Source organism: Pantoea conspicua, from assembly GCF_002095315.1.
In the GTDB taxonomy this organism is placed as follows: Bacteria; Pseudomonadota; Gammaproteobacteria; order Enterobacterales; family Enterobacteriaceae; genus Pantoea; species Pantoea conspicua.
Genome location: NZ_MLFN01000014.1, coordinates 1 through 57,671, shown reverse-complemented (window position 1 = coordinate 57,671; position 57,671 = coordinate 1). Strand labels below are relative to the sequence as shown.

General features: G+C 57.0%; 50 protein-coding genes and 3 pseudogenes (1 of these 53 running past the window's edge). 24 read left to right on the top strand and 29 right to left on the bottom strand.

The genetic code is table 11. From position 1 onward, the window contains the following. The 3 genes from HA41_RS07555 to HA41_RS07545 form a co-directional block, all read left to right on the top strand. On the top strand, positions 1–979 hold the 3' portion of the coding sequence (locus HA41_RS07555) for a hydrolase (protein WP_094120255.1). Its footprint begins 38 nt before the window's first position; 979 of the gene's 1,017 nt are visible here — the last part of the coding sequence; its start codon lies off the left edge, out of view; it ends in the stop codon at positions 977–979. A gap of 4 nt (positions 980–983) precedes the next feature. Next, a complete protein-coding gene (locus HA41_RS07550) occupies positions 984–1,202 on the top strand; it encodes a YheU family protein (RefSeq protein WP_094120254.1) in 219 nt (72 codons plus the stop codon). Positions 1,203–1,263: 61 nt separating this feature from the next. Further along, positions 1,264–2,133: a phosphoribulokinase gene (locus tag HA41_RS07545; RefSeq protein ID WP_094120253.1), complete on the top strand. Its 870-nt coding sequence runs from the start codon at positions 1,264–1,266 to the stop codon at positions 2,131–2,133. 25 nt (positions 2,134–2,158) lie between these two features. On the opposite strand, the gene HA41_RS07540 is transcribed toward HA41_RS07545, so the two are convergent. Continuing rightward, a complete protein-coding gene (locus HA41_RS07540) occupies positions 2,159–2,563 on the bottom strand; it encodes an OsmC family protein (RefSeq protein WP_094120252.1) in 405 nt (134 codons plus the stop codon). Between the two features lie 303 nt (positions 2,564–2,866). Here HA41_RS07540 and crp point away from each other — a divergent pair, with 303 nt between their 5' ends. Together crp and HA41_RS07530 are read left to right on the top strand one after the other, a co-directional pair. Next, positions 2,867–3,499, top strand: a complete 633-nt coding sequence (gene crp, locus HA41_RS07535; RefSeq protein ID WP_000242758.1) for a cAMP-activated global transcriptional regulator CRP — start codon at positions 2,867–2,869, stop codon at positions 3,497–3,499. Positions 3,500–3,556: 57 nt separating this feature from the next. Continuing rightward, the gene (locus HA41_RS07530) at positions 3,557–5,632 is read left to right on the top strand and encodes a YccS/YhfK family putative transporter (RefSeq protein ID WP_094120251.1); all 2,076 of its coding nucleotides are present in this window, start codon (positions 3,557–3,559) and stop codon (positions 5,630–5,632) included. Position 5,633: 1 nt separating this feature from the next. Here the strand turns inward: HA41_RS07530 and argD are convergent, their stop codons facing one another. From argD to ppiA, 5 genes are all read right to left on the bottom strand, one after another. Continuing rightward, positions 5,634–6,854, bottom strand: a complete 1,221-nt coding sequence (argD, locus tag HA41_RS07525) for a bifunctional acetylornithine/succinyldiaminopimelate transaminase (RefSeq protein ID WP_094120250.1) — start codon at positions 6,852–6,854, stop codon at positions 5,634–5,636. Between the two features lie 81 nt (positions 6,855–6,935). After that, a complete protein-coding gene (locus HA41_RS07520; RefSeq protein WP_094120249.1) occupies positions 6,936–7,511 on the bottom strand; it encodes an aminodeoxychorismate synthase component II in 576 nt (191 codons plus the stop codon). 41 nt (positions 7,512–7,552) lie between these two features. Continuing rightward, the gene (locus tag HA41_RS07515) at positions 7,553–8,146 is read right to left on the bottom strand and encodes a putative adenosine monophosphate-protein transferase Fic (RefSeq protein ID WP_094120248.1); all 594 of its coding nucleotides are present in this window, start codon (positions 8,144–8,146) and stop codon (positions 7,553–7,555) included. Beyond that, on the bottom strand, positions 8,136–8,306 hold the full coding sequence (locus HA41_RS07510; RefSeq protein WP_089562387.1) for a YhfG family protein: 171 nt from the start codon (positions 8,304–8,306) through the stop codon (positions 8,136–8,138). Before HA41_RS07510 ends, HA41_RS07515 begins: the two co-directional genes overlap by 11 nt. 98 nt (positions 8,307–8,404) lie before the next feature. Continuing rightward, entirely contained in the window at positions 8,405–8,977 is a 573-nt protein-coding gene (gene ppiA, locus HA41_RS07505; protein ID WP_094120247.1) for a peptidylprolyl isomerase A, read from the bottom strand. Between the two features lie 260 nt (positions 8,978–9,237). On the opposite strand from ppiA, the gene tsgA reads away from it, so the two are divergent. Beyond that, positions 9,238–10,416 carry an MFS transporter TsgA gene (gene tsgA, locus HA41_RS07500; protein WP_031376798.1) on the top strand — a complete coding sequence of 393 codons (1,179 nt, stop codon included), beginning with the start codon at positions 9,238–9,240 and terminating at the stop codon, positions 10,414–10,416. A gap of 37 nt (positions 10,417–10,453) precedes the next feature. Here tsgA and HA41_RS07495 read toward each other — a convergent pair whose 3' ends face one another. Beyond that, positions 10,454–11,731: a cytosine deaminase gene (locus HA41_RS07495; RefSeq protein ID WP_094120246.1), complete on the bottom strand. Its 1,278-nt coding sequence runs from the start codon at positions 11,729–11,731 to the stop codon at positions 10,454–10,456. A 219-nt stretch (positions 11,732–11,950) separates the two neighbouring features. On the opposite strand from HA41_RS07495, the gene nirB reads away from it, so the two are divergent. Genes nirB through cysG form a run of 3 tightly spaced genes read left to right on the top strand, consistent with a single transcriptional unit; the run spans position 11,951 to position 16,224 of the window. Next, complete coding sequence (gene nirB, locus HA41_RS07490; RefSeq protein ID WP_094120245.1) at positions 11,951–14,488, top strand: nitrite reductase large subunit NirB; 2,538 nt, start codon at positions 11,951–11,953, stop codon at positions 14,486–14,488. Further along, positions 14,488–14,814, top strand: coding sequence for a nitrite reductase small subunit NirD (nirD, locus tag HA41_RS07485; RefSeq protein WP_094120244.1), 327 nt, complete (start codon positions 14,488–14,490; stop codon positions 14,812–14,814). Before nirB ends, nirD begins: the two co-directional genes overlap by 1 nt. 45 nt (positions 14,815–14,859) lie before the next feature. After that, a complete protein-coding gene (gene cysG, locus HA41_RS07480; RefSeq protein WP_094120243.1) occupies positions 14,860–16,224 on the top strand; it encodes a siroheme synthase CysG in 1,365 nt (454 codons plus the stop codon). Positions 16,225–16,711: 487 nt separating this feature from the next. Here cysG and trpS read toward each other — a convergent pair whose 3' ends face one another. The 12 genes and pseudogenes from trpS to pilM all read right to left on the bottom strand — a co-directional run bounded on the left by trpS (position 16,712) and on the right by pilM (position 26,595). Next, entirely contained in the window at positions 16,712–17,713 is a 1,002-nt protein-coding gene (gene trpS, locus HA41_RS07470) for a tryptophan--tRNA ligase (RefSeq protein ID WP_094120242.1), read from the bottom strand. Positions 17,714–17,729: 16 nt separating this feature from the next. Further along, entirely contained in the window at positions 17,730–18,407 is a 678-nt protein-coding gene (locus HA41_RS07465) for a phosphoglycolate phosphatase (protein WP_094120241.1), read from the bottom strand. Next, positions 18,391–19,074, bottom strand: a complete 684-nt coding sequence (rpe, locus tag HA41_RS07460; RefSeq protein WP_031376791.1) for a ribulose-phosphate 3-epimerase — start codon at positions 19,072–19,074, stop codon at positions 18,391–18,393. Before rpe ends, HA41_RS07465 begins: the two co-directional genes overlap by 17 nt. 67 nt (positions 19,075–19,141) lie before the next feature. Continuing rightward, positions 19,142–19,954, bottom strand: a pseudogene (gene dam, locus HA41_RS07455) (adenine-specific DNA-methyltransferase); the annotation flags it as partial. Between the two features lie 97 nt (positions 19,955–20,051). Then, entirely contained in the window at positions 20,052–21,092 is a 1,041-nt protein-coding gene (locus HA41_RS07450) for an SPOR domain-containing protein (protein WP_094120239.1), read from the bottom strand. A gap of 72 nt (positions 21,093–21,164) precedes the next feature. Next, a complete protein-coding gene (gene aroB, locus HA41_RS07445; RefSeq protein ID WP_094120238.1) occupies positions 21,165–22,253 on the bottom strand; it encodes a 3-dehydroquinate synthase in 1,089 nt (362 codons plus the stop codon). A gap of 38 nt (positions 22,254–22,291) precedes the next feature. After that, positions 22,292–22,813, bottom strand: coding sequence for a shikimate kinase AroK (aroK, locus tag HA41_RS07440; RefSeq protein WP_003852989.1), 522 nt, complete (start codon positions 22,811–22,813; stop codon positions 22,292–22,294). Positions 22,814–23,176: 363 nt separating this feature from the next. Then, on the bottom strand, positions 23,177–24,448 hold the full coding sequence (gene hofQ / locus HA41_RS07430) for a DNA uptake porin HofQ (RefSeq protein WP_094120237.1): 1,272 nt from the start codon (positions 24,446–24,448) through the stop codon (positions 23,177–23,179). Next, a complete protein-coding gene (locus HA41_RS07425) occupies positions 24,387–24,770 on the bottom strand; it encodes a HofP DNA utilization family protein (RefSeq protein WP_094120236.1) in 384 nt (127 codons plus the stop codon). Before HA41_RS07425 ends, hofQ begins: the two co-directional genes overlap by 62 nt. Continuing rightward, entirely contained in the window at positions 24,760–25,254 is a 495-nt protein-coding gene (locus tag HA41_RS07420; RefSeq protein ID WP_094120235.1) for a HofO family protein, read from the bottom strand. The genes HA41_RS07425 and HA41_RS07420 overlap by 11 nt, the downstream gene beginning before the upstream one ends. Beyond that, positions 25,247–25,789: a PilN domain-containing protein gene (locus HA41_RS07415; RefSeq protein WP_094120234.1), complete on the bottom strand. Its 543-nt coding sequence runs from the start codon at positions 25,787–25,789 to the stop codon at positions 25,247–25,249. The genes HA41_RS07420 and HA41_RS07415 overlap by 8 nt, the downstream gene beginning before the upstream one ends. Next, a complete protein-coding gene (gene pilM, locus HA41_RS07410; protein ID WP_094120233.1) occupies positions 25,789–26,595 on the bottom strand; it encodes a type IV pilus biogenesis protein PilM in 807 nt (268 codons plus the stop codon). The genes HA41_RS07415 and pilM overlap by 1 nt, the downstream gene beginning before the upstream one ends. 117 nt (positions 26,596–26,712) lie before the next feature. Between pilM and mrcA the strand changes: the two genes are divergently transcribed. Then, positions 26,713–29,256, top strand: coding sequence for a peptidoglycan glycosyltransferase/peptidoglycan DD-transpeptidase MrcA (mrcA, locus tag HA41_RS07405; RefSeq protein WP_094120232.1), 2,544 nt, complete (start codon positions 26,713–26,715; stop codon positions 29,254–29,256). Between the two features lie 61 nt (positions 29,257–29,317). On the opposite strand, the gene nudE is transcribed toward mrcA, so the two are convergent. After that, positions 29,318–29,881, bottom strand: coding sequence for an ADP compounds hydrolase NudE (gene nudE / locus HA41_RS07400; protein WP_094120231.1), 564 nt, complete (start codon positions 29,879–29,881; stop codon positions 29,318–29,320). A gap of 388 nt (positions 29,882–30,269) precedes the next feature. Here nudE and HA41_RS07395 point away from each other — a divergent pair, with 388 nt between their 5' ends. The 5 genes and pseudogenes from HA41_RS07395 to pckA all read left to right on the top strand — a co-directional run bounded on the left by HA41_RS07395 (position 30,270) and on the right by pckA (position 36,412). Next, entirely contained in the window at positions 30,270–32,405 is a 2,136-nt protein-coding gene (locus HA41_RS07395) for an intracellular growth attenuator family protein (RefSeq protein ID WP_094120230.1), read from the top strand. Between the two features lie 52 nt (positions 32,406–32,457). Then, complete coding sequence (yrfG, locus tag HA41_RS07390) at positions 32,458–33,108, top strand: GMP/IMP nucleotidase (protein ID WP_094120229.1); 651 nt, start codon at positions 32,458–32,460, stop codon at positions 33,106–33,108. A 13-nt stretch (positions 33,109–33,121) separates the two neighbouring features. Continuing rightward, positions 33,122–33,523 carry a ribosome-associated heat shock protein Hsp15 gene (gene hslR, locus HA41_RS07385; RefSeq protein WP_094120228.1) on the top strand — a complete coding sequence of 134 codons (402 nt, stop codon included), beginning with the start codon at positions 33,122–33,124 and terminating at the stop codon, positions 33,521–33,523. Between the two features lie 50 nt (positions 33,524–33,573). Next, on the top strand, positions 33,574–34,440 hold the full coding sequence (gene hslO / locus HA41_RS07380; protein ID WP_094120227.1) for an Hsp33 family molecular chaperone HslO: 867 nt from the start codon (positions 33,574–33,576) through the stop codon (positions 34,438–34,440). Positions 34,441–34,793: 353 nt separating this feature from the next. Further along, positions 34,794–36,412 (top strand): annotated as a pseudogene (pckA, locus tag HA41_RS07375) (phosphoenolpyruvate carboxykinase (ATP)). Positions 36,413–36,448: 36 nt separating this feature from the next. Here the strand turns inward: pckA and envZ are convergent. Beyond that, a complete protein-coding gene (gene envZ / locus HA41_RS07370) occupies positions 36,449–37,816 on the bottom strand; it encodes a two-component system sensor histidine kinase EnvZ (protein ID WP_094120226.1) in 1,368 nt (455 codons plus the stop codon). After that, positions 37,813–38,532: an osmolarity response regulator transcription factor OmpR gene (gene ompR, locus HA41_RS07365; protein ID WP_001157751.1), complete on the bottom strand. Its 720-nt coding sequence runs from the start codon at positions 38,530–38,532 to the stop codon at positions 37,813–37,815. Before ompR ends, envZ begins: the two co-directional genes overlap by 4 nt. A 535-nt stretch (positions 38,533–39,067) precedes the next feature. Between ompR and yjbE the strand changes: the two genes are divergently transcribed. The 4 genes from yjbE (at position 39,068) to HA41_RS07345 (ending at position 44,216) form a co-directional block, all read left to right on the top strand. Beyond that, entirely contained in the window at positions 39,068–39,313 is a 246-nt protein-coding gene (gene yjbE, locus HA41_RS07360; RefSeq protein WP_094120225.1) for an exopolysaccharide production protein YjbE, read from the top strand. 185 nt (positions 39,314–39,498) lie between these two features. Continuing rightward, entirely contained in the window at positions 39,499–39,972 is a 474-nt protein-coding gene (greB, locus tag HA41_RS07355) for a transcription elongation factor GreB (protein WP_094120224.1), read from the top strand. 103 nt (positions 39,973–40,075) lie between these two features. Next, entirely contained in the window at positions 40,076–42,403 is a 2,328-nt protein-coding gene (locus HA41_RS07350) for a Tex family protein (RefSeq protein ID WP_094120223.1), read from the top strand. A gap of 127 nt (positions 42,404–42,530) precedes the next feature. Continuing rightward, the gene (locus HA41_RS07345) at positions 42,531–44,216 is read left to right on the top strand and encodes a sugar phosphorylase (RefSeq protein ID WP_094120222.1); all 1,686 of its coding nucleotides are present in this window, start codon (positions 42,531–42,533) and stop codon (positions 44,214–44,216) included. On the opposite strand, the gene HA41_RS07340 is transcribed toward HA41_RS07345, so the two are convergent. Then, entirely contained in the window at positions 44,217–44,486 is a 270-nt protein-coding gene (locus HA41_RS07340; RefSeq protein ID WP_094120221.1) for a YdgH/BhsA/McbA-like domain containing protein, read from the bottom strand. It lies immediately after the preceding gene. Positions 44,487–44,654: 168 nt separating this feature from the next. Further along, entirely contained in the window at positions 44,655–45,431 is a 777-nt protein-coding gene (gene bioH / locus HA41_RS07335; protein ID WP_094120220.1) for a pimeloyl-ACP methyl ester esterase BioH, read from the bottom strand. A 34-nt stretch (positions 45,432–45,465) separates the two neighbouring features. Here bioH and gntX point away from each other — a divergent pair, with 34 nt between their 5' ends. Continuing rightward, positions 45,466–46,146, top strand: coding sequence for a DNA utilization protein GntX (gene gntX, locus HA41_RS07330; RefSeq protein WP_094120219.1), 681 nt, complete (start codon positions 45,466–45,468; stop codon positions 46,144–46,146). A gap of 58 nt (positions 46,147–46,204) precedes the next feature. Beyond that, the gene (gene nfuA / locus HA41_RS07325) at positions 46,205–46,780 is read left to right on the top strand and encodes a Fe-S biogenesis protein NfuA (protein WP_094120218.1); all 576 of its coding nucleotides are present in this window, start codon (positions 46,205–46,207) and stop codon (positions 46,778–46,780) included. Positions 46,781–46,819: 39 nt separating this feature from the next. Here the strand turns inward: nfuA and malQ are convergent. The 5 genes and pseudogenes from malQ to glpE form a co-directional block, all read right to left on the bottom strand. After that, positions 46,820–48,887, bottom strand: a pseudogene (malQ, locus tag HA41_RS07320) (4-alpha-glucanotransferase). A gap of 8 nt (positions 48,888–48,895) precedes the next feature. Beyond that, a complete protein-coding gene (gene malP / locus HA41_RS07315) occupies positions 48,896–51,301 on the bottom strand; it encodes a maltodextrin phosphorylase (protein ID WP_094120217.1) in 2,406 nt (801 codons plus the stop codon). A gap of 157 nt (positions 51,302–51,458) precedes the next feature. After that, complete coding sequence (locus HA41_RS07310; protein ID WP_094120216.1) at positions 51,459–52,217, bottom strand: DeoR/GlpR family transcriptional regulator; 759 nt, start codon at positions 52,215–52,217, stop codon at positions 51,459–51,461. A gap of 41 nt (positions 52,218–52,258) precedes the next feature. Further along, positions 52,259–53,080: a rhomboid family intramembrane serine protease GlpG gene (gene glpG / locus HA41_RS07305; protein ID WP_094120215.1), complete on the bottom strand. Its 822-nt coding sequence runs from the start codon at positions 53,078–53,080 to the stop codon at positions 52,259–52,261. A 29-nt stretch (positions 53,081–53,109) separates the two neighbouring features. Continuing rightward, on the bottom strand, positions 53,110–53,436 hold the full coding sequence (glpE, locus tag HA41_RS07300) for a thiosulfate sulfurtransferase GlpE (protein ID WP_094120214.1): 327 nt from the start codon (positions 53,434–53,436) through the stop codon (positions 53,110–53,112). Between the two features lie 226 nt (positions 53,437–53,662). On the opposite strand from glpE, the gene glpD reads away from it, so the two are divergent. The 3 genes from glpD to HA41_RS07280 all read left to right on the top strand — a co-directional run. Beyond that, a complete protein-coding gene (gene glpD, locus HA41_RS07290; protein WP_094120212.1) occupies positions 53,663–55,168 on the top strand; it encodes a glycerol-3-phosphate dehydrogenase in 1,506 nt (501 codons plus the stop codon). 362 nt (positions 55,169–55,530) lie between these two features. Further along, complete coding sequence (mdcA, locus tag HA41_RS07285) at positions 55,531–57,186, top strand: malonate decarboxylase subunit alpha (RefSeq protein WP_094120211.1); 1,656 nt, start codon at positions 55,531–55,533, stop codon at positions 57,184–57,186. After that, on the top strand, positions 57,186–57,671 hold a 486-nt coding region (locus tag HA41_RS07280; RefSeq protein WP_244175101.1), incomplete at its 3' end, for a triphosphoribosyl-dephospho-CoA synthase. The genes mdcA and HA41_RS07280, both read left to right, overlap by 1 nt.

The following is a 57,671-nucleotide window of genomic DNA, read 5'->3' as shown; positions in this document are numbered from 1 at the left end:
ACCGGAAGCCGGGAATTTTACGCCGCTGGCCGGGCTGCGTAATGCACATCTGCAAACGGTGTTGCCCCGTCTTCTGCGGCAGCAGATCAATCTGGATCCGCACTGGCAGCGTCTTGATCTGCCCGATGGCGATTTTGTCGATCTCGCCTGGAGTGAAGATCCGCAGCTGGCGCAGCACAAACCCCGGGTGGTGCTGTTTCACGGGCTGGAAGGCAGCTTCCACAGCCCCTATATCCACGGGCTGATGGCGATCTGTCACGCGTGCGGCTGGCTGGCAGTGGTGATGCATTTCCGCGGCTGCAGCGGCGAACCTAACCGGCTGAACCGCATCTATCACTCCGGCGAAACCGAAGATGCACGCTATTTTCTGCACTGGCTGCAATCCCACTGGGGCCGGGTACCGACCGTCGCGGTGGGCTTTTCACTGGGCGGCAATATGCTGGGCTGCCTGCTGGGTCAGCAGGGATCGGATGCGCCGGTTGATGCCGGCGTCATTGTCTCTGCGCCGCTGCTGCTGGAACCGTGCAGCATCAGGCTGGAGCGCGGTTTCTCGCGCTTTTATCAATACTATCTGCTGGCACAGCTAAAGAAGAATGCCCGGCGTAAACTGTATGCCTGGCCAGAAACGTTGCCGGTCGATCTGGCGCAGCTCAACGCGCTGCGGCGTCTGCGCGACTTCGATGATGCGATTACCGCCCGCGCCCACGGCTTTACTGACGCTACCGATTATTACCAGCGCGCCAGCGCCCTGCCCTGGCTGAAACAGGTCGCTAAGCCGCTGCTGATCATTCATGCCAAAGATGACCCGTTCATGAGTGACGAGGTGATACCGCACAGCAGCCAGTTATCTGCCACTATTACTTATCAGCTGACCCCACACGGCGGTCACGTTGGCTTTGTCGGCGGGACATTGCGCCAGCCCGAAATGTGGCTTGAACAGCGCATACCCCAATGGATTACCCCTTTTCTGGATACCTGACGTTGTGATTATTCCCTGGCAACAGGTCTCACCTGAGACACTTGAAAATCTGATTGAAACCTTCGTGCTGCGTGAAGGCACCGATTATGGCGAGCAGGAGCGCAGCCTGAACGAAAAAGTGGCTGACGTCCGCCGCCAGCTGGAAACCGGCGAAGTGGTACTGGTGTGGTCGGAGCTGCATGAATCGGTCAATATTATGCCGCGCAAAGAATTTCGCGGCTGATGCGCCGATCGGCAATTCATGGTAACAATGCCCATGGCCCGACCTCACAGGGAGCTTTTTTATGTCTGCACGTCATCCGATAATTGCCGTCACCGGTTCCAGCGGCGCGGGAACCACCACCACCAGCCTTGCGTTCCGTAAAATCTTTCAGCAGCTCGATCTGCACGCTGCCGAACTGGAAGGCGACAGTTTTCACCGCTTCACCCGCCCTGAAATGGATATGGCGATCCGCAAAGCGCGTGATCTGGGCCGTCATGTCAGTTATTTCGGTCCGGAAGCCAATGACTTTGGCTTACTGGAGCAGAGCTTCAAACAGTATGGGCTCAACGGTGAGGGCCAGTCGCGTAAATACCTGCATACCTATGATGAAGCCGTTCCGTGGAATCAGGTACCCGGCACCTTTACGCCGTGGCAGCCGCTGCCGCAAAACACTGACATTCTGTTTTACGAAGGATTGCACGGCGGCGTGGTGACCGCCCAGCATAACGTGGCGGAGCATGTCGATTTACTGGTCGGCGTGGTGCCGATTGTCAACCTGGAGTGGATTCAGAAGCTGGTGCGTGACACCAGTGAACGCGGCCATTCGCGTGAAGCGGTGATGGACTCGGTGGTGCGCTCGATGGAAGATTACATCAACTTCATTACGCCGCAGTTCTCGCGCACTCACCTTAACTTCCAGCGCGTGCCGACGGTGGATACCTCTAACCCGTTTGCCGCCCGTGCCATTCCGTCACTGGATGAGAGCTTCGTGGTGATCCACTTCCAGGCCCTGGACGATATCGACTTGCCTTACCTGCTGGCGATGTTGCAGGGCTCGTTTATCTCGCACATTAATACGCTGGTGGTGCCGGGCGGGAAGATGGGGCTGGCAATGGAGCTGATCATGGGACCGCTGGTGAAGCGATTGGTGGAAGGCAAGCGGATAGATTAAGAGGCCGCAGAGCGGCCCCTGTAGATTAGCGTTCGATCACTTCATAGCTGTGGGTAATGGTGACGCCCTTGCCCAGCATGATGGCAACCGAGCAATACTTTTCTGCAGAAAGATCCACCGCGCGTGAGACCGCTTTATCCTGCAGCGCTTTGCCGCTGACGATAAAGTGCAGGTTGATGTGCGTAAAGATTCGCGGCGCTTCTTCACGACGTTCTGAGGTCAGTTTCACTTCACAATCAGCCACATCGTTGCGACCTTTTTGCAGAATTGAAACCACGTCGATTGCGCTGCATCCGCCCGCCGCCATCAGCACCATCTCCATTGGGCTGGGCGCTTTATCACCCGAATTGCCATCCATTAATACCTGATGACCGGACGACGACTCACCGAGGAATGTCAGCCCTTCTACCCATTTCACTCTTGCCTGCATGATTTTCGCTCCAGAATATGCGGTTTTGCCGTCAGAGTACGCTTTCGCCTGGTAAACAGCAATCCAGAGAAATCCGCTGTTAGCTGAAGCGAGACAACAGAAGACAGTCGGCAAAAGCTGTGCTACAAACAGTGCTGAAAATATTTTTCGTCACCCGATGGCGAAGCCGGGAAGAATGATGCGCACTGCGCCGAATGCAGCCCGAATAATTTCCTGTAAGGGAAACGCTTGAAGCTTTCATCGCCTGACAGGGAAAACTGCCCCCTGTATTTTGGGCACGATTACAACAGAGGATAATAGCGAATGGTTCTCGGCAAACCGCAAACAGACCCTACACTCGAATGGTTCCTGTCCCATTGCCATATTCACAAGTATCCATCCAAAAGTACGCTGATTCACCAAGGTGAAAAAGCAGAAACGCTTTACTACATCGTGAAAGGTTCCGTTGCGGTTCTGATTAAAGATGAAGAAGGCAAAGAGATGATTCTTTCCTACCTGAATCAGGGCGATTTTATTGGCGAGCTTGGCCTGTTCGAAGAAGGTCAGGAGCGCAGCGCCTGGGTACGTGCGAAAACCGCGTGCGAAGTGGCGGAGATCTCCTACAAGAAATTCCGTCAGCTGATCCAGGTTAACCCCGATATCCTGATGCGACTGTCGTCGCAGATGGCGCGTCGCCTGCAGGTTACGTCTGAAAAAGTGGGTAACCTCGCTTTCCTCGACGTCACCGGACGCATTGCTCAGACTCTGCTTAACCTGGCGAAGCAGCCAGACGCCATGACGCATCCCGACGGCATGCAAATTAAAATTACTCGTCAGGAAATTGGCCAAATCGTTGGTTGTTCACGTGAAACCGTGGGCCGTATTTTGAAGATGCTGGAAGATCAGAACCTGATCTCCGCACACGGCAAAACCATCGTCGTTTACGGCACCCGCTAATTCCTGTCACCCACGGCGTGATGGCAACATCGCGCCGTTATTGTTTGTGTTGGGCCGATGTGGCGTCGAATTATTTACCACCCTGAAGTCAATTACGCCTTGCGGCAAACCCTGGTGCTCTGTCTGCCGGTGGCGCTGGGCTGGCTGGCTGGCGACCTGCAAAAAGGTCTGCTGTTCTCGTTAGTCCCCGCCTGTTGCAATATCGCCGGTCTGGATACCCCGCATAAACGCTTCTTCAAACGCCTGATTGTTGGCGGCAGCCTGTTTGCGCTCGGCAGTTTTCTGATTCAGTGGCTGACGCTGCACGCTATTCCTTTGCCGCTGATTCTGTTCGCCATGCCGCTGCTGCTGGGCGTCACCGGCGAGATTAGCCCGTTGCACGGCCGTCTGCTGCCGGGATCGCTGATCGCCGCCATCTTCACGCTGAGCCTGATTGGCCGTATGCCGATCTACGTACCGCCGCTGCTCTATATCGGCGGTACGCTGTGGTACGGGCTGTTTAACTGGTTCTGGTTCTGGCTGTGGAAAGAGCAGCCGATGCGGGAAAGCCTGAGCCTGATCTACCGTGAGCTGGCCAACTATTGCGACGCCAAATATACCCTGCTGACCCAGCTGACCGACCCGGAAAAGGCGCTGCCGCCGCTGCTGGCGCGTCAGCAAAAAGTGGTCGATCTGATCACCACCTGTTACCAGCAGATGCACATGCTGTCCGCCAGTCGGGATCACAGCCATAAGCGGCTGACCCGTGCCTTTCAGGTGGCGCTGGATCTGCAGGAACACATCTCGGTCAGCCTGCATCAGCCGGAAGAGGTGCAGAAACTGGTGGAGCAGAGCCATGCCGAAGCGGTGATCCGCTGGAATGCCCAGACCATCTCGGCACGCTTACGGGTGCTGGCAGATAACATTCTCTATCACCAGTTGCCCGATCGGTTTGGTATGGAGAAACAGCTCAGCGCACTGGAGAAGATTGCCCGCCAGCATCCTGATAATCCGGTGGGGAATTTCTGTCTTTATCACTTCAACCGCATCGCGCGGGTGCTGCGTACGCAAAAGCCGCTCTATCAGCGTGACCTGATGGCCGACCGCCAGCGCCGTCTGCCGCTGCTGCCAGCGCTGCGCAGTTATCTTTCCTGGCGTTCGTCTGCACTGCGCACCGCCGGTCGTTTTGCCGTGATGCTGATGCTGGGGAGTGCGCTGGCGCTGTTTTTTAATATTCCGAAGCCCTACTGGATTCTGATGACCATCATGTTCGTCAGCCAGAACGGTTACAGCGCCACCCGCGTCCGTATCCAGCACCGGGCGCTGGGCACCTTTGTCGGTCTGGTGATTGCGGCTGCTACCTTACGGCTGGCGGTGCCGGAATCGCTGGTGCTGCTGATCATGCTGGCCATTACCTTTATCAGCTACCGGTTTACCCGCCAGTTTTACGGCTGGTCGATGATTGGCTTTACTGTCACGGCGGTCTATTCGCTGCAGCTGCTGTCGCTGAATGGCGCGCAGTTCCTGCTGCCGCGCCTGATGGACACGCTGATGGGCTGCCTGATCGCCTTTGGCGGGATGCTGTGGCTATGGCCGCAGTGGCAGAGCGGCTTATTACGGCAGAATGCCCATGACGCGCTGGAAACGTATCAGGATGCGCTGCGGCTGCTGCTGGGCGCGGAACAGTCGCCGGAAAAACTCGCTTACCAGCGGGTGCGGGTTAATCAGGCGCACAATGCGCTGTTTAACTCCCTGAACCAGGCGATGCAGGAACCGGCTTTTAACGCCCAGTATCTTAAGGATATGCGGCTGTGGGTCACCCATAGCCAGTTCATTGTTGAGCACATCAATGCGATGACGATTCTGGCGCGGGAACATACCATGCTGACCGCCACGCTGGCGGAGCGCTATCTGCAGTCGTGTGAAATTGCGCTGCAACGTTGTCAGCAGCGGCTGGAATATGAGGGTGCCAGTTCGCAGGTCAATCTGCTGGATGAGCTGGAAAATATTAATGAAGGGCCGGTGACGGTACTGGAGCAGCATGTGCGCCGCATTCTGGATCATCTGAGCGTGATGCACACCATTTCATCGCTGGCGTGGAGCCAGCGGCCACAGCATGGCCGCTGGCTGATCAGACGGTTACGCAAAAACTAAATCAGCCGGCGATCACCTTGCCGACGGCGGTCGCAAAGCGGCGCATGCCCTCTTCGATGTCAGCGGGCTCGATGATCAGTGAAGGCGCGAAACGCATCACGTCGGTGCCGGCCACCAGCACCATCACGCCTTCCGCGGCGGCGGCATTCAGAATGTCACGCGCCTTGCCGGCGTGCTGCGGCTTCAGCGCCGCGCCAATCAGCAGGCCTTTGCCACGGATGTCGCTGAATAGATCGTACTTTGCATCCATCGCCTGCAGCGCGCCGACAAACTGCTGACGCCGGAGATCAACGCCTTCCAGCACTTCGGGCGTATTGATGATATCCAGCGCCGTTTCCGCAATCGCGCAGGCCAGCGGATTGCCACCATAGGTGGTGCCGTGTACGCCGGGTGCCATAGTTGATGCGATCTCGTTAGTGGTCAGCATCGCGCTGACCGGGAAACCACCGCCCAGCGCTTTGGCTGAGGTCAGAATATCGGGCTGCACACCGTAATGCTCATAGGCAAACAGCTTGCCGCTGCGTCCCATACCGCTCTGCACTTCATCCAGCACCAGCAGCGCCTGATGCTGATCGCACAGGTCACGCAGCCCCTGCATAAATTCCTGCGTGGCGGGCACGACGCCACCCTCGCCCTGAATCGGCTCGACCACGATAGCGCAGGTGTGATCGTCGATAACCGCTTTCACCGCATCCAGATCATTGAAGGGCACATGGACGATATCGGCCGGTTTAGGGCCGAATCCATCGGAATATTTTGGCTGCCCGCCGACCGTGACGGTAAACAGCGTCCGGCCATGAAAGGCGTTGTGGAAGGCGATGATCTTACTTTTGAACGGGCTGTGACGTTTGCAGGCGTAATAGCGCGCCAGTTTAAACGCCGCTTCATTCGCTTCCGCGCCGGAGTTGGCGAAGAACACCCGATCGGCAAAGGTGGCCTTGATGAGCTTACTGGCGAGACGCAGCGCCGGTTCGTTGGTGAAGACGTTGCTGGTATGCCACAGCGTTTCACCCTGGCTTTTCAGCGTCTCCACCAGCGCGGGATGGCAATGGCCGAGCGCAGTCACCGCGATGCCGCCAGAAAAGTCGATATACTCTTTGCCCTGCTGATCCCAGACGCGGCTGCCCTTGCCTTTCACCGGCACAAACTGGGCTGGTGCATAAACAGGCAAAATAACGTTATCGAACGTTTCCCGTGTGACCGCAATTTTTTCGGCTGCCATGAGTGACTCCATTTGAATGATTGTTGTTCTGCTGTGAAATAATAATCACAAAATATGCATAAAAAATCACTCAAAGGCAAACTATTGCGTCAGGAAATTGTGCAGCAGCTGATGTCCCTGCTCGCTGAGAATGCTTTCAGGATGGAACTGCACGCCTTCCAGCGCCAGAGTTTTATGGCGAATTCCCATGATCTCATCGGGCTGACCGTCACGCAGGCTCCAGGCGGTGACCTCAAAGGCATCAGGTAGCGTATCGCGTTTCACGATCAGCGAATGATACCGGGTGACAGTAAGTGGGTTGTTGAGCTGGCGGAACACGCCGCTGTTGCTGTGCTGGATCAGTGAGGTTTTACCGTGCATCACCTGACGGGCGCGCACCACTTCGCCGCCCCAGGCCTGAGCCATCGCCTGATGACCGAGGCAAACACCCAGCACCGGCAGCCGCCCGGCGAAATGGCGGATCGCCGCCAGTGAAATACCGGCTTCGTTGGGCGTGCAGGGCCCAGGTGAAATCACCAGATGGGTCAGCGGCAGCGCCTCCATCTGGTGCAGGGTGATGGCATCGTTGCGCACCACCCGCACCTGCGCGCCCAGCTCACAGAAATATTGATAGAGATTCCAGGTAAACGAGTCGTAGTTGTCGATCAGCAGCAGCATGACGAATCCAGGGTGGTTATCAGCGCCGCTATTCTACGCGGTTACGCCGGCTCGCTCACCACTTTCGCAAAAACCTGCTCCAGCGGCTGCAGGTCACCCGCGACACCGGCCTGATTCGCCGCCAGCCAGCTCCCGGCATCAATCGCATCCCACGCCAGCAGATAACCCGCATGCAACGCCAGCTGCTCGAAAAAGATGCGTTGCGCCCGGCCATTCCCTTCACGGAAGGGATGCAGTACGTTAATTTCGCAATAGAAATGCGCAACCCGCTGCACAAACGCATCGCGTGGCAGATCTGCCAGACCGTTCTCCTCTTCCAGCGCCGCCATCAGGGCGTTGCCCTCTTTTTCGATATATTCAAAGTGGCAGAAAGGTGTCTCATCGCGCCAGATATCAATGGTGCGTAGCTCGCCGGCCCAGCTGTACACATCCTGGAACAGCGTACGGTGGATCAGCCGCAGCCAGGGTAGGCCAGCGTTACGCGGACCTAACTCCAGCGTGGCCAGCCGCGCAGCGCTGAAACTCAGCTCTGCTTTACGCAGCTGAGCAGCGTCATGAATATCGAGCAGGTTCTTCAGCACGTTGTCGTTGTGCCACAGGTAGGGATCCTGACTGACCGCGATATTAGAGACCATATTGCCTCCTCAGCGACGCCAGGCGTGCTGCCGCCTCGTCGCCTTTTACGGCGGGTTCATTGTGGCTGAAGCCTTCCAGCCGGCAACTGGCCTGATAGCTGGCACTACGCCGTTGCTGCCACAGGGTGGCCTTTTGTTTTTCGGTGAGTTTGTTCGCCATGCCGCCTCCTGCTCCGGTTTTTGCCCTAAGTATAAGAGCAAATTCTGGCTTTGCCGGATGCGGGAAGATGTCGCCATCCGCAGATGGCGACCGGACCGTTAAGGCAGAACTTTAGCGGAGAGGATAACTACCGGTTTAGACGGGACATTCTGGTAAGGACCCACATCTTTGGTCGGTACCTGAGAAATTTTGTCAGCCACATCCTGGCCTTTCACAATTTTACCGAAGACCGCATAACCAAAATCACGCTGACCGTGATCGAGGAAGGCGTTATCGGCCACGTTTAGGAAGAACTGGCTGGTGGCGCTGTCTTTATCGGCAGTACGCGCCATAGAAATGGTGCCACGCAGGTTGCGCAGGCCGTTATCTGCCTCATTTTTGATCGGCGCATTGGTCTGCTTCTGCTGCATGTCGGTGGTGAAGCCACCGCCCTGCACCATAAAGCCCGGGATCACGCGATGGAAAATGGTGTTGTTGTAGAAACCATTGTTGACGTAATCAACGAAGTTTTTCACCGAGACCGGCGCTTTTTGGTTATTCAGTTCGAGTTCGATATTGCCGGCAGACGTGGTGAGCAGAACATGGGTATCGCCTTTTGCGGCCAGAGCCGAGGCGGAAACAGATGAGAGCGCTAACAGGGTAATTGCCGCTGTTAAAGTACGTTTAAACATGAAAGATTCCTTACCTTGGAGAGCTAGCTCAAAAACGTGATTGATTGTAAAGAGCATGTAATACAAGCACCAGCGTTTTACCTATATTTACGCTGCGACTAAAAAAGCGTCAGTGCGGATGAAATCCGGCTATTTGCGTGATTAAAATCACACAACTCATGAAATGTAGATCTCCAGTTTCACTGGTTGTTTATTAAGATCACAGTTCCGTTTACACTTTCTGACACTTTTTGCCACCGGTTTCCCAACAGGTTCAGAACATGACAAACCGTAATCGTATCGGCCTTACCTGGATAAGCTTTTTCTCGTATGCGCTTACCGGCGCGCTGGTGATCGTTACCGGCATGGTAATGGGCGATATCGCGAAAGATTTCCAGATCCCCATCTCCAGCATGAGTAACACCTTCACCTTCCTGAACAGCGGGATCCTGGCCGCCGTTTTCCTCAATGCCTGGCTGATGGTGATCGTGCCACTCAAGCGCCAGCTGATTTTCGGTTTCGTCCTGATGGTACTGGCGATCATAGGCTTAATGACCAGCCGCGATCTCAGCATCTTCTCACTCTGCATGTTCGTGCTGGGCGTGGTCAGCGGCATTACCATGTCGATCGGGACCTTCCTGATAACCCATATGTACGAAGGTCGTCAGCGCGGCTCGCGTCTGCTGTTTACCGACTCCTTCTTCAGCATGGCGGGCACGCTGTTCCCGGTGCTGGCCGGTATCCTGCTGGCACGTCAGCTGCCCTGGTACTGGGTTTACGTCTGCATTGGCTTCATCTATGTGGCGATCTTTATTATGACGCTGTTTGTTGAGTTTCCAGTGCTGCGCAAGCCGGAAAACAGCCCGACCGTCGAGAAGGAAAAATGGGGCGTTGGCGTGCTGCTGCTGGCAGTTGCCGCGCTGTGCTACATCCTGGGTCAGCTCGGCTTTATCTCCTGGGTGCCGGAATACGCCACCAAAGTCATGGGCATGAACATTGATAACGCCGGACAGCTGGTCGGCAGCTTCTGGACCGCCTATATGGTCGGGATGTGGGCGTTCAGCTTCCTGCTGCGTTTCTTCGACCTGCAACGTATCCTGATGGTGCTGGCGGGCCTGGCGACGCTGCTGATGTACTGGTTCGTCAGCAGTCAGGATGCCGGTATGCTGAAGTGGATCATTATGGTTCTGGGCTTCAGCTCCAGCGCCATTTACACCACCATCATTACGCTCGGCTCGCTGCAGACCAAAGTGGCTTCACCGAAACTGGTGAACTTTATTCTGACCTGCGGCACCGTCGGCACCATGCTGACCTTTGTGGTTACCGCGCCGATCGTTGAGAAGAGCGGCGTGCATACTGCGCTGGTTACCGCTAACGGTCTGTATGCGGTGGTGTTTGTGATGTGCGTCCTGCTGGGGCTGGTCACGAAACATCGCTCGCACGGTCACGTCACCCATTAATCTCTCCGGGCGGCAAAATTTTGCCGCCCTCTTCTTATTAGCGCCGGAAGTTGACGCGCTCCTGCTCCCGCCAGTAAATCTCGCTCTCTGCCGGTCTGGTCGCTGCAATCACTTCGCCACGCCGCAACGAATAGCGCACCGGAACCTGTCGTCTTATCGCATCAAAACCGCTCTCTGCAGGCAGAATGATCAGGCTCGCCTCATGGCCGCTCTGAATGCCGTAGCCGGACAGCTGCAGGGTTCTGGCACTGTTGTGGGTAATCAGATCCAGGCCCGCATCAATCTGTTCGTAACCCATCAGCTGGCAGACGTGTAACCCCATATGCAGCACCTGCAGCATGTTTGCGGTGCCGAGCGGATACCAGGGATCGAACACGTCGTCATGCCCGAAGCAGACGTTAATCTCCGCCTCCAGCATCTCTTTCACCCGCGTAATACCGCGCCGCTTAGGATAGTGATCGAACCGGCCCTGCAGGTGAATATTGACCAGCGGATTGGCGACGAAATTAATGCCTGACAATTTTAACAGACGGAACAGCCTCGAGGTGTAGGCACCGTTATAAGAGTGCATGGCGGTGGTGTGGCTGGCGGTGACCCGCGCGCCGTTGCCGTCACGATGCGCCAGCGCCGCCACGGTTTCAACAAAGCGTGACTGCTCATCGTCAATCTCATCGCAGTGGACATCAATCAGCTTGTCGTAGCGATTGGCCAGCGCGAAGGTTTTATGCAGCGACTCAACGCCATATTCGCGGGTGAACTCGTAATGGGGAATGGCTCCGACCCCATCTGCGCCAAGCCGCAGCGCCTCTTCCAGCAACGCTTCACCATTGGGATAAGAGAGAATCCCCTCTTGCGGAAAGGCGATAATCTGAAGGGTTATCCAGGGTGCCATCTCCGCTTTGAGCTCCAGCATCGCTTTTAACGCAGTCAGCGTCGGGTCGGAAACATCGACATGGGTGCGGACAAACTGAATGCCGTTGGCGATCTGCCATTTCAGGGTTTTTAAGGCCCGCTGTTTCACGTCCTGATGACTAAGCAGCGCCTTACGCTCAGCCCAGCGTTCAATGCCCTCAAATAGCGTACCGGATTGATTCCAGGCCGGCTCACCGGCGGTCTGGGTGGTATCGAGGTGAATATGTGGCTCGATGAACGGCGCGCAGGCCAGACCGCCTTCCCCGTCCAGCGAGGCTTCTGCGGGTGTGGGTTGCTGCGGCTGAGCGGAGATACGGGCAATGTTTCCGTCAGCCATTTCAATCTGCCAAAGCCCCTCGCGACAGGGTAAACGCACGTTGTTGATCCACTTGGGTGAAATCATTGCCCGCTCCTTTCTGGTTAAGCGCCTGAGGTTAAAGCTAGCACGATTCAGCCCGCCCCGGGCAACGCCTTTATCCTGCTAACCGCTCCTCTGAATAAACTTATTTCAAATCAAAAACATACCTCTAAATAGGTATATGGCAGGGCGCTTGATGTATATCAATAAGCGTCAGAAATGGCGCGCTATTGTAGCCGCAGATATCGCAAATTTGAGGCAAAAATGAGCAAGCACAATGTCGTCATTATTGGTAACGGCATGGTCGGCCACCGCTTCATAGAGGAACTGCTTGAGAAAGCTGAGCCCGACCAGTTTTCATTAACCGTCTTTTGTGAAGAGCCACGCGTCGCCTACGATCGTGTCCACCTTTCCGCCTATTTCTCTCATCACACAGCCGAAGAGCTCTCCCTGGTTCGCGAAGGGTATTACGAACGGCATCAGGTCAATCTGCTGCTGGGTGAACGCGCCATTACCATTAATCGCGATGAGAAACTGATTCACTCCACTACCGGCCGCGCGGTGCATTACGACACTCTGGTGTTCGCCACCGGGTCTTATCCGTGGATTCCGCCGATCAAGGGCGCAGAAGGCAGCGATTGCTTTGTCTATCGCACCATTGAAGATCTCAACGCTATCGAAGCCTGTTCGCGTCGCAGCAAACGTGGCGCGGTGATCGGCGGTGGGCTGCTGGGGCTGGAGGCAGCAGGCGCACTGAAGAACCTCGGCATCGAAACCCATGTCATTGAGTTCGCACCGGTGCTGATGGCAGAGCAACTCGATCAGCAAGGTGGTGAGCAGCTTCGCCGTAAAATTGAGCAGATGGGTGTACGGGTGCATACCGGCAAAAATACCCAGCAGATCCACCATCACGAACACGGCGGTAAAACCTTAGAGTTTGCCGATGGCAGCGAGCTGGAGGTCGATTTCATCGTCTTCTCGACCGGCATCCGGCCGCAGGACAAGCTGGCGAAGCAGTGTGGATTAGCGCTGGGGCCGCGCGGCGGCATCGCCATAAATGACCGGTGTCAGACCAGCGATAGCACCATCTATGCCATCGGTGAATGCGCGGCCTGGCAAAATCGGGTTTATGGACTGGTGGCGCCTGGTTATAAAATGGCGCAGGTCGCCAGCGATACCCTGCTGGGCCGTGACAACGCCTTCACCGGTGCCGACATGAGCGCCAAACTGAAATTGCTGGGTGTTGATGTCGGCGGCATCGGCGATACGCGCGGCACCACGCCGGGCGCGCGCAGTGTGGTGTGGCTGGATGAGAGCAAATCGATCTACAAACGCTTAATCCTCAGCGAAGACCAGCAAACCTTACTCGGCGCGGTGCTGGTGGGCGACACCAGCGACTATGGCAACCTGCTGCAGCTGGTACTGAATGCCATCCCGCTGCCCGCTAATCCGGAAGCGTTGATTTTACCGGCCGGAAGCGGTGAAAAACCGGCCATCGGGGTCGACTCTCTGCCCGACAGCGCGCAGATTTGCTCCTGTTTTGACGTCAGCAAAGGCGACATCATCAGCGCGGTTCAGGGTGGCTGCCATACCGTGGCGGCGCTGAAAAGCGCGACCCGCGCCGGGACCGGCTGCGGCGGCTGTATCCCGCTGATCACACAGGTACTTAACAGTGAACTCAGCCGCCAGGGAATTGAGGTCAATAACCATCTTTGCGAGCACTTCGCTTATTCGCGTCAGGAGCTGTATCACCTGATTCAGGTTGAAGAGATCAAAACATTTGACGATTTGCTGGCGAAATATGGTCAGGGCTACGGCTGCGAAGTGTGTAAACCGACGGTCGGTTCCCTGCTGGCGTCGTGCTGGAATGAGTATGTGCTCAAGCCGCAGCACGCTCCGTTACAGGACAGCAACGATCTCTACCTCGGCAATATTCAGAAAGATGGCACCTATTCGGTGATTCCACGTTCGCCGGGCGGGGAAATCACCCCGCAGGGATTGAAAGTGGTGGGTGAGATTGCCGAGCACTACCAGCTCTACACCAAAATTACCGGTTCACAGCGCATCGGCATGTTTGGTGCCCGGAAAGAGGATCTGCCCGCTATCTGGTCCCGGTTGATTGCCGCCGGCTTTGAGACCGGCCAGGCCTACGCAAAAGCATTACGCATGGCGAAAACCTGTGTCGGCAGCGCCTGGTGCCGCTACGGGGTTGGCGACAGCCTGGACTTTGGCGTGATGCTGGAGAACCGCTATAAAGGCATTCGTACCCCGCACAAAATGAAGTTTGGCGTCTCCGGCTGCACCCGTGAGTGTGCGGAAGCCCAGGGTAAAGATGTCGGCATCATCGCCACCGAAAAAGGCTGGAACCTCTACGTCTGCGGCAATGGCGGCATGAAACCTCGCCATGGCGATCTGCTGGCGGCCGATCTCGATCAGCAAACGCTGGTCACCTATCTCGACCGCTTCATGATGTTCTATATCCGTACCGCCGATCGTCTGCAACGCACTTCACTGTGGCTGGAAAGTCTCGAAGGCGGCATCGACTATCTGCGCAAGGTGATCGTCGACGATAAGCTCGGCCTTAACAGCCAGCTGGAGCAGGAACTGAACCGGCTGCGCGCCAGCGTCAGCTGTGAATGGAAAACCACGCTGGAAGAGAGCAGCAGCCTGGCGCGTTTCGCCCACTTTATCAATTCCCCCCAGCGCGATCCGGCGATACAGGTGGTGACCGAACGCGATCAGCATCGCCCGGCGCGCCCGGAAGAACGCATCGCCGTGACCCTGATTGAGGAGGCCGAGTAATGAGCCAGTGGAATGCGGTGTGTCAGCTGACACAAATCCTGCCCGCTACCGGCGTCTGCGCGCTGGTGAAAGGCGAACAGATTGCCATCTTTCGTCCGCGTAACGACGAGCAACTCTATGCCATCAGTAATATCGACCCGTTTGCCGAGGCCAGCGTGCTGTCTCGCGGCATCATCGCCGAACATCAGACGGAACTCTGGGTCGCCAGCCCGCTGAAAAAGCAGCATTTCCGGTTGCGTGATGGCGTCTGCATGGAGGATGAAACGCGCTCGGTAGCGACATATCCGGTGCGGGTGAATGCCGGTCAGGTTGAAGTCTGCCTCTGATCTCGTCTGCCGCCCGCCGCTGGTGGGCTTTTTAGAGGAGTGCGTATGGACTATTTTCCGCTGTTTTGCCGTCTGCAGGGCAAACGTTGCCTGCTGGTCGGTGCGGGCGAGGTGGCAGAGCGCAAAGCCCGCCTGCTGCTGGAGGCGGGTGCCGATCTCTCTGTCGGCGCCCGCGATTTTTCGCCTGCTTTCCAGCAATGGGCGCAGCAGCAAGCCATTACCCTGTTGCCTGGCGAGTTTGATCCACACTGGCTGACCGATTGCTGGCTGGTGGTGGCCGCCACCAACGATGATGCGGTCAATCAGCAGGTAGCCGATGTGGCTGAGCGTCAGCGGATTTTCTGCAATCTGGTCGATGCTCCGCAACAGGCCAGCGCGATTATGCCGTCCATCATCGACCGTTCACCGCTGATGGTGGCCGTCTCTTCGGGCGGACGCGCCCCGGTGCTGGCCCGCTTACTGCGGGAAAAGCTGGAAGCGATGCTGCCACAACATCTGGGTCAGCTGGCGCAGCGGGCCGGCAGTTTACGTGCGCGGGTAAAGCAGCGGTTCGCCTCAATTGCCGCGCGTCGCCACTTCTGGGAACGTTTTTTTAACAGCGAACGGCTGGCACAAACCCTGGCAAACGGTGACGACGAACGCGCGCAGCAGCTCACTGACGCGCTGTTTGCGGCAGATTTGCCCAGCCAGGGTGAAGTCACGCTGGTCGGTGCTGGTCCGGGCGATGCTGGCTTGCTAACGCTGAAAGGACTGCAGCAGATCCAGCAGGCGGATATTGTGGTCTATGACCGGCTGGTCTCCGACGAGGTGCTTAATCTGGTGCGGCGCGATGCCGAGCGTATTTTTGTCGGCAAACGCGCCGGTCACCACTGCGTCCCGCAGGAGGCGATTAATCAGCTGCTGCTGGAGCAGGCACAACGGGGTAAACGAGTGGTGCGGCTGAAAGGCGGCGATCCCTTTATCTTTGGCCGCGGTGGCGAAGAGCTGGAGATGCTGGCGCAGCATCAGATTCCGTTCAGCGTGGTGCCCGGCATCACGGCGGCCTCGGGCTGTGCGGCGTACAGCGGCATTCCCCTGACCCACCGCGACCACGCGCAGAGCGTCAGACTGGTCACCGGACATGTGCAGAAAGAGGGCTCGCTCTGCTGGCAGACGCTGGCGGCGGAGCAACAAACGCTGGTGTTTTACATGGGTCTGGCGCAGGCCGCAGAGATTCAGCATCAGCTGTTGCAGCACGGTATGCGTGGCGATATGCCGGTGGCACTGGTGGAAAATGGCACCAGCACCCGCCAGCGAGTGATCACCGGCACGCTAATCGAACTGGCGGCGCTGGCGCAACAGGTCAACAGTCCGGGCCTGATGATCATTGGCAGCGTGGTGAGTCTGCGCGGCAGGCTGCGCTGGTTTTAACGCTGATACGGCCGATAAATTACCACGGCCACAGGACGTAATGCTCGTCTGTTAAGGTTAAATTTGCATAGGCTGTCACGGTCAAACGTGGCAGCTTTTTTTCTGGGCAGGCGTGCCGAAGTGCGGGCCTGAGCGCCTCTGCTCTTGTGCCCTTTTAAACTGCACGCACTGAAGTTTCAGAGCAGGCGGGGGCCGATCAGGGGCAGGCAATCCACAGCGCTGAACAGAATGAGTCTGCCGGGAGAGCCCGCAGGACGCGGGCGAAAGGCGGGGCGGCACAGGATGTGCCATCCCCGGCGGTCCGTCAGGCAGAGGAATGAAGTGAAGGTACCGCGCAGCGGCGCGAGGACCGCCAGCCCCTGAGCGGCACCAGACTGCGTTATCACCTGCCACTTAACTGACGAGCATTACATCCATAGAACGTGTTTTGATTGAGCAATAAAAAACGGCGGGCAACAGGCCCGCCGTTTTTCTCTCCGCGAAGCCGTTACGGCATGGCAACAAAACCCACGGCTTCGTAGACTTTTTTCAGGGTTTCCTGCGCCTGCGCACGGGCTTTCGCCGCACCATCGCGCATCACCTGCTCCAGCAACGCATCGTCGTTGCGGAAACGATGGTAGCGTTCCTGCAGCTCAGTCAGCATACCGGATACCGCGTCCGCTACCGCGCCTTTCAGGTGACCATACATCTTGCCTTCAAATTCCTGTTCCAGCTCGACGATGGTTTTACCGGTCACGCCTGACAGGATATCCAGCAGGTTAGAGACGCCCGCTTTCTCTTTCACGTCATAGCGCACTACTGGCGGCTCTTCGGAGTCGGTTACCGCGCGTTTGATCTTCTTCACGACCGATTTCGGATCTTCCAGCAGACCGATGACGTTGTTACGGTTGTCATCTGACTTGGACATTTTCTTCGTCGGTTCCAGCAGTGACATGACGCGCGCACCTGACTTCGGAATAAACGGCTCTGGCACTTTGAAAATATCGCCATACAGCGCGTTAAAGCGATGGGCGATATCGCGGCTCAGCTCCAGATGCTGTTTCTGATCTTCGCCAACCGGTACCTGATGGGTCTGATAGAGCAGAATATCGGCTGCCATCAGCACCGGATAGTCAAACAGGCCGGCATTGATGTTCTCTTCGTAACGCGCTGATTTATCCTTGAACTGCGTCATACGGCTGAGTTCACCGAAATAGGCGTAGCAGTTAAGGATCCAGCTCAGCTGAGTGTGCTCAGGCACATGTGACTGGACAAAGATGGTGCTTTTTTCGGGATCGATACCGCAGGCCAGATAGAGCGCCAGCGTATCCAGCGTTGCCTTACGCAGCGCAACGGGGTCCTGACGAACGGTAATGGCGTGCAGATCGACGATACAGTAAATGCAGTGGAAATCATCCTGCATCTGCACCCACTGACGCAGCGCACCCATATAGTTGCCAATGGTCAGTTCGCCGGACGGCTGTGCGCCGCTGAAAACAATGGGTTTCATACTTAAGTCCTGATAATTACAGCCCGAGAGCGGGCAGAAGTTGATCAAAAGAGTCGAGTGTTAAATCGGGCTGGCTACGGGCAATCGGTTCGCCGTAGTTATAGCCAAAGGTCATGCCAATATTTGGCACGCCCGCCGCCTGAGCCGCCTGGATATCGTTACGCGAATCGCCAACAAAAAGCAGCTGGCCGGGCAGCACACCAAAGGTGCCCAATACCATAAAGATCGCCGCCGGATGCGGTTTCTTCACCGGCACATCGTCACCGCCGATAATCAGGGAGAAGGCCTCCGCAATGCCAAGCGACTGCAGCAGAGGCGCGACAAACGGCGTGGGCTTATTGGTGACAATCGCCAGCGGCAGACCGGCGCCCTGTAGCGCAGTCAGCGTCTGCTTCACCTGCGGGAACAGCGTGCTGCCCGCATCCACCGTGTCGGCATAATGTTTGTCGAACAGTGCACGCGCATCATGCTGCTCATCCGGCTGCGGCTCACGGCCCAGCGCGTAAGTCAGGGCGCGCGCCATCATGATATCGGCCCCGTTGCCAATCCAGGTCGAGACGCGCTCAAGGCCGGCCACCGGCAGGCTGAGATCTTTCAGCGTCCGATCGATCGCCTCAGCAAGGCCCGGCGCACTATCCACCAGCGTGCCGTCGAGATCAAATGCCAGTGCCCGGATATCAGTGAAAGGAGCCATTGGCTTTCTCCAGCTCGTTGCGCATCTCATCGATCACTTTTTTGTAATCCGGGTGACCAAAGATGGCTGAACCGGCGACAAACATGTCGGCGCCTGCCGCTGCGATCTGACCGATGTTATCAATCTTCACGCCGCCATCCACTTCGAGACGAATATTGTAACCGCTCTGGTCGATACGCTTGCGCGCTTCACGCAGCTTATCCAGCGTGCCGGGGATAAACGACTGGCCACCAAAGCCCGGATTCACTGACATCAGCAAAATGATATCCAGCTTATCCATCACGTAATCGAGGTAACTCAGCGGCGTCGCCGGATTGAAGACCAGGCCAGCTTTGCAGCCATGTTCTTTAATCAGCTGCAGCGTGCGATCGACGTGTTCACTGGCTTCAGGATGAAAAGTAATGTAGGTCGCGCCTGCACGGGCGAACTCGGGGATCAATGCATCGACCGGTTTAACCATCAGATGCACATCGATGGGTGCGGTGATGCCATAGTCGCGCAACGCTTTCAGAACCATCGGGCCCATGGTCAGGTTGGGCACATAGTGGTTATCCATCACGTCGAAGTGAACCACGTCGCCTCCGGCCTCCAGCGCTTTCGCGGTATCTTCGCCCAGGCGAGCAAAGTCCGCCGAAAGGATTGAAGGGGCCAGCAAATATTGTTTCATCCGATTCTCCCACTGTTGTGCGCCAGCCTTGCGGCTGGCGTAATGCGTTGGTCGCGGACGAAACAGGCTAGCTATAGAGCGCCAGCAGTTCGTCGACCTTAGTGCGACCGGCTATGCTTCGGCTAATGGAACGCCGGGCTTTGACCACATGTAACACTGCATCCTGATACCACAAACGCGTCAGTGCAGTGTCGTGGTTAGAAATCAGTACCGGAATCCGGTGTTCTGACGAGGCCAGCTGTGCCGCTAACGTTGCCAGATGCTGCTGCTCGCGCAGGCTAAAACTGTTGGTGTGATAAGCCGTGAAGTTCGCTGTCGCCGACAGCGGCGCATAGGGCGGATCACAATATACCACGGAGCCTTTACCAGCATTGGTCAGGGTAACATCGTACGATTCACAGACAAACGTCGCTTTTTGCGCGCGCTCGGCAAACCATAACAGTTCTGCTTCAGGAAAGTAGGGTTTGCGGTAGCGGCCAAACGGCACGTTAAATTCACCGCGCAGGTTATAGCGGCATAAGCCGTTGTAACAGTGACGATTAAGATAGAGGAAAAGCAGCGCACGCTGATAGGCATCAGTGCTGGTGTTAAATTCGGTACGACGCAGGTAATAGCAGACTTCGTTGTTCCCTTCCGGGGTAAACAGCAACTGCGCGTCACGAATAAAATCCGCCGTGCGCGTTTTAACAATGTTATAGAGATTGATCAGATCGCTGTTGATATCGGCAAGATGGTAGCGATCGAAGTCGGTGTTCAGGAACACCGATCCCGCCCCAACAAACGGCTCGATCAAACAGTCGCCTTGTGGCAGGTAGCGATGGATCTCTTCTACTAAGGGAAATTTTCCCCCTGCCCATTTCAGGAAAGCGCGATTTTTTTCATGCTGTCGTGGTTATTACATCTTATTGTGAGGCTGTGGCTGGACCGACAGCAGATCTGCGCTTAAAACGGGGCCAGTAACGCTGGCCCCACATCAATTACTGACTGGCTTCTTTCTTAACCTGGCTAACCGGTTTAACCCACGGATTCTGTGCACGCACTTCCGCTGGCAGCGATGCCACAGCGCGTTTGGCCTCCGCCGGTGTTGCGTATGATCCACTCACCAGAACGTACCACGACTGACCGTTGCGGGTGGTTTTGTAGACGTGATACGCACTCAGATTCTGTTTTTTCGCCCAGGCATTCAGGCTTTCTGCTTTGGAAGCCCCGCTCAGCTGCAGCGTGTAACTGCCGCCTGGCAGTGATTTGCTGGCTGAACTGCTGCCTGCAGCGCTGCTGCTCGCCGTGTTGCTGGTAGGTGTACGCGCCGGTGTCGTATGCGTTCTGCTGTCACTGGTCGCTGGCTTAGAGGCCGTTTTGTGCGCCGGTTCATGTGCAGGTCGCGTCTGAGTCGTGGCTCTGTCTGGCGTCTGACGGCTGGCCGGTGCTCTGACCGGATTCGCTGCAGTGCCCGCATTACCACTGACGGTGGCGGGCGCAGTCGGCAATGAGCTGCCATTTTGCGCGCCGGTCGCGGCACTGTCGATCTGCTGCTGCTGATTACTCAGCGCGCTATTGAGATCGCCCGGTAAGGTGACACGTTGCTGGTTTGCAGGCGTTTCAATCGGCGCAGCCTGGGTCGGCGTTGAGGCCACCGGCGGCATTGACACATCGCGCGGCGGGTTGCTGGTCGCGTCACCCTGGGTTGCCGCAGCGTTCCCGGTTGCCGCTGGCGTGGTTTGTCCGCCGGACATGGAGGAGGAGCCGGTCAGATCGATGTTTTTCTCGCTGTTGGTTCCGCCGCCAGTGGCAGGCGTGTTAGCGCCGTTACTGCCGGTGGCAGGTTTTTTATCGTCCGGGCCATTCAGCGCCGAACCAATACCCAGCACCAGTAACAGCAGCACCAGAATCCCGACGCCCATCATGATGCGCTGGCGCGAAACCGGTATTTTGGCTGCGGTAGACGGCTTACGTGGGCGCGAGGGACGACGGTCACTGGCGTCAGGTTTTAACTCGTCTTCCGGTTTGAACTCATCCATTTTGCCTCCTCCGTAAAGCGGCATTCCGCACTGCGCACCCTGCGCGCCGCGTCACCACTTAACTGCTAAATATCAAGATGCCTGGCAATCGTTAATTGCAGCCAGCACCATATCATGAGCCACGCCGCCACGCACTTCAGAGCGGCCAATCGACAACGGAAGCACCAGCCGTAATTCACCCGCCAGCACTTTCTTGTCGCGCATCATATGGGGCAGATAGATCTCTGCGCTCATCGCCTGCGGTCCCTGCACCGGTAAACCGGCACGCTGCAGCAAGGTGATGATACGTTCAGTCTGTTCCGGGCTGAACTGCCCCAGGCGTTCGGCGGTGCGCGCGGCCATCACCATGCCCGCCGCAATCGCTTCGCCATGCAGCCAGTTGCCGTAGCCCATGTGCGCTTCAATCGCGTGACCAAAGGTGTGCCCCAGATTGAGCAGTGCGCGCTGTCCGGTTTCCCGCTCATCGGCAGCCACCACGTCGGCTTTTAATTCACAGCAGCGGCGGATGCAGTAAGCGAGTGCCTGTTCATCCAGCGCCAGCAGTGCATCAAGATTCTGCTCCAGCCACTGGAAAAACGCACCATCAAGGATGATGCCGTACTTGATCACTTCAGCCAGACCGGATGCCAGTTCACGAGCCGGTAGTGTCTGCAGACACGCCGTATCAATCACCACCGAAGCGGGCTGATAAAACGCGCCAATCATATTTTTGCCGAGCGGATGGTTTACGGCTGTTTTGCCGCCAACCGAAGAGTCAACCTGCGACAGTAAGGTGGTCGGCACCTGAATAAAGCGCACGCCACGCTGATAACTGGCCGCAGCAAAACCGGTCAGATCGCCAATCACGCCGCCGCCTAAAGCGATCAGCGTCGTATCACGACCGTGCGGTTTTTGCAGTAATGCGGTGAAGACCTGATCCATCACGGCCAGCGTTTTGTACTGCTCGCCGTCGGGTAAAATCACCTGATCCACTTTCACACCCGCCGCCGTCAGCAGCGCCGACAGTTTGTCGAGATACAGCGGTGCCAGCGTCTGGTTGGTCACCACCATGGCGTTTTCGCCCGCGGTCAGCGGCCAAAAAGAAGCCGGATCGTTAAACAGTCCGGCGGCGATAGTGATGGGGTAACTGCGTTCCCCCAGTGAGACGGTGATCTTCTCCATGATGCTCGATACCTGTTAAAGAGCCTTCGAACGTTGGATCAACTTTTTTCCAACATGTGGATAATCTGATTCGCCACCACTTTCGCACTCTGATCATCTGTGCGAATCGTGACGTCGGCGATCTCTTCATACAGCGGATTACGTTCGCCAGCCAGCGCTTCAAGCACTTCACGCGGCGGTGAATCCACCTGCAGCAACGGACGTTTTTTGTCACGTTGTGTGCGCGCCAGTTGCTTTTCGATGGTGGTCTCAAGATAAACCACAACGCCGCGGGCGGAGAGACGATTACGCGTTTCCCGGGATTTGACGGAGCCACCGCCTGTCGCCAGGACGATGCCTTGCTTTTCAGTCAGTTCGTTAATGATTTTTTCTTCGCGATCACGAAAGCCAGCTTCGCCTTCGACATCAAAAACCCAGCCCACATCCGCTCCGGTGCGTCGCTCAATTTCCTGATCGGAATCGAAGAACTCCATGTTGAGTTGCTGAGCCAACTGACGACCAATAGTGCTTTTGCCGGCACCCATCGGCCCAACCAGAAAGATATTGCGTTTCTCTGCCATTTTGTCGGTATTACTAAGAATTCGTTAATGATACCCCGCGTTCAGCATTAGCTGGCGGGACAGGAACTGAGACCTCATGAGCATTAGCAAGAGTCAGACGAAAAATTATCTCAACACTCAAGGCTGTTTGGCAACCGATTATATTGCCTGCAGCAAATCCATTTCTGAATTGGCCCGTGGTTCGCGAAACTGTAACGCGCCAGCGCTGCGTCTTTACAACGCTGCTCACAGAGGAATTTTCTGATCTGTTTGCTGGGATTTACCCAACCTAGACGGTTACACCGTATTGAAAATCGCTAAACCTTGTAAGCTAATTCCTGTCCTGCGTCAAATCGGATGGCCGTCTGGGACCTATTTTCCGTTTTATCCAGCCGTAAGCGCTGCTTCCCTGACCAATCGCGGCGTAATGAAGATCACCAGCTCTCTTTTTTTGCGCTGCTCAGACTGCTGACGAAACAGCCCGCCGATCAGCGGCACCTTTCCCAGTATCGGCACCCGATTTTCTCCCCGGGTTCGCTGCTGCTGAAAGATGCCGCCCAGCGCCAGTGTCTCCCCGTCCCTGACCGTTACCTGGGTTTCAATCTCCTGTTTATCAATCGACAGCACCTCATTGTCACCGGTTTTAATATTGCGGCCCGGCATATTCTGACTGATATGAATTTTAAGCTGGATACGCCCCTGGCCGGAAACGCTGGGCGTGACCTCCATCCCCAGCACCGCTTCTTTAAATTCAACACTGGTTGCGCCGCTGTTACCGGCCGAGACCTGATAAGGAATCTCAGTACCCTGTTTGATCGAGGCCGTTTGCTGATGAGAGGTAAACAGACGCGGACTGGCAATAATTTCGATCTGATTTTCCTGTTCCAGCGCGCTTAGCTCCAGATCCAGCAGCTGGCCGCCAATGCGCGCGAGCGTCATGCCAACGCTCGCGCCTGGCGACCTCACTGCCAGCGGAATCGCCAGCCGCGGATGATGAAGCGCCTGGGTGACTGCCGCGTCACCGGCCTGTAGTCCCCAGTTGACGCCGAGTTCATGTAAATGCTCTTCACTGATGGTAACGATGTGTGCCGCCAGCTCAATTTGCTCCAGCGGCAGATCGAGCGCCTTTAGCCAGCGCTCCGTCTCCTGTAACGCCGCAGCCGTATCACGTATTAACAGTGTGTTGGTGCGTTTATCCACCGTGACGCTACCGCGTGGCGTCATCAATGACTGACGCTCACCCAGCAGGCTACGGTGTATCTCGCTGGCGCTGGCATAATGCAGCAGCACTGCACGCTGTTGCAGCGGCGCCTGTTGCAACCGATCTTTCTGCTCTTCATCGCGGGTCAGCCGCTGCGCCTGCTGCCAGCTTTCCGGATAGACCAATAACACGTTCTCGTGCTCGATCAGCGTCAGCTTTGCCATACGTGCGACCAGCTCCAGTGCCTGATGCCACGGCAGATCATCCAGCCGCAGCGACAATGATCCCGCGACTTCCGGCGCGATAATCAGGTTGATCTGCTGGTAGTCGGCCAGGGCCTGTAAAATGCGCTCAACCGGCGCGTTATCAAATGCCAGGCTGAGACGTTGATCGTCAGCGGCGTGGGCCGGCAACAGGCAGCAGAGTGCCAGCCATAACGTCAGAATCCTTTTCATGCGAAGCTCCTGCTAAATAAAATGCGGTACGTTGCGCACTGCAGCTGTTCCTGACCGCCAGGGTCAGGCTGCGCCGGTCAATGTCGCTAAGCTGCCACGGTGCCAGTGCCAGCGATTGCCTGGCCCGCACCACTATCACTTTTCCCTGCGGCGTCACCAGCAAGGCATGGAAGCGGGAGGGCCGTCCAATGATCCCTTGCAGTTGCCAGCCGGTTAGCAGCGCCACCGGCGGCAGGCAGATTGCACCCGCAACCGGATGAAACGGATCGCGCGCCAGCGTGCTGCTGCAGCACAGCAGTAAAATCAGCAGACTACGGCGCATCGTCAGGTTCCAGCCAGAGTTGCACCACCAGATGCTGCGGCTGCGCAAGCACCCGAAAACGCGCCGGGAAAGGGGCCGCAGCCTGGGCAAGTTCAGCAAACAACGGCTGAAACGACTGCCATTGCAGATGCAGCGTCAGGGTGCGGGGCCGGGCATCGGGTTGCCACTGTTCAAGCTGGCCGCGCCGTGACGCAAGGACCGTTTCCACCCCCTGAACAGAGGTCACCGCTGAAGGAGGTGCAGCCTGGGTTAAGAGCTGTGCCTGCAACAGCGCGTTCGGCGGATTCTGGTGCCATTGCCGCTGGCGCAGCTGCAACTGGCTCATCAGCTGTTGCAGCTTCTGCTGTTGGGTTACCAGCGTCTGTCGCTCCGGCCGCAGCCACATCAGCCAGCACAGTATCAGTAGAGCGGATGCGACTGCCGCCAGCGTACCGTAGCGTGGAATCTTGTTCATCTGCCACCAGCTCACCCACCACTCACTCATGATTCACCGCCTGAAGCTGCGCACGCAGGGTAAAACGATACCCCCCACCAGGCTGACGCTGCACGCTGCCCTGCTCCACCCGGCCGAACAGCGTCAGGGCAGCCAGTTGCTGACGAAACTGCAGGATTGCCTGCACATCCTGCGCCTGACCCTCCAGCGAGAATTGGCTCTCTCGCTTCTCAAGCTGGTTCAGCCAGACGGTGTCGGGCAGCAGCACCGGTAAATCCAGCCAGAATTGCTGCCAGGCAGCCCGCTGCGTTGCCTGTTGCTGCGCCTTCTCCCGCTGCTTTTGCTGCGCCGCAAGCTGTTCCAGTAACGCTTTTTGCCGGGCTAAACGTGACATCAGATCGTCCAGTGCCGCCTGCACCGTTGCGGTCTCTGCGGCGACCTGCTGCTGTACGCGATGCAGCCGCCAGATCTGAAGCATCACCAGCAACAGCAGGCTGACCGTAACGCCTGTCAACACCACCAGGCTTTGTCGCCGCTGTTGCGCCGCCTGCCGCTGGCGCCACGGCAGCAGATTGACCGCTACCATCAGCAATCCTTAGCCCGCAGCGCCAGACCGGTCGCCAGCGCAAACGCACCGGGATTGGCGGGTAACGGTGGCTGCTGAAACGGAATCAGATCGAAGGGTGAGAAAGGCATCGCGGCGGCAGGCCACGCCACGGATTGTGAGGCGCAGACCAACAGCAGTGAGGCCTGTGGGAAAGCCTGTTGCTGTAATGCCTCAAGCGAAATCGCGTCGCCTGCATCCGCAGCGGTCTGACCGTCGCTCCACAGCCAGCGCTTTTCCTGCTGCATAACCAGCACCGATCCGGCAGTCAGCCGGGCCTGTTGTGCCAGTCGTTTCAGCGCCTCGGTGGTCAGCTCAAAGACCTGCGGCGTTAACCCAGCCTGCCGCAGCGGTGCTGCCCACTGTTCAATCATCTCCAGCCGTGCGGCAGTGACGCAGAGCTGACCGCTCTGCGCATCCGGCCGGTAATCCAGCGCCAGCGCATTGGGTTCCAGCGGGAAAAGCCGTCGTGCCGCCGCCTGCACATAGTGACCCAGCGCCGGCTCGCTGAGCGGCTGCGTCGGAAGCGGCAGCGATCGCTGTAACACCAGCTGGGCCGGCAGCCCGACGCGCAGGGAGTAGCGTCGTGGCAGGCGCTGTCGCCAGGCAGTTAAGGCCGCCAGTAATTCAGGCGAAGATTGCAGCACGCCGTTTCTTAACGTATCTTGCGGCAGCCGCTGCTGCCACCAGTGGCGTAGCTGCCAGCCATCACGTTGAGGCTGGAGGGCCAGGGCACAAATCTGCCTATTCTGAATATCCAGCCCAATTTGCCAGGTATGAAAAGCCATGCGCGCGATCTCCTTATCGTCCCGGAAAAATGGACATATCAAAGCGTCTGGCTTGCCTTTATACTACCGCGCGGTTGTTTATAAACTGCTCAAACGACAACAGATGGGAAATTCCAGGTGAAGTTCGTAAAGTATTTATTGATCCTTGCAGTGTGTTGCATGTTGTTGGGAGCAGGCTCGATTTATGGTTTGTACAAATACATAGAGCCCCAGTTGCCCGATGTGAACACGCTGAAAGATGTGCGTCTGCAAACGCCGATGCAGGTTTACAGCGCTGAGGGCGAGCTGATGGCGCAATACGGTGAAATGCGCCGTATTCCTTTAAAGCTGCAGCAAATCCCACCTGAGATGGTGAAAGCCTTTATCGCAACCGAAGATAGCCGTTTTTATGAGCATCACGGCGTCGATCCGATTGGCATCTTCCGTGCCGCCAGCATTGCGCTGATCTCGGGCCATGCTTCGCAGGGCGCCAGTACCATTACTCAACAGTTGGCGCGTAACTTCTTCCTGAGTCCGGAACGCACGTTGATGCGTAAAATAAAGGAAGCGTTTCTGGCGATCCGCATTGAGCAGCTGCTGAATAAAGATGAAATTCTTGAGCTTTACCTGAATAAAATCTACCTCGGCTACCGCGCTTATGGCGTCGGTGCCGCCTCGCAGGTCTATTTTGGTAAGCCGGTCGACCAGCTGTCACTGAGTGAAATGGCGATGATTGCCGGTCTGCCGAAAGCACCGTCGACCTTCAACCCGCTCTACTCGCACAGTCGCGCGTTATCACGTCGCAACGTGGTGCTGGCGCGTATGCTGGATCAGCATTACATCACGCAGCAGCAGTATGACGAGGCGCGTAATACCCCGCTGGTGGCGAAGTATCACGGTCCGGAAATCGCCTTCTCCGCCCCTTATCTCAGTGAGATGGTGCGTCAGGAGATGGTGAAACGTTACGGTGAAAACGCTTATACCGACGGTTACAAGGTTTACACTACGGTGACCCGTCGCCTGCAGCAAGCGGCGCAGACGTCGGTGCGCAACAACGTGATGGCCTATGATATGCGTCACGGCTATCGCGGCCCGACCAGCGTGTTGTGGAAAGTTGGCGAACCGGCCTGGGATCAGGCGCAGATCGAGAAGGCGCTGAAGACGCTGCCGGTCTACGGCCCGCTCCAGCCAGGCGTTGTCACTGAAGCACGAAGCGATGAAGCGACCGTGATGATGAAAGATGGCAGCAATGTCTCGCTGACATTAGCCGGGGTTCGCTGGGCTCGTCCTTATAAGTCTGACACCGTACAGGGCCCGACGCCAAAAAGCGTGAGCCAGGTTTTACAGCCAGGCCAGCAGATTTGGGTACGCAAAGTGGATGATGCGTGGTGGCTGGGCCAGGTACCGGATGTTAACTCGGCGCTGGTTTCCCTCGATCCGAATGACGGCGCCGTACGGGCGCTGGTCGGTGGCTTTGATTTCAACCAGAGCATGTTTAACCGCGCCACTCAGGCGCTGCGTCAGGTCGGGTCGAATATCAAGCCCTTCCTCTATACGGCCGCGATGGACCGTGGTCTGACGCTGGCCTCGATCCTCAACGACGTGCCGATTTCACGCTGGGATGCGGGTGCCGGTGCCGACTGGCGTCCGAAAAACTCCCCGCCGACCTATGATGGCCCGATTCGACTGCGTCAGGGATTAGGCCAGTCGAAGAACGTAGTGATGGTACGTGCGATGCGTGCGATGGGCGTCGATTATGCCGCAGAGTATCTGCAGCGTTTCGGCTTCCCGGCGCAAAACATCGTGCATACCGAATCACTGGCGCTGGGTGCGGCCTCGTTTACGCCGTTACAGGTGGTTCGTGGTTACTCGGTGATGGCCAACGGCGGCTTCCTGGTTGATCCTTATTTCATCAGCCGGATTGAGAATGAACAGGGCGGTGTGGTGTTTGAAGAGAAACCGAAAATTGCCTGTCCGCAGTGCAATCTTCCGGTGATCTACGGTGATACCAAAAAGGCGCTGGCGCTGAATGAAGAGAGCGTTGAAAATGTGGCGGCGTCGGACAAAAACCGGAATCAGGCGGTACCACAGCCGGAGCTGGAGCAGGTGCCTGTCCCGCCTGAGCAGGGCAACTATGCGCCGCACGTGATCAACACCCCGCTGACTTTCCTGATCAAGAGCGCGCTGAACTCGAATATCTTCGGCGAACCAGGCTGGATGGGCACCGGCTGGCGTGCGGGTCGTGACCTCAAACGTAATGATATCGGCGGTAAAACCGGTACCACCAACAGCTCGAAAGATGCCTGGTTCTCTGGTTACGGCCCGGGCGTGGTGACCTCGGTGTGGATTGGCTTTGACGATGCCCGCCGCAATTTAGGCCGCAGCACGCTGTCAGGAGCGATTCCCGATCAGATTTCTGGCTATGAAGGCGGCGCGAAGAGCGCACAACCGGCATGGGACGATTTCATGAAGAGTGCGCTGGAGGGGGTGCCGGTTCAGCCGTTAACACCACCGGAAGGCGTGGTGACGGTGACCATCGATCGCAGCACCGGTAAGCTGGCGAATGGCGGCGGCAATACCCGTCAGGAGTACTTCATTGACGGTACCCAGCCGACCGAGTACTCGGTGCATGATGTAGGCACCACCATTATGGATAATGGTGAGAGCCACGAACTCTTCTGATGTAAAACGCAGATTAAAAAAGGCCGACAGATGTCGGCCTTTTTTATGCGGAATTTTTCACTCAGTACTGAAGACGCCCCTGCTTCACCAGCCATTCGCGCGCCATAAACAGCGCACTGACGTTACGCGCCTCGCGGAAATCGGGCTCCTGTAACAGAGATAACATATCGCTCAGCGGCCAGCGGTGAACAATCAGTGGTTCTGGCTCATCGCCTTCCAGCTGCTCGGCATACAGCCCTTCCGCGATCACGATATTCATTTTGCTGGAGAAGTAAGACGGGGCCATGGTGAGTTTGCCCAGCGGGGTCAGCTCACCTGCGCCAAAGCCCACTTCTTCTTTGAGTTCACGGTCAGCGGCCTGATTCACCGTCTCACCGGCATCGATCAGACCTTTGGGAAACCCAAGCTCGTAGGTTTCCAGCCCCACCGCATATTCCTGAATCAGAATCAGATGATCGTCAATAATCGGTACAATCATGACCGCCTCACGTTCTGAGGGTTTCATCCGCTCATAGACGCGCCGCGCACCATTGCTGAAGGCAAGATCGACCGATTCAATGGTAAACAGCCGTGAACGCGCCACAGCGGTTACATTGAGGATGTCAGGTTTTTTTGGATTTTTCATATCAGCCTCAAATTTACTGCACCGGCTCTCAGGAACGAATTAGCATACCTAACCGCAGTCAATTGTGCGACAGTCAGACCATAAGGTTATCATTTCATCCCCATACTCACCGGATAACAGCCTGGGCTTATCAGTAAGACAAAATTTACATTAGTCAATATATCGAGATCAGTTTCAGATAATACCGATATTTAATTCAGTCTCAGACGGTTACCATTCGGGCAAGGCAGGGTTTAACAATTGCTAATTAAATGATTTACAGCGCTATTTTTTTGTCTGTATGACTCGTCAGAGTTGTTTAATCCCCCACAATTTGTCTTAAATAGTGGGCGTATCCGGGAGCATGAGTTTAAAGTGAAGGCAGCATTTTGGCTGAATTGAGCAGAGCATGAGCACAATCTTTACGATATTGGCCATAGTGCTAACCTGTTCAATCCTGGCAGGCATTGGGTTTTGGTACGCTATGCGGCATCGTCCGCCGTTGGCGAAACCGCTGCCATTTATCAGTCCGCCCTGCCGCAAGCTGTCCGATCAGGAGCGTAAAGCGGTAGATAAGTATGTTGCTGCGCTGGAAAAGCAGCCGCGTACCGCCGTCACCACGGATAAACGAACCGCGCCTGAACGTCTGACCCTGACCGCACAAAGTAATAATGTCTATCCGGTCACGCGTGCGATTACCCGCTACGGCCTGTCAACCGACGATCCCCATAAATGGCGCTACTATCTCGACGAAGTCGAAGTGCATCTGCCGCCGTTGTGGGAGCAGTACATCACTGATGAAAACTACGTTGAACTGATTCGCACTCAATCTATTCCGCTGGTGATCTCATTAAACGGTCATTCGCTGGTCGATTACGCCGTTGATCAGCAAAACCTGCCGACGCTGATGCGCCCGGTCTCGACCAATGCCTCTATCCGCAAAGCCGAAACCGAGAGCGTTGAGCTGCTGAAGGTGCGCAAAGAGACGCCGGAAGAGTATCGCCTGTCGCGTCCGGATGGCACGCGTGAGGCGGTGATTATCTCGCTCGCCCTGTTGTTGTTGTTCTTCAGCCTGCTGGTGCCGGCCACACTCATGATCTGGCTGGTGCTGGCCGGCGCGGCGATGATCGTCGCCAGCCTGTGGCTGCTCTATCGCATTCCGGGTGAACGCGGCCTGCGTGACATTCACTGTCTGCGCGGCGCACCTAAGCGCTGGGGCCTGTTCAGTGAATCCAACCAGGAGCAGAGCAATATCACGCTGGGGATTATCGATCTCGCTTATCCGCCCCACTGGCAACCCTACGTGGCACACGATCTCGGTCAGGTGACCGACGTGGAAATCTACCTGAACCGTCAGGTGGTGCGTCAGGGTCGGTTCCTGTCACTGCAGGATGAGGTGAAAAACTTTCCTATTCAGCGCTGGCGTAAAAACGTGGTGCTGGCCTGCGGATCGCTAACGGTGCTGGCCTTGCTGGTGACGTGGATCCCGCTCAGTATGCCGATTAAACTCAGCCTGGCCTGGGCCAGGGGCACCGACAGCCTGGAAGTGAGCAGCGTGGACAAGCTCAGCGGCGTCACCCTGAATATCGGTGACAACCTGAAAGTGACCGGCAATGGCATGTGTTCCGTACCGGATAACTACCAGAGCAATCGCAGCTACGCCTTTATGCCGTTCGACTGCTCAGCAGTTTACTGGAATAACGCTACACCGCTGCCGCAGCCGCAATCGGACATCATTGATAAGGCTGCTGCCCTGCTGGAGACCACCACCCGGCAGCTGCACCCGGAAACCAGCACCGATCCCAAGCTAAATCCGCAACTGGCGTCAGCGATTCAGAAATCCGGCATGATCCTGCTGGACGATTTCTCCGATCTGGTGATGAAAACCCAGGATTTGTGTAATCAGCCGCAGGATTGCGTCCGGCTGAAGAATGCACTGGTGAATTTAGGCAATGCGAAAGACTGGGAAGCGCTGGTGCGCCGTGCCGATTCCGGCCAGCTGAACGGTATGAATGTGTTGCTGCGCCCGGTGAGTGCCGAAGCGCTGGAAAATCTGGTGAATACCGCCACCTCGACCTTCTTCTTTCGCGAAACCCGCCGGGCAGCGGAAAACCTCAATAGCCCACCGCCGGGCGGCTTCCTGATTATCAGCGATGAGGGCCGCCAGCTAGTGAATCAGCCTCAGCCAACGGTCTCGCTGTTTGACCTCGATCCGCCGTCGCAATGGCGCGAGCTGCAACGGATGTCCGCCATGCTGCTGCATACGCCGTTCAGCGCCAGTGGCATCATCACCAGCCTGTCGACCGATGCCAACGGCACGCGGCACATTGCGCTGCATAATGAGCCGGATGCGATGGCGCAATGGCGCTATCTCGGTACCGCGCTGCTGCTGCTGGTGCTGGTGACCTGCGCGCTGATCAACGGACTGCTGGCCCTGCGCCGTATGCACCGTAATCGTCAGCGGATGACCGACATCCAGCACTATTACGACAAGTGCTTCAACCATAACCTCGGCACTTTGCAGGGTGTGCGCTCGTTATTCTGAGCCCTGCCCTTCTGTGCTACCCTGTCGCCCGGTTTTTACAGGGTGAGACACCATGACGTTTGACTGGTCTGAGATTGATACCGTACTGCTGGATATGGATGGCACGCTACTGGATCTGGCGTTTGATCGTCATTTCTGGCTGGAGCATGTGCCTGCAATACTCAGCCAGCAGCGCCGCATCACCCTGGCGGAAGCGGATCAGATCATCGCGGAAAAGTATCAGGCCGTAGCCCATACGCTAAACTGGTATTGTCTGGATTACTGGGCGCAGGCGCTGGCGCTGGATATCCGCACCATGACCTGGGAACTGCGCAGCCGCGTGGCGCTTCGCCCCGATACGCTGCCGTTTCTGCAGGCGTTGCGACGCGCAGGCAAGCGCACCATCCTGCTCACCAACGCGCATCCTTACAATCTGGACGTCAAACTGGCGCAGACCGGTTTAGCGCCACACCTTGATTTATTACTTTCTACCCATACTTTTGGGTATCCGAAAGAAGACCAACGTTTATGGCAGGCGGTACAACAGCACACCGGCTATTGCGCACGGCGTACGCTGTTTATCGATGACAACGAAGTGATTCTGGATGCGGCGAAGTTAGCGGGCATCGGCTGGTGCTTAGGCGTGAATAATCCCGATTCGGGCCGTCCTGAGCAAATCTTCGAGCGTCACGTCGCGGTGAGCGATTTCCAGACGCTGATCTGAAGCAGGAGCAGCAATGAAAGAGAAAAGCAGCGAAGGCGTGCGCCTCGATAAGTGGTTGTGGGCAGCCCGCTTTTATAAAACCCGTGCGCTGGCGCGCGAGATGATTGAAGGCGGCAAAGTGCATTACAACGGTCAGCGCAGTAAACCCGGTAAGCTGGTGGAGTTGGATGCGGAGCTGACCCTGCGGCAGGGCAACGATGAACGTACTGTGGTGGTGGCAGAAATCAGTAGTCAACGCCGTCCGGCCAGCGAAGCCCAGCAGCTCTACCGGGAAACGGATGCCAGCATCGAAAAACGCGAGAAAGTGGCGCAGGCGCGCAAGATGAATGCCCTGACGATGCCACATCCCGATCGGCGACCAGACAAGAAAGAGCGTCGCGATTTGATGAAGTTTAAATTATCGGGCGATGAGTAGCGCCGTCTTTACTGACGCGTCACCGCCCCGCCCCAATGAGAGAAAAAAATATGTCAGTCCAGGATCAACTGCACCGTTATCTGTTTGAAAATGCCGCGGTACGTGGCGAGCTGGTGAACGTCTCCAACACCTGGCGCGAAACCGTGAAGAACCACGACTATCCGGCGGCGGTGAATACCCTGCTGGGTGAGATGCTGGTCGCTACCAGCCTGCTGACCGCCACGCTGAAGTTTGACGGCGAAATCACCGTGCAGTTGCAGGGTGACGGCCCGTTATCCCTGGCGGTGATTAACGGCAACAACAACCAGGAACTGCGCGGCGTAGCGCGGTTCAAAGGCGATATTCCGGCCGACAGCACGCTGAAAAGCATGGTCGGTAACGGCTATCTGGTGATCACTATCTCTCCGGAGAAAGGCGAACGCTATCAGGGCGTGGTCGGGCTGGAAGGCGAAACGCTGGCCGAATGCCTGGAAGATTACTTTATGCGTTCCGAGCAGCTGCCGACGCGGCTGTTTATCCGTACCAGCGAGAAAGGCGCAGCCGGTATTCTGTTGCAGGTGATGCCAGCGCAGGAGACCGGGAAAGAGGCGTTCGACCATCTGGCGACGCTGACCGAAACCATCAAAACCGACGAGCTGATCGATCTGCCGGCCAATGAAGTGCTGTGGCGTCTTTATCATCAGGAAGAAGCGACGGTCTACGATCCGCAGCCGGTGATCTACAAATGTACCTGTTCGCGTGAGCGTTGTGGTGAAGTGCTGAAAACGCTGCCGCAGGAAGAGGTCGATGAGATCATCGCTGAAGATGGCAAAATCGACATGCACTGCGATTACTGCGGCTCAAACTATGTGTTTGATGCGGTGGATATTGCCGGCATCCGTAGCCATTCGCTGGAAAACAGCGACCGTCTGCACTGATTTATCGGGCGGCATTCGCCGCCCTTTCCCTCCCCGCTCCGCCTATCCCCATAATTTTCCTGAGAAATTATCTTTTTTTTACTTTCATAACATCTTCAAAACGTTCGAAACATAGTCTTAACGCGCCCTGAGTCGCATTTTTTAGATCACCAGACTTTTTCCCGAAACGCAGAGGAGTAAACTGCGCGCGATCGTGCATCCGCCCATCATCCCGAGGCAGATGCCTGAACCGGCGCGCTATCCGGACGCGGCACGCTGGCGACGCGCTGTAAATCTTCAGCGAGGGTGCCCGGCGGCACGATCCCAACCTATCTCTGCTTTGCAGAACAGACACCGATTTAAGGAGCAGTAAAATGCGCGTTAACGGCCTGACCTCGCAAGACCTTGCCGCTTTGGGGATCGTGGATACCACGGAAGTGGTCTACAACCCTGATTACGATACGCTGTTTCAGGAAGAGACACGCCCGGACCTCGACGGTTTTGCACGCGGCACCCTGACGCAGAGCGGCGCGATTGCTGTCGATACCGGCATTTTCACCGGGCGATCGCCAAAGGATAAGTACATTGTGCGTGACGACACCACGCGCGATACCTTGTGGTGGAACGATCAGGGCACCGGCAAAAATGACAATCAGCCGCTGTCGCAGGAGACCTGGAACGCGCTGAAAGCGTGCGTCACCCGGCAGCTCTCCGGCAAACGTCTGTTTGTAGTGGATGCCTTCTGCGGTGCCAATGCTGATTCCCGTCTGAGCGTGCGCTTCGTCACTGAGGTGGCCTGGCAGGCGCACTTTGTGAAAAACATGTTTATCCAGCCGGATGAGGCGGAGCTGGCCGGTTTCACGCCCGATTTCGTGGTGATGAACGGCGCAAAATGCACCAACCCGGACTGGCAGGCGCAGGGGCTGCATTCAGAGAACTTCGTTGCCTTCAACCTGACCGAACGTATGCAGCTGATCGGCGGCACCTGGTACGGCGGTGAAATGAAGAAAGGGCTGTTTGCCGTCATGAACTACCTGCTGCCGCTGAAAGGGATTGCTTCAATGCACTGTTCCGCCAACGTCGGCAAAGCGGACGATGTCGCGGTGTTCTTTGGCCTCTCTGGCACCGGCAAAACCACGCTCTCTACCGATCCTGACCGTCAGCTGATTGGCGATGATGAGCACGGCTGGGACGATGACGGCGTATTTAACTTTGAAGGCGGCTGCTACGCCAAAACCATCAATCTTTCTGAGCAGGCCGAGCCGGAGATCTACCGGGCGATTCGCCGCAATGCGCTGCTGGAAAACGTGGTGGTGCGCGAAGATGGCAGCGTCGATTACGCCGACGGCAGCAAAACAGAAAATACCCGCGTCTCCTATCCGATCAACCACATCGACAATATTGTGCGGCCGGTCTCCAAAGCAGGCCACGCGAAGAAGGTGATCTTCCTGACCGCTGATGCCTTTGGCGTGCTGCCGCCGGTCTCCCGCCTGACGCCTGAGCAAACCCAGTACCATTTCCTGTCGGGCTTTACCGCTAAACTGGCGGGCACCGAGCGCGGCGTCACCGAACCGACCCCGACCTTCTCCGCCTGCTTCGGCGCCGCGTTCCTGACGCTGCATCCGACGCAGTACGCAGAGGTGCTGGTGAAGCGAATGGAAGCCGCCGGTGCGCAGGCTTATCTGGTAAATACCGGCTGGAACGGCAGCGGCAAACGTATCTCCCTGAAGAATACCCGCGCCATCATCAACGCGATTCTGGCCGGTGAACTGGATGATGCGCCGACGGAAACGCTGCCGATTTTAATCTGCAGATGCCGGTGAGTCTCGGTGAACTGGATGCGGATACGCTCGATCCGCGTCTCAGCTGGGAAAGCGAGGGGAAGTGGACGGCGGCCGCCGAGGGTCTGGCGCAGCGGTTCATTGATAATTTCGCCAAATATACCGATAACGCGGCGGGTGCGGCACTGGTTAAAGCCGGTCCGCAACGCTAAAAAAACCGGCGCGGTATTCATTCCGCGCCGGTTTTATCAGCCTGAGACGCTGTTGCTGCTGGTGTTGTGGCTCAGCGCCAGGGTTTCCACTAACGGCAGCCAGGCACGAATCCGTAATCCCCCGCGTTCGCTCTCGCCAATCTCCAGCGATCCCTGATGCGCATCGATAATTCGTTGCACAATCGCCAGTCCCAGCCCGGTACCGCTGGTGCTGCGGGCGCTGTCACCGCGCACAAACGGCTGGAACAGATGCGCCAGTTGATCCGGCTTGATGCCCGGCCCGTCATCTTCCACCTGAAACCAGGCGCGATGCAATTCCCGTCCGCTACTGACCTTGATCCAGCCATTACCGTAACGCGCCGCGTTGACCACCAGATTGGCCAGTGCTCGTTTGATCGACAGCGGATTGATATCCAGCATCAGCTCTTCCGGCATCACCGCATTTTCAATCTCACGTTCATAGCCACTTTCGGCGGCGACCACCTCACCCAGTACGCTGTTGAGATCGGCACGCTCAGTCTGCATCTCCTGGCCGGTACGCAGGTAGTCGATGAACTGCTCAATGATGGCGTTGCACTCTTCGATATCTTTATTGATCGACTCGGCCAGATAGCCATCCTGCTCGCTCATCATCTCGGTGGCGAGACGAATGCGGGTCAGCGGAGTACGCAGATCGTGGCTGACGCCCGCCATTAACAGCGTGCGATCATCCGCCAGCTGCTTCACGCCAGCCGCCATCTGATTAAAGGCGCGGGTGACCGATCGCACCTCCGAGGCGCCATATTCGCGCAGCGGCGGCGGAATAATGCCGCGCCCGACCTGCAGGGCGGCGTGTTCCAGATCCACCAGCGGTCGGTTCTGAATACGGATAAACAGCCAGGCCCCGCCGATCGCCAGCAGCATAATTGCCAGGGTGTAGCGGAACAGTGGTGAGAAGTCGCCCTGATGAATCTCGGTCAGTGGTACCCGCACCCAGATGTCTGGTGACAGCCAGGTTTTCAGCCAGACCACCGGGGAGTTCTTGTTTACTTCAACCCGCACGTCAGTTGGACCACCGAGCTGCTGGCCCATCTGCTCGCTCAGGAATTCATAGTGCTGCGCCCATCGCAATCCGCTCTCCTCTGCTGCTGCATTGGTATAGAGCGAGATCCCCAGTTCGCGGTAGATTTCCCGGCGAAATGCCGGTGGCACTTCCAGCTGCGTGCCATCCTCCAGCTGCAGCCGGTCGGTCATCAGCATACGCACTTCGTAGGCCAGCACCTTATTGAACTGTTGCAGACTGGGAAGAATGGCGAAGTTCAGCACCACCAGATAGGTCGTGACCAGGCTGACAAACAGCAGGGTCACGATCAATAGCAAGGTGCGGGCAAACGAACTGCGTGGCGAGAAGCGCAGTCGCCTCATGCTTTACTGCCGTCCGGCACAAAGACGTAGCCCAGGCCCCAGACGGTCTGGATATAACGCGGATGCGCCGGATCCTCTTCCACCATGCGGCGCAGGCGGGAGATCTGGACGTCGATCGAACGTTCCATGGCGCTATATTCACGACCACGTGCCAGGTTCATCAGCTTGTCACGCGACAGTGGCTCACGCGGATGGCTGACCAGCGCTTTCAGCACCGCGAACTCACCACTGGTCAGCGGCATTGGCTCATCTTCGCGGAACATTTCGCGGGTACCGAGGTTAAGCTTGAACTTACCAAAGGCGATGACCGCCTCTTCCTGTGAAGGCGCGCCCGGCAGTTCATTAGCCTGACGACGCAGCACCGCCCGGATACGGGCCAGCAGCTCACGCGGGTTAAACGGTTTCGGAATGTAGTCATCCGCGCCGATTTCCAGCCCGACAATACGATCCACTTCTTCGCCCTTGGCGGTCACCATAATGATCGGCATTGGGTTGCTCTGACTGCGCAGACGTCGACAGATCGAGAGGCCATCTTCGCCTGGCAACATCAGATCGAGCACCATCAGATGAAAAGATTCACGGGTTAACAAACGGTCCATCTGCTCGGCGTTAGCAACACTGCGCACCTGAAAGCCCTGCTCGGTGAGATAGCGTTCAAGCAGTGCACGCAGACGCATATCATCATCGACGACCAGAATTTTGTAGTTCTCTTGCATTTTCAACTCCCAAAGGCGCTATTGCCTGAGCCAATATTGTTAAAAAAAGATGCCTTATAGTGACAGTCATTAATGGTTTATATTCTAGCCAAAATTGTTACAAAGCATATTAAACAGCAGGTTATATTTAATTTATGCGTATCAGGGCCAGGATATAACCCTTTTTACGGCGTCATAAATGCGTTACGGCAATTCCGAAATATTGGCGAAATTTCTCTTCATCGCTGGCGTCAGAAGCATGCCAGCATTTATTCAGTGAGCAATTTCAGCAGGTTACCAGATAATTTGACTTAAACATCAGCCATCATTATTGATTAGCTCCAGATAATCTACAGCATTGCATGATTCACAGCATAAAATTCCAGCAAACAGCTTATTCCCGCCTGACTTCTCTCGGATTAATTTGATTCACCTTACCTGCAAGGCCATTGAAAATTAAAGTGCTTTAAATCAATCAGTAAACCCAACTTTTTCGCCCCGAAAAATTTCAACCAGACTGCGCTGGCATCAATGATCGTCTCAACGGGGATACACTATGAAAAAAACAATTTTACTGCTGAGCGCGCTGGCATTTGCGAGCGTCAGCCCGGTTTATGCCGCTACCGCTACCGGTGAAGCGGCGGGCGCTCTGGCGACCACCACCGCCCAGGGCAACTCAAATGCGATTGGCGTGGGCGCGGTTGCGGCACTGCTCGGCGTAGCGCTGGCTACAGCGGGCGGTGGCGGAGACGGACACGGCAGCAGCACCTCAACCACCACGGCGACCCACGCTGGAAAATAATTTTATCGTCCTGTTTAATACCTTTAGTAAATACTCTGTTTCAGAATACGATTTTGCGCTCACCCCTTTCGCCGCCGGGGAAGTCAACGTGGGTTTTAGACTTTAAAAACCCTTCCCCGACTCTTTTTTGCCACGCCCCCTTTGCCTTACACTGACGCTCTTTGATTCTCTCTGGCCGATGCAGCATGAAAACCCGACTGATTACCCGCGAAGGCTTCGATAAGCTGAAAGCAGAACTCGATTACCTGTGGCGTGAAGAGCGACCGGAAGTGACTAAAAAAGTCACCTGGGCTGCCAGTCTCGGCGACCGCAGCGAAAATGCTGATTATCAGTACAACAAAAAGCGTCTGCGTGAAATTGACCGTCGCGTTCGCTATCTGACCAAAAGCCTGGAGCAGTTGCGGATTGTTGATTATTCACCGCAGCAGGATGGCAAAGTGTTCTTTGGTGCCTGGGTGGAAATTGAGAACGATGATGGTGACCTCAAGCGCTTCCGTATCGTCGGCTATGATGAGATTTTTGGCCGCAAGGATTACATCTCAATCGACTCGCCCATGGCGCGCGCTCTGCTGAAAAAAGAGGTCGGCGATGCCGCTACCGTTGCGACGCCAGCCGGTCCGGCGCTGTGGTACGTCAACGAAATCCGCTATCAGGAATAGCGATTCAGAATATCGCTGAAAGCCGCCCGCATCTCTGGCAATTTCAACCATCAATCCGTATAACTGTCCGCTATTTCTCAACCCGGAAAGCAAGACAGTCCTGATGATGAAAGTTCTGAGCCAGATAATTGCCAGCGAGCTACAGGCGCGGGCAGAGCAAGTTGATGCCGCCGTTCGCCTGCTGGATGAAGGGAATACCGTGCCGTTTATCGCACGTTATCGTAAAGAGGTCACCGGTGGGCTGGATGATACCCAACTACGCCAGCTGGAAACCCGCCTCAGCTATCTGCGTGAACTTGAAGAGCGCCGTCAGTCGATTATCAGGTCGATTGACGAGCAGGGAAAACTCACCGATGACCTCGCGCGCGCCATCAACACTACCCTCAGCAAAACCGAGCTTGAAGATCTCTACCTGCCCTATAAACCGAAACGCCGCACCCGTGGCCAGATCGCGATTGAAGCCGGTCTGGAACCGCTGGCGGAAACGCTGTGGCAGGAGCCTTCCCATCAGCCAGAGCAACTGGCTGAACGCTACGTCGATGCGGATAAAGGCGTGGCCGACGTACGCGCCGCGCTGGACGGTGCCCGTTATATCCTGATGGAGCGTTTCGCCGAAGACGCCGCCCTGCTGGCGAAAGTGCGTAACTACCTGTGGAAGAACGCCCATCTGGTGTCACGCGTAGTGGAAGGCAAAGAGGAAGCCGGGGCCAAGTTCCGCGACTATTTTGATCACCATGAAGCGCTGAGCAGCGTGCCGTCACACCGTGCGCTGGCGATGCTGCGTGGCCGTAATGAAGGTGTACTGCAGCTTTCGCTCAACGCCGATCCGCAGTTTGATGAAGCACCGCGTGAAAGCCATGGCGAAACGCTGATTGCTGAGCACCTCAACCTGCGCCTGAATAACGCCCCGGCCGATAGCTGGCGCAAAGCGGTGGTGAGCTGGACCTGGCGCATCAAGGTGATGCTGCATCTGGAAACCGAGCTGATGGGTACGGTTCGCGAGCGTGCTGAAGATGAAGCGATCAATGTCTTTGCCCGTAACCTGCACGATCTGCTGATGGCGGCACCCGCCGGGATGCGCGCCACCATGGGCCTCGATCCCGGTCTGCGCACCGGTGTCAAAGTGGCGGTGGTGGATGCCACCGGCAAACTGGTAGCGACCGATACCGTCTATCCGCACACCGGCCAGACGGCAAAAGCCGCCGCCGCCGTAGCCGCACTCTGTATTAAGCATCAGGTTGAGCTGGTGGCGATCGGCAACGGCACCGCATCACGCGAAACCGAGCGTTTCTTCCTCGATCTGCAACAGCAGTTCCCGCAGGTCACGGCGCAGAAAGTGATTGTCAGCGAAGCCGGTGCCTCGGTTTACTCGGCGTCTGAGCTGGCGGCGCTGGAGTTCCCGGATCTGGATGTCTCGCTGCGCGGCGCGGTCTCCATTGCCCGTCGTCTGCAGGACCCGCTGGCGGAGCTGGTGAAGATCGATCCGAAATCGATCGGGGTTGGCCAGTACCAGCATGACGTCAGTCAGAGCCTGCTGGCGAAGAAACTGGATGCGGTAGTGGAAGACTGTGTGAACGCCGTCGGCGTCGATCTGAATACCGCCTCGGTGCCGCTACTGACCCGCGTGGCCGGTCTGACGCGGATGATGGCGCAAAATATTGTCGGCTGGCGTGATGAGAACGGCCGTTTCCAGAATCGTCAGCAGCTGCTGAAAGTGAGCCGTCTTGGCCCGAAAGCCTTTGAGCAATGCGCCGGCTTCCTGCGCATCAACCACGGCGATAACCCGCTGGATGCCTCGACCGTCCACCCGGAAGCCTATCCGGTGGTGGAGCGAATTCTGGCCGCCACCGAACAGGCACTGAGTGACCTGATGGGCAATGCCGGCAGTTTGCGTAATCTGCGCGCCCACGATTTCACCGATGAGCGCTTCGGTTTACCGACCGTCACCGATATCATGAAAGAGCTGGAGAAGCCGGGCCGCGACCCGCGTCCTGAATTTAAAACCGCACAGTTTGCTGAAGGCGTCGAAACGCTGAACGATCTGACGCCGGGCATGATTCTGGAAGGCGCGGTGACCAACGTCACCAACTTCGGCGCATTCGTTGATATCGGCGTGCATCAGGATGGGCTGGTACATATCTCTTCACTCTCCGATCGCTTCGTCGAGGATCCACATCAGGTGGTGAAGGCAGGCGACATCGTTAAAGTGAAGGTGATGGAGGTCGATCTGCCCCGTAAGCGAATTGCCCTGACGATGCGTCTGGATGAGCAGCCCGGTGAAGGCAATGTCCGCGGTGGTGGAAAGAACGCCGCGCCACGTGATGAGAAGCGCCCGGCAGCTGGCAAAGGACGCGCCCGTCCGGCCAGCCAGCCCGCAGGTAACAGCGCGATGGGTGATGCGCTGGCGGCTGCCTTCGGTAAGAAACGTTAAATTTTTCAGGGGGACGCGCGTCGTCCCCCTTTCAATCTCGTTCCCTCAGTGGAAAATCCCCGCCATAGCGCTACGCTAGAAAGACGCCTGTCATAAAAACAACACCTGCAGTGGCACCCAATTTACGATGGAAACGATCACCGATCTAATCGATAAGATTTATGCCGGCACTTTTCCTGAGGCAACGCGTACGCAGCTGCTGGCGGATATTGCAGACGCGCGCGATGCCATCAAGCTGCCGCGCAAAGCGCACTGGGATGAGCAGGACGTGGTGCTGATCAGCTACGCCGATCAGTTTCGCGAGGCTGATAAGCCGACGCTCAGCACTTTTTCCCGTTTCTATCAGCAGCACCTGCAATCTATTTTCCCGCTGGTGCATCTGCTGCCGTTCTTCCCTTATTCGTCTGACGACGGCTTCTCGGTGATTGATTATCATCAGGTGGACCCGCTTTGTGGCGACTGGCAGGACGTTGCGCGGCTGCATCAGGAAACCCGCCTGATGTTTGATTTCGTCTGTAATCACATGTCGTCGCACAGCGTCTGGTTCCGACACTTCCTGGCGCAGGACCCCGGCTGGGATGACTTCTTCATCAGTATGCCGCCCGCCACCGATCTCAGCGCGGTGACGCGCCCGCGTACCTCCCCGCTGCTGACACCGTTTCAGATGGCCGATGGTGAGACCCGCTTTATCTGGACCACCTTCAGCGCCGATCAGATTGACCTCAACTTCGCCAATCCGGTGGTGCTGCTGCGCATGGTTAATGTGCTGCTCGACTACCTGAAACGCGGTGCCGATTATGTGCGGCTGGATGCGGTTGGTTACATGTGGAAAACGCCAGGCACCCGCTGTATTCATCTGGAAAAGACCCACCAGCTGGTGAAACTGTTCCGCGCCATCGCCGATATTGTCGCGCCCGGCACGGTGATCATCACCGAGACCAACGTGCCGCATCAGGACAACATCAGCTATCTGGGCAACGGCCATGATGAGGCGCAGATGGTCTATCAGTTCTCCCTGCCGCCGCTGGTGCTTCACGGCATTCATACCGGCTCGGCACGCGCATTGCGGCAGTGGGCCAGCAGCCTGGATCTCAGCAGTAATGACACCACCTTCTTCAACTTTCTGGCGTCACACGATGGTATCGGGCTCAATCCGGCACGCGGCATTCTCAGCGAGGTAGAGATTGTAGCGCTGGTGCGCGATCTGGCGCTGGAGGGGGCGCTGGTCTCCTACAAAAATAACCCGGACGGCACGACCAGCCCGTATGAAATCAACGTCACCTATCTGGATGCGTTAAACCGTGAAGCCGATGATGACGCGACCCGCCTGCAGCGCTTTTTGCTGGCTCACGCCATCCTGCTGGCCTTTCCTGGCGTGCCAGCTATCTATATTCAAAGCATTCTCGGCTCACGCAACCATTATGATGGCGTGCGGACGGCCGGGCATAACCGGGCGATTAACCGTCAGAAATACGATCTCAGGCAGATTGAGGCAGCGCTGGCAGGAGACGACTGGCTGCGCCATCAGGTCTATACCCAACTGGGTCAGCTGATTCAGCTGCGTCGTCGCCAGCCAGCCTTTCATCCTGACAATCCGATGACGCTTTATGACAGCGAAAACGCACTGCTGGTGATGCGTCGGCATCAGCCAGAAAGCGGCGATGGATTACTGTGCGTGTTTAATCTCAGCGGACGCCCGATTGAGACCCGGTTGCCGGTGGCGCATACCTTGCAGGATGTGGTGAGTGGCAGGAAGGTTGATGGCACCCAGCCGGTGAGGCTGGATGCCTGGCAGTTCATGTGGCTACGCTAATTATTTATAGACGTCAGCCGTGGCGCTGAATTTACCGTGTTCACGGCCGGCGATGACCAGGAAATATTTACCGCCTTTTTCGTCAGCCAGCTGCGACAGCACTTTTTTAGCATCCATTGGCGAGGTCGTTTCCGCCGTGGTGTTAACGGTGCCAATCTTCTGCAGGTTCATTGTTTTAACTTCTTCTTTGGTGACTTCTTTCGCTGCCATCGCAGAAAATGAAATCGCGCCCATCATCATTGAAGCCACAACCCATTTTAAAACCTTCATTATGTTTACCCTCATTCATGATCCATTGTGAGATGTAAGCAGCCGCTAAACGCGTAAGGCAGTATGGAACGGCATAGTCATCCGGGACTAATCACATAAAATTGCAGCGGCCTTGCTCACAGAGAGAAGTATTGCCGCTCCGGCCAATTTTGCCAGTCACCGCCGCAATTATGTCGGCAAATCGTTGATGAAATTAATAATGTGCTGACAAAACGCCCCAGGATGAGAGATAAACGGCGCGTGGGCCGCCTTGTCTATCACCCATGACGGCGACGCGGGCAGCGTCTGGTCGAGGCGGGCAGCAATGCTGCGCGGCACTAAGCCATCCAGTGCGCCATACAGTCGCAGGAACGGCAGCGATATCTGTGGTAACGCGTCGCGCTGATCGACCTGGCGTAAAATCTCCAGCCCGCCATCCAGCACCGCGACCGACGGCATCGGCTGCGACAACACCACCTCTTTCAGGCGGCGCGCATCGGCGCGGGCGGTCTCCGTTCCCAGCGTCTGCAACGCCAGAAAGCGCTCGACCGTGCGCTGAAAATCGTTGCTGAGCAGCTGCTGGAAGTTTTGCAGCGTATCGGGTTTGATGCCTGGCCACTCCTCTGTTGCGGTAAAACAGGGTGAAGAGGCAACGGTAATCAACGCCCGCAACCGTTGCGGCGCGGCCAGCGCCAGCTGTGTTGCGACCAGTCCACCCAGCGACCAGCCCACGACAATCGCCTGCGGCGGCAGCGCAGGCAGCAACTGCTGCGCCATCTCTGCCAGCGACAGCGCACCAAAGGCCTGGCTACGACCATAACCAGGCAGGTCGACCAGATGCAGACGGTAGTGCGGGCTGAGTCGCGGGATAATGCTTTGCCAGACTTCCGCATTCAGTCCCCATCCGTGCAGCAGCACAAGATCATCATTCCCTGTTCCACAGGTGTGCCAGTAAAGCGACGTCATCAATTACTATCCTGAAAGTGATTAGGAGGTCGCTATGCTATCAATGCCTGCCCTGTGTTGGCTATGCCGGTTGCCGTTGCGGATGACGCAACACGGCCTGTGCAGCCCCTGTTTACGCCAGTTGCCCGCTTTGCCGCTGCTCTGCCCGCGCTGCGGGTTACCCGCCGGTAACGTGCGCCATCCCTGCGGACGCTGCCTGCAGAAGCCACCCCCCTGGCAGGCACTGATCTGCGTTAACAGCTATCGCCCGCCGTTCAGCCTATGGGTCAATCAGCTCAAATTTTCTCGCGTAACCGCACTCAGGGTGATGCTGGCGCGGCTGCTTTTGCTAAGCTGGCAGAATGTCTACCGGCGTGGCGACCTGCCACGCCCTGACCTGCTACTGTCGGTCCCGCTGCACCGGCGACGACGCTGGCAGCGCGGCTACAATCAGACCGATCTGCTGGCCGCGCCGCTGGCGCACTGGCTGGGTTGCGAGTGGGGAACGGGATTACATCGTCAGCGACAAGGGGCGTTACAGCATCAGCTGAGCGCTCGCCAGCGCCGCAGCAACTTACGCGGTGCTTTCCGCCTTGAAATGGCGGTGCGCGGACGGCATATCGCCCTGCTGGACGATGTGGTCACCACCGGCAGCACGTCAGAAGAAATCAGTCGCCTGTTACTGGCGCAGGGCGCGGCCAGCGTGCAGATCTGGTGCCTGTGCCGTACCTTGTAGAGCGCCATTGATGGGCGTATTATAACCAACTAAATTAGTCAACTATTGAGCAATCGACATGATCCGAATTACTGATTCTGCCCAAGAGCATTTTTCCAGACTGCTATCCAAACAAGAAGATGGCACCCAGATTCGCGTATTCGTGATTAACCCGGGTACGCCAACAGCTGAGTGTGGTGTCTCTTATTGCCCACCTGACGCGGTCGAAGCAACAGATACCGAGCTGAAGTTCGAAAAACTGTCAGCCTATGTGGATGAACTGAGCGCACCTTATCTGGAAGACGCTGAAATCGATTTCGTCACCGATAACCTCGGTTCGCAACTGACGCTGAAAGCGCCTAATGCCAAAATGCGGAAGGTCTCTGATGATGCGCCGATGGTGGAGCGCGTTGAGTATCTGCTGCAGGCGCAGATCAACCCACAGCTGGCGGGCCACGGTGGTCGCGTGTCGCTGATGGAGATCACCGATGACGGTTACGCCATCCTGCAGTTCGGCGGCGGCTGTAACGGCTGTTCAATGATCGACGTCACCCTGAAAGATGGCATCGAGAAAGAGCTGCTGGCCGCCTTCCCGGAACTGAAAGGCGTGCGCGACATCACCGAGCACCAGCGCGGCGAACACTCGTTCTACTGATGAAGTCAGCGCGACAGCTCAGCTGTCGCGCTAACCTTCTCAGCCAGGCTTACGCTGCTGGCTGACCGCTTTGAGCAGCTTATTCACTTCCTCGTCAGCAAACATCTCTTCCAGCGTTTTACTCAGCTTACGCCGCCAGTTGGGGTATTGCTCAACCGTGCCCGGCACATTCACCGGCGTGGTCATCCCGAGCCAGTCCTCCGGCTGCAGGCCCAGTAACGCACTGTCGGTATCAGCCAGGAAGCGATGAATCGCCCGATTCAGCGTCGGTGTCATTGCCAGCTTATCCGCTTTTTTCGGGCTGCGGGCCGGTAGCGCGCCTGCCTGATGCAGCGCATCCAGCAGCGCCTGCTTCTGCTCTGCCCGCTGCTGATGCAGCGCGTTGACCGCGTCCCCCGGATAGAGACCAATCTTCTCCCCCAGCGACAGATCGCCCTGCTCCCAGAATCCGGTCAGCGTGGGCAAATCATGGGTGCTGGCACTGGCAATCGACTGCCGCGGGTAGTCCGCGGGCGCGCGATAGCTGCCGTTTTTCTCCTGCTCGAACCAGAGCACCTTCCACGAAAACACCCCGCTTTTGCGCAGCAGGCTGACAATCTCTTTCGGTACGGTGCCGAGATCTTCCCCGATCACCATGCAGCGCAACCGGTGGCTCTCCAGCGCCAGAATACCGAGCAGATCATCCACCGGATAGGCCACGTAAGCGCCTTTATCCGCCGTTTCACCGGCGGATACCCACCACAGACGCAGCAGTGACATCACATGGTCGATACGCAACGCGCCGCAATCGCGCATGTTGGCGCGCAGCATGTCAATGAACGGCTGATAGCCACGCGCCTGCATCACATGCGGATCCATCGGCGGTAAGCCCCAGTACTGGCCCAGCGGACCAAGACGATCGGGCGGTGCGCCAATCGACGCCTGCAGGCGATAAAGCTCCGGATCGTGCCAGGTTTCGGCACTGCCTTCCGCCACGCCTACCGCCAGATCGCGGTAGAGACCCACGCTCATCCCCAGCGCCTGACTGCGCGACCAGCAGCGAGAGAACTGCTGCTGCGCCAGCCATTGCAGCCACTGCCAGAAGGCGATCTCTTCTTCATGCCGCTCACACCAACGCTGCACCTCCGGCAACTGGCTGTTACGCCAGCCTTCCGGCCAGGCGGGCCAGCCCCAGTGCTGCGCATTGCCTGCCCGCCGCTCAAGTTGTATGCCGTCATAGGCGCCTGATAACGCAGGCTGTCGCCACCTTCGCGCACAAAAGCGGACCACGACTGTTTATCTTCGCTCTCCGCATCCCGCGCCTGGAAGTGGGTCCAGGCGAGGCGTAACGCGGCCAGTTTGAGCGCCATCACTGCCTCATAATCGACCAGATCCGCCTCACGCACTTTGTTCAGCGCCCGCTGCGTTTTAGCGCTTTTCCACCACTTCTGCGCCGCCGGGCTTTGCTGGAAATCGATCACCTGAGCGACGTCGATGTAGATAACGTTGAGCCAGCGACGTGATGATGGACTGTAAGGACTGGCAAAATCGGCACTGGCCGGATAGAGCGCATGCAAGGGATTGAGCCCGACGAAATCACCGCCGCGCGCCGCAAGCTGCTCCAGCAGGATTTGCAGATCGCCAAAATCACCGATGCCCCAGTTCTGCGCCGAACGCACCGTGTAGAGCTGCACCAGCGCGCCCCAGCGCTTCTCGCCCGCTTCCAGCCCCGGCGGCAGATAGCAGCGGCGCGGCGTAACAATAATGCGGGTCTGCCACTGTTTTTTTCCCTTGCTGAGCGTCAGCTGGTGATAGCCCTGCGCCAGCGGACCCGGCAGCGTAAAAGGTTCGCCAGCGGTCAGTTCCCCGCTGAGCTGTTTGCCGTTTTCGGTTTGCAACTGCCAGTGATAAACACCGCTGCCTGCGGGGTAAGCTGACGTTTACCGCTGCCGCTGAACACCGCAACCGGCGGCAGTGGCGCCTTCTTTGCGTCATGCGGATCGCCCATCACCGCCAGCAAGGCGCGCTTGGTGTCATCGCTGATCGCCTCTTTTTCGCCGTTAACGTTGATGTAATCCAGCGAAATACCGGCCGCCCGGGCGGCCTGATCAAGTGAGTTCTGTTTCATGCTGCTCCTTAGCGTGCTGCCTGCCAGATACGTTGCTGATAATCACGAATGGCGCGATCCGAGCTGAACATGCCGGTTCGCGCGGTGTTAAGGATAGCGGCGCGCGTCCAGCGCTGCGGGTCGCGCCATAGCGCTTCCACCCGTTGTTGCGCCTCGATGTAGGCCTGATAATCTGCCAGCACCAGCCAGGGATCGCCGTTTTTAGTCAGGCTCGCCAGCATCAGGTCAAACGCCTGTTTGTCCCCGTCGCTGAACTTGCCCTTCTCCAGCGATTTGAGTATCGCGTCGAGCGCCTTGTTCTGCTTGCGCACTTTTTTCGGGTTATAACCGGCCGCTTTCAGGGCTTTCACCTCATCAGCGTGATGCCCGAAGATAAAAATATTCTCCTCGCCAACCTGTTCGGCAATTTCGACATTGGCCCCGTCCAGCGTGCCGATGGTCAGCGCGCCATTCAGCGCCAGCTTCATATTGCCGGTGCCGGAGGCTTCATAGCCGGCAGTGGAAATCTGCTCAGACAAGTCCGCCGCCGGGATGATCAACTCCGCCACGGTGATGCGGTAATCGGGAATAAACACCACTTTGAGTCTGTCGCCGACCCGCGGGTCGTTGTTCACCACTTCCGCCACTTTATTGATAGCGTAAATAATATTTTTCGCGAGGTAATAGCCCGGGGCCGCCTTGGCACCAAACAGAAAGACCCGCGGACTAAAGTGCGCATCTTCCGGGTTATCCAGCAGGGTCTGATAGCAGTGCAGGATATGCAGCAGGCTGAGATGCTGGCGTTTGTACTCATGTAAGCGCTTGATCTGCACATCAAACATCGCCGTCGGATTGACGATAATGCCGGTGTGCTGCGCAATGTAGTCGGTCAGCCGCGCTTTGTTCTGCTGCTTGATGCTGCGGTAACGCTGACAAAACGCCGGATCGTCGGCATAGGCCTCCAGTCCTTTAAGCGCATCGAGGTTGCTGGCCCATTCTCCCTCAAGCGTCTCATCAATCAGCGACGCCAGCGCCGGATTACACTGCTTCAGCCAGCGGCGCGGGGTAATACCGTTGGTGACGTTATGAAATTTATGCGGCCATAGCTGGTAATACTCCGGGAACAGATCGGTAATCACCAGCCGGGAGTGCAGCGCGGCTACGCCGTTAATCGCGAAACCGCTGACCACGCAGAGATTTGCCATGCGCACTTCGCCGTCAGCCACCACCGCCAGTTTGTGCCAGAGCGCTTTGTCATCCGGCCAGCGCTGCTTCACCTGCTTTTTCAGCTGCTGATTGATCTCTTTAATAATCAGCATGTGACGCGGCAGCAGGCTGCGCAGCAGTTTTTCATCCCAGCGCTCCAGCGCTTCGGGCATCAGCGTGTGGTTGGTGTAAGCGAACAACCGGCTGGTGATATGCCAGGCCTCATCCCAGCTCAGTTGATGCTCGTCCAGCAACCGTCGCAGCATCTCCGGAATGGCGATGGTGGGATGAGTATCATTGAGCTGTATCACTTCGAAATCGGGCAGGCTGTGGATGCTGCGCCCCGCCTGATGATGGCGGCGCAGGATGTCAGCGACCGCACAGGCGCACTGGAAATATTGCTGCATCAGGCGCAGGCGTTTGCCCGCCTGATGATTGTCGTTGGGATAGAGCACCTTCGTCAGTTTTGCCGCATCAATGCCGGGCTGCTCCGCCTGCAAAAATTCCCCGTTGTTAAATCGGGTCAGGTCAAAAGGATGAGCGCTGGTCGCCTGCCACAACCGCAGCGGCAGTGTGGTACCGTTGCGGTAGCCGGTTACCGGCAGATCCCACGCCTCACCGCGCAGAAAGAAATCGGGCTGCCAGCGGACGCCGCCCTGCTCCAGCTTCACCACACTGCCGCCCATCGCCACCTCAACATCCAGTGCCGCATTGTGGCGGAACCACGGATAGCGGTCACGCTGCCAGTCGTCGGGCGCTTCAATCTGATGTCCCTGATGAAAGGACTGGCGGAACAGGCCGTACTGATAGTTGAGTCCGTGACCAGTGGCGGACTGACCAACGGTAGCCATTGAATCCATGTAGCAGGCCGCCAGCCGTCCCAGCCCGCCGTTGCCGAGTGCCGGATCGACCTCCTGCTCCAGCAGTTCGGTTAAATCGATCTGCTGATCAGCCAGCAGCGCCTTCACGTCGTCATACCAGCCCAGATTGATCAGATTGTTTCCGGTCAGACGGCCGATCAGAAACTCCATCGACAGGTAATTGACGTGGCGCTGCCCCTTAGAGACGCGGGGCACCGGTTGCGCCGCCAGCAATTCTGCCAGCGCCGCACTAATCGCCTGCCACCACTGGTGCGTTGTCATCTGTTGTGCGGAGGTGAGACCTGAGTGTTGCCATTGACGGGTTAATGCGGCGTTAAAACGGGCTTTATTGAATTTCTGCTGCGGCATATCACTCCCTTCTGTTACGCAATGAGGTGAAGCAAAACGAGCAAGCGCACGGGCTGGCAACTGAGCGCCAGCAACGCGTTAAGTAAAGACGGGAGTGGAGAAAAAAGCGACAGCGATCAAAGAAAAACGCCAGCAGAGCCGCTGGCGGCAGGGGAAATCAGCAGAGTTCGAGATGAACCTCATGCTGCTCAATCACTTTCATCACGCTGGCTGGCGGCGTTTTATCGGTATAGAGATGGTCCAGCAGGCTCATATTGCCGAGGTTAACCATCGCGTTACGGCCAAATTTAGAGTGGTCCGCGACCAGCATCACGCAGCGTGAGTTTTCGATGATGGCGCGCTTGGTCCGCACTTCGTGGTAGTCGAACTCCAGTAATGAGCCATCCATATCGATACCGCTGATGCCGAGAATGCCGTAATCAAGGCGGAACTGAGAGATAAAGTCGAGCGTGGCTTCGCCCATCACCGCCCCGTCGCGGGTCCGCACTTCGCCACCGGCAATGATCACCCGAAAATCGGGTTTGCCCATCAGCAGCATCGCCACGTTCAGGTTGTTGGTGACCACCCTAAGATCGTTATGATTCAGCAGCGCGTGGGCCACCGCTTCCGGTGTGGTGCCGATATCGATAAACAGCGTGGCGCCATCCGGGATCTGGCTGGCCACCCGCTGCGCAATGCGTGCCTTTTCCGCTGACAACATCATTTTACGATCGTGCCAGGCGGTGTTTTCAGAACTGGAGGGAAGCGCCGCGCCGCCGTGATGGCGCTGAATTTTATTCTGGTCAGCCAGATCGTTCAGGTCGCGACGAATGGTCTGCGGACTGACCTCGAAATGATCCACCAGCTCCTCAGTACTGACATATCCCTGACGCCGGACTAAATCGATAATCGCGTCATGACGTTGCGTCTGCTTCACATTCCTCTCCTGTTTACTCGCTTATTCCTGCTATGCCACAACTAACGGCGCGTGATTTTTCGCGTATCGACCAGCGCCATGGCTAGTCCTACCACCAGACCGGCGACGTGCGCCGCATTGGCGATCGCCAGGCCAAACACGCCAAACCAGCCAATCACCAGCCAGACCAGTGCAAAACCGATCAAGCCGCGTTCCAGATAGATGCCGCTGTCGGGATCGCGTTCGCCGCGCAGCCAGCAATAGCCCATCAGGGCATAGACCACGCCCGACAGACCGCCAAACCAGATACCGCTGAACTTCGCCTGCATCCAGCCGCTGAGCAGCGCGGAGATCAGCATAATTACAAACAGCTTTCCGCTGCCGAGCCGCTTCTCTACTGCCCCGCCCAGATACCACCACCACATCAGGTTGAACAGAATGTGCAGCAGTGAAAAGTGCAGCAGCGCGTGGCTGAACCAGCGCCATACCTCAAGATGCTGATCGGCATCCGGCCATGCCAGCCAGTACATCACGGTACGATCGCCCAGAATCTGCATCAGAATAAAGACCGCGATACAGAGCAGCATCACCGTCATGGTCAGCGGACCGGCGCGTTCGCGGATATTCGCCCAGATGTTGCTGCGCTCATAGCGCAAGCCGCTGTCGGTTTTACCGCTGTGCCAGCTCGCGGCCTGATAGCGCGGATGGTTCGGGTCGCGCACGAACTGCTGAAGTTCGTTTTCGACCATCTCCAGCTGGCTTTCATCATCCAGCATGATGACGTAGTGGTTTTCATGCTCAATACGCAGCGTGACGCCGCGCGTTGCCATATAGTCAACAAACGCCTGCGCCATACGCGGCTGGTTAAATTGGGTAATGCGCATCAGTAACTCTCCATGTGACGAGCGGCAATTTATTCGCTGCCGTGAGCAACCTGCTGAGGGAACGCGGCACGCCAGGCGTCAAAGCCGCCATCAATGCTGTACGCCGCGCTGAACCCTTGTTCCAGCAGATATTGTGCGGCACCTTTGCTGCTGTTGCCGTGATAACACATCACCAGCACTGGCAGGCTGTGATCCGCACCGGCAACCACCTCGCTGAGATTGCTGTTGGTCAGATGCAGCGCACCGGCGGCGTGACCAAGTGCAAAACTTTGCGGGTCACGGATATCGACCAGCAGCGCACCCTGCGTCAGATGGTCCTGTGCCTGCTGCACATTAATACATTCAAACGTTTCCATGGTCTCTCTCATACATCGTCACAATGGCGCCTAGTGTAACCCGAGAATCAGCGCCGATAACCTGACAATCATTGCGGCTTTGTATTTTTTTCGCGGGCAGAATGTTAGCTATATCACGCAAAAATGTTTTTACCCGGTTAAAAGCTGGCATCAATGTTGGTTTGCGATTATGATTATGCTCGAAAACGAACATTAGTGAACTATTCCGAACATCGGAGGAGATGACGTGGAAACCAAAGACCTGATCGTGATCGGCGGCGGCATCAACGGTGCCGGCATTGCAGCAGATGCTGCAGGACGCGGACTGTCGGTGCTGATGCTGGAGGCGCGGGACCTGGCTTGCGCGACCTCTTCCGCCAGTTCAAAACTGATCCACGGTGGCCTGCGCTACCTGGAGCACTACGAATTCCGTCTGGTGAGCGAAGCGCTGGCCGAACGTGAAGTTCTGCTGAGAATGGCCCCGCACATCGCTTTCCCGATGCGCTTCCGTCTGCCCCATCGCCCGCATCTGCGTCCGGCGTGGATGATCCGTACCGGCCTGTTTATGTATGACCACCTGGGTAAGCGTACCAGCCTGCCGGGCAGTAAGAGTTTGCGTTTTGGCGCGGATTCGGCCCTGAAACCAGAAATCACGCGCGGATTCGAATACTCAGACTGCTGGGTCGATGATGCACGCATGGTGGTACTGAATGCGCAGGAAGTGGTGAAGCGTGGCGGTGAAGTGCGTACCCGTACCCGCGTTAACCGCGCCTGGCGTGAAGGCGGCATGTGGATGGTTGAAGCGGAAGATGTCGACAGCGGCAAAACCTACACCTGGCGTGCCAAAGGCCTGGTCAACGCCGCGGGTCCGTGGGTCAAGCAGCTGTTCGACGACGGTCTGAAGTTAAAATCGCCGTATGGCATTCGCCTGATTAAAGGCAGCCACATCGTGGTGCCGCGCGTGCATACCGAGAAGCAGGCTTACATTCTGCAGAACGAAGATAACCGTATCGTGTTTGTCATCCCGTGGATGGATGAATTCTCTATCATCGGTACCACCGATGTGGAGTACAAAGGCGATCCGAAAAACGTGCATATTGACGACAGCGAGACCGACTATCTGCTGAAAGTGTTTAACGGTCACTTTAAAAAGCAGCTGACCGCTGACGACATTGTCTGGTCCTACTCCGGTGTTCGTCCGCTGTGCGACGACGAATCAGATTCACCGCAGGCGATTACCCGAGATTACACGCTGGATGTGCGTGACGATAACGGTCAGGCACCGCTGCTGTCAGTGTTCGGCGGCAAGCTGACCACTTACCGTAAGCTGGCGGAACATGCGCTGGAGAAACTGGCGAAGTACTATCCGAATGCTGGTCCGGCCTGGACGAAGAACTGCGTGCTGCCAGGCGGCAATATTTCCGGCACCCGCGAAGATTACGCCGCCAGTCTGCGTCGCCGCTATCCGTTCATCAGCGAAAATATGGCGCGCCACTTTGCCCGCACTTACGGCAGCAATACCGAAACGCTGTTAGCCGGTGCGAAGAGCCTGGACGATCTGGGCGAGAACTTCGGTCATGAGTTCTACGAGGCGGAGTTACGTTACCTGGTGCAGCATGAATGGGTGCGTGAAGTGGAGGATGCGATCTGGCGTCGTACCAAGCAGGGCATGTGGCTGAGCAAAGAGCAGCAGGCCCGCGTGGCAGAATGGCTGGCGCAGAAAGCGAAACCCACCCTGTCGCTGGCGTCATAATCTGACGATACCGCATCAGAAAGCAGGCTCCGGCCTGCTTTTTTTATGCGCGCAGCACCGGTGATGTCGATTTTATTGCGTCTGCGTTGCCCCACATCTCGCTAGCAGACTTTCTGTTTTTACCGCGACTTATTTATTATGCGGACCCCACACCATTCTTTACACGCAATACCCTTTCTTCGTTTATATCCCCCCTCAGCGCCTAAACTCAACTCTTTCTGTTTCGCTTATCAAAACGGTCATCTCTTATTGTTACTGTAAATCTAACGTTCAGGCTTTTTGCTTAATTGAACCACCGATCAAGAAAGTAGAGACTTCTCTTAGCAAAACGACATATCCGTTATTTTAATCAGGAGGTTGAAATGAACACAGGCCAAACGCCTGCCCGGGAATGGAACACACGCCGCAGTGAAAAAGCGCGACGTCTGGCCTCCTTTCCTGTTGATGGCAAAGTCATTCCTACTGAAAGAGCCGTTGAAGCATTCGAAAAACTGATAGCACCCGGTGATCGGGTGGTGCTGGAAGGGAATAACCAGAAACAGGCTGATTTCTTATCACGCACGCTGGCTGGGGTGAATCCGGCCAAAGTCCACGACCTGCACATGATTATGCCGAGCGTTGGTCGCAGCGAACATCTGGATATTTTCGAGAAAGGCATTGCACGTAAACTCGACTTTTCTTTTTCCGGCCCGCAAAGCCTGCGTATTTCCCAGCTGTTAGAAGATGGCCAGCTGGAAATCGGTGCCATCCACACCTATATCGAACTCTATTCCCGTCTCTACGTCGACCTCAGCCCGAACGTTGCGCTGATTGCCGGTTATAAAGCGGACCGCAAAGGTAATCTGTATACCGGTCCCAGTACGGAAGATACCCCTGCGCTGGTGGAAGCCGCCGCGTTTCGTGACGGTATCGTGATTGCTCAGGTCAATGAACTGGTCGATGACGAAACCGACCTGCCGCGCGTCGATATCCCCGGTTCCTGGATCGACTATGTCGTGGTGGCGGACAAACCGTTCTTTATCGAACCGCTGTTTACCCGCGATCCGCGCCTGATTAAGCAGGAACATATCCTGATGGCGATGATGGCGATCAAAGGCATCTACGCCGAGCATCAGGTGCAGTCGCTTAACCACGGCATCGGTTTTAATACCGCCGCGATTGAGCTGCTGCTGCCGACCTACGGTGAACAGCTCGGCCTGAAAGGCAAAATCTGTAAACACTGGACGCTGAATCCGCATCCAACGCTGATCCCGGCCATCGAGAGCGGCTGGGTTGAGAGCGTCCACTGCTTCGGTGGTGAACTGGGGATGGAAGAGTACATTCGCGCCCGTCCTGACATCTTCTTTACCGGCAGCGATGGCTCGATGCGCTCTAACCGCGCCTTCTGTCAGCTGGCTGGCCAGTACGCGGTCGATATGTTTATCGGTGCCACCTTGCAGGTTGATGGGCTGGCAAACTCTTCGACTGTCACTCGCGGTCGCCTTTCCGGCTTCGGCGGTGCACCTAACATGGGCCACGATCCGCACGGCCGACGTCACGCCTCGCCTGCCTGGCTCAATATGATCACCGAGCCGGACCCGATGCAGCGCGGGAAAAAACTGGTGGTGCAGATGGTTGAGACCTTCCAGGCCGGGGCAAAACCGACCTTCGTTGAAACCCTTGATGCGGTTGAAGTGGCAAAATCGACCGGTATGCCGCTGGCTCCGGTGATGATTTATGGCGATGACGTTACCCACGTGCTGACCGAAGAGGGTATTGCCTATCTCTATCGTGCAGAAAGCCTTGAAGAGCGCCGTGCCATGGTCGCTGCGGTAGCCGGCATCACGGATATCGGTCTTGGCGTCGATGCGGCACGTGTCGCTGCCCTGCGTAAAAGCGGCAAAGTGGTCTATCCGGAAGATATGGGCATCCGTCGTTCCGATGCGACGCGCTCACTGCTGGCCGCCAGCAGCGTCTCTGACCTGGTGGAATGGTCGGGCGGTCTTTATAACCCACCCGCAAAATTCCGGAGCTGGTAATGAAACTCCTGTCGCAGACTCAACCCGAGGCGCAAGCCAGCCTGCTGGCGATCACGGCGCGCGATTGTCTGACCGATGAAGCGCGGCTGAGTCCAAAGCCGGGTCTGGTCGACAGTCGGGGAAACGGCGCGCATCAGGACCTGACGCTGGCACTGATGGAGCGTTCCGCCGAGAGCCTGGTACCGACCTTTCTGGCGCTGGCCCGGCAGAGCTGGATGCGCCCGGCCGACATCGCCCTGCGCGAAACGGTAGGACGTCTGGGACGGGAAGGCGAGCAGCAGATGATGGCGGCCACCGGCGGCGTGAATACCCATCGTGGTGCTATCTGGGCGCTGGGCCTGCTGGTCAGCGCAGCGGCGATGCATGGCGGTGAAGCCAGTGCCGATCAGCTGACGCGTACCGCAGCGGCGCTGGCAACGCTGCCTGACCGGCGGCACCGAAACTGTTCAGCAGGGCTGAAGCGAGCCAGCCGCTACTCAGGTGCC

Coding starts and splice junctions, on each gene's coding strand:
- HA41_RS07545 (WP_094120253.1), top strand. CDS start 1,264: ATGTCTGCACGTCATCCGATAATTGCCGTCACCGGTTCCAGCGGCGCG.
- HA41_RS07540 (WP_094120252.1), bottom strand. CDS start 2,563: ATGCAGGCAAGAGTGAAATGGGTAGAAGGGCTGACATTCCTCGGTGAG.
- crp (WP_000242758.1), top strand. CDS start 2,867: ATGGTTCTCGGCAAACCGCAAACAGACCCTACACTCGAATGGTTCCTG.
- HA41_RS07530 (WP_094120251.1), top strand. CDS start 3,557: ATGTGGCGTCGAATTATTTACCACCCTGAAGTCAATTACGCCTTGCGG.
- argD (WP_094120250.1), bottom strand. CDS start 6,854: ATGGCAGCCGAAAAAATTGCGGTCACACGGGAAACGTTCGATAACGTT.
- HA41_RS07520 (WP_094120249.1), bottom strand. CDS start 7,511: ATGCTGCTGCTGATCGACAACTACGACTCGTTTACCTGGAATCTCTAT.
- HA41_RS07515 (WP_094120248.1), bottom strand. CDS start 8,146: ATGGTCTCTAATATCGCGGTCAGTCAGGATCCCTACCTGTGGCACAAC.
- HA41_RS07510 (WP_089562387.1), bottom strand. CDS start 8,306: ATGGCGAACAAACTCACCGAAAAACAAAAGGCCACCCTGTGGCAGCAA.
- ppiA (WP_094120247.1), bottom strand. CDS start 8,977: ATGTTTAAACGTACTTTAACAGCGGCAATTACCCTGTTAGCGCTCTCA.
- tsgA (WP_031376798.1), top strand. CDS start 9,238: ATGACAAACCGTAATCGTATCGGCCTTACCTGGATAAGCTTTTTCTCG.
- HA41_RS07495 (WP_094120246.1), bottom strand. CDS start 11,731: ATGATTTCACCCAAGTGGATCAACAACGTGCGTTTACCCTGTCGCGAG.
- nirB (WP_094120245.1), top strand. CDS start 11,951: ATGAGCAAGCACAATGTCGTCATTATTGGTAACGGCATGGTCGGCCAC.
- nirD (WP_094120244.1), top strand. CDS start 14,488: ATGAGCCAGTGGAATGCGGTGTGTCAGCTGACACAAATCCTGCCCGCT.
- cysG (WP_094120243.1), top strand. CDS start 14,860: ATGGACTATTTTCCGCTGTTTTGCCGTCTGCAGGGCAAACGTTGCCTG.
- trpS (WP_094120242.1), bottom strand. CDS start 17,713: ATGAAACCCATTGTTTTCAGCGGCGCACAGCCGTCCGGCGAACTGACC.
- HA41_RS07465 (WP_094120241.1), bottom strand. CDS start 18,407: ATGGCTCCTTTCACTGATATCCGGGCACTGGCATTTGATCTCGACGGC.
- rpe (WP_031376791.1), bottom strand. CDS start 19,074: ATGAAACAATATTTGCTGGCCCCTTCAATCCTTTCGGCGGACTTTGCT.
- HA41_RS07450 (WP_094120239.1), bottom strand. CDS start 21,092: ATGGATGAGTTCAAACCGGAAGACGAGTTAAAACCTGACGCCAGTGAC.
- aroB (WP_094120238.1), bottom strand. CDS start 22,253: ATGGAGAAGATCACCGTCTCACTGGGGGAACGCAGTTACCCCATCACT.
- aroK (WP_003852989.1), bottom strand. CDS start 22,813: ATGGCAGAGAAACGCAATATCTTTCTGGTTGGGCCGATGGGTGCCGGC.
- hofQ (WP_094120237.1), bottom strand. CDS start 24,448: ATGAAAAGGATTCTGACGTTATGGCTGGCACTCTGCTGCCTGTTGCCG.
- HA41_RS07425 (WP_094120236.1), bottom strand. CDS start 24,770: ATGCGCCGTAGTCTGCTGATTTTACTGCTGTGCTGCAGCAGCACGCTG.
- HA41_RS07420 (WP_094120235.1), bottom strand. CDS start 25,254: ATGAGTGAGTGGTGGGTGAGCTGGTGGCAGATGAACAAGATTCCACGC.
- HA41_RS07415 (WP_094120234.1), bottom strand. CDS start 25,789: ATGGTAGCGGTCAATCTGCTGCCGTGGCGCCAGCGGCAGGCGGCGCAA.
- pilM (WP_094120233.1), bottom strand. CDS start 26,595: ATGGCTTTTCATACCTGGCAAATTGGGCTGGATATTCAGAATAGGCAG.
- nudE (WP_094120231.1), bottom strand. CDS start 29,881: ATGAAAAATCCAAAAAAACCTGACATCCTCAATGTAACCGCTGTGGCG.
- HA41_RS07395 (WP_094120230.1), top strand. CDS start 30,270: ATGAGCACAATCTTTACGATATTGGCCATAGTGCTAACCTGTTCAATC.
- yrfG (WP_094120229.1), top strand. CDS start 32,458: ATGACGTTTGACTGGTCTGAGATTGATACCGTACTGCTGGATATGGAT.
- hslR (WP_094120228.1), top strand. CDS start 33,122: ATGAAAGAGAAAAGCAGCGAAGGCGTGCGCCTCGATAAGTGGTTGTGG.
- hslO (WP_094120227.1), top strand. CDS start 33,574: ATGTCAGTCCAGGATCAACTGCACCGTTATCTGTTTGAAAATGCCGCG.
- envZ (WP_094120226.1), bottom strand. CDS start 37,816: ATGAGGCGACTGCGCTTCTCGCCACGCAGTTCGTTTGCCCGCACCTTG.
- ompR (WP_001157751.1), bottom strand. CDS start 38,532: ATGCAAGAGAACTACAAAATTCTGGTCGTCGATGATGATATGCGTCTG.
- yjbE (WP_094120225.1), top strand. CDS start 39,068: ATGAAAAAAACAATTTTACTGCTGAGCGCGCTGGCATTTGCGAGCGTC.
- greB (WP_094120224.1), top strand. CDS start 39,499: ATGAAAACCCGACTGATTACCCGCGAAGGCTTCGATAAGCTGAAAGCA.
- HA41_RS07350 (WP_094120223.1), top strand. CDS start 40,076: ATGATGAAAGTTCTGAGCCAGATAATTGCCAGCGAGCTACAGGCGCGG.
- HA41_RS07345 (WP_094120222.1), top strand. CDS start 42,531: ATGGAAACGATCACCGATCTAATCGATAAGATTTATGCCGGCACTTTT.
- HA41_RS07340 (WP_094120221.1), bottom strand. CDS start 44,486: ATGAAGGTTTTAAAATGGGTTGTGGCTTCAATGATGATGGGCGCGATT.
- bioH (WP_094120220.1), bottom strand. CDS start 45,431: ATGACGTCGCTTTACTGGCACACCTGTGGAACAGGGAATGATGATCTT.
- gntX (WP_094120219.1), top strand. CDS start 45,466: ATGCTATCAATGCCTGCCCTGTGTTGGCTATGCCGGTTGCCGTTGCGG.
- nfuA (WP_094120218.1), top strand. CDS start 46,205: ATGATCCGAATTACTGATTCTGCCCAAGAGCATTTTTCCAGACTGCTA.
- malP (WP_094120217.1), bottom strand. CDS start 51,301: ATGCCGCAGCAGAAATTCAATAAAGCCCGTTTTAACGCCGCATTAACC.
- glpG (WP_094120215.1), bottom strand. CDS start 53,080: ATGCGCATTACCCAATTTAACCAGCCGCGTATGGCGCAGGCGTTTGTT.
- glpE (WP_094120214.1), bottom strand. CDS start 53,436: ATGGAAACGTTTGAATGTATTAATGTGCAGCAGGCACAGGACCATCTG.
- mdcA (WP_094120211.1), top strand. CDS start 55,531: ATGAACACAGGCCAAACGCCTGCCCGGGAATGGAACACACGCCGCAGT.